The sequence below is a fragment of the Sphingobacterium sp. 1.A.5 genome, assembly GCF_002734235.1.
GTDB lineage: Bacteria > Bacteroidota > Bacteroidia > Sphingobacteriales > Sphingobacteriaceae > Sphingobacterium > Sphingobacterium daejeonense.
The window spans coordinates 1-57671 of sequence record NZ_PEBA01000013.1 but is presented as its reverse complement, the minus strand read 5'-3'; the positions used below and the strand labels follow the sequence as shown (position 1 = coordinate 57671).

Below are 57671 nucleotides of genomic sequence, written 5' to 3'. Positions count from 1 at the left end.
ACTTGATTGCATATCCAATGGAATTTGAGCAAAGAACTGTCGCGCTAACATCTTTTGGATGTTGAAGAAATGTAGGTCAATATTGTTTTTCTGAAAATGAATGCCTGTATTCTTAACAAGGTCAATTAAACGAGGATTACTAATATGCAAATATGCTTTTAGAAGATTTGTGCATTTAGATTCATCATAGATGTCCTGTATAGACTCTATGATTTCAATAACAGTTTGTTCATTTTCCAAAAAAGCAATTAGAGTTGATGCTCTCTTGATTCCAGCTTCGATGAGGGTATTTTCCTCCTCAGCATTTCCAATGATTACAATATGACCTAGTTTTTTGACAGAATTAATATCGGCATGTTCAGTTTCTTTTTCAATTGCAACAGCTTTTTTATGGTGTTCTTCTTTCAGGTTTTTAAACAGCTGTCTACCTTTTTTGGAAATCCCTACAGAGATGACGTGATCTTTTTTAAATGATGCTTTTAACAAATTCAGTTGTTCAGAAAAGACCTTTTGGATAATTTTGAAAGCACCAAAAATCAGGATACCAATAGTACATATCTTAGCAACAATAAGTTCCCAAGGTACATCATTGTCTTCCAAACCTGATGCTGTTGGGTCACCCCCAAAAACTATCTTTATGATTCTGTAAATCCTATCGGGTAAGTACCTCAAAGTGTTACTTTCCGGGAAAAACTTGGATAAACCAACCCATGAAATAATAATCAAAAAAACTATGAATAATATCCCTAAAAGTCCTTTCTGCCGTCTTGTTAATTTCATGTTCATTACTTACTAAGATTCTGTTTAGCTTCCTTGAGAAGGTTTTCAACTTCAGATTTTAATTCCTTGTTTTTGATTTTTAATAGCTGTTTGTCTGTAATTTCAACTAATCTTTGGCCAATTAATTTTGTGTCAGGATTACTGCTGAAATAATTGGCAACCATCGCTCGTGCCAATGGATGATAATCATAAGTTACTGCCAATAACTGCAAATTAGCCTCATTCTTGATCGGATAATTCTTCTTCAAAACATCCGTGATTTTTTCATTTGAACTCGGTGAAACAGTTCTTAAGAATGGGTCTTCAAAATACCAAGTGTTATAGTCTCCTGTGCTGTCGGTATAATTTAAGATAGCTCCAGTCTCATTATCATATTTCTTGCCATAGAATTTTTCCAAATCCCTTGCCAATTGGTCTTTTGACATACTTACTTGCCCTGGCGTTTCCCAAACATGGATTGCCATTCCATTAACCAAAGACTCCACAGTCATAATCTGTTTATCACCTGGCATGATATAGATACCATCGAATTTTTGATTGATAAACGGCATCGTTAGAATATTCCCTGATTTTGCATCAACGACTTTTGCGGCAAAAGCAAATCTCTCACCATCATCCTGAACAAAAATCTTTGAATCATCATCCGAAAAGTGGAAATATTGCGTAAACCTACTGATCCGAATATTTTGGCCGAAGGATTTTTTGGTTTCCAAATTCCAAAGTCGCATGTGCGTAGCATCTTCAGATAAGGCCATTACATTCCCCTCGTTATTGAAAACTATAAATGGCGCTGCAATGGTCTTAACCTGAAATATTGGTTTATAATCTGTTGTTTTCAAAACTTTCGCATCTCCACTTTTGCTGATAATAACCAAGTATTCGCTGGTTGGGTTAAAAGCGCCACTGTTAATGGTTTCTTTTCCCTCGGCTAAGACTTTCTTGGATGCAATATCCATGATGGACCAGCCATCAGGTTTCACCATCACCACGGTTTTGAAATCTGGACTTACAGTAAACCCAGGAATATCTTGATCCATTGCAAAATTAAGGGTCTGTTTACCGGTAGCAATATCCCAAGCAGCGAAACTTTTATTGCTTGTCCTGGCCATTACTTCGGTTTCGTCCTTATTGAAGATGTAAGTTTTTACTTGGGAATCAAATGGCTTCCCAACAGGTTTGCCATTGCTGGCATCAAAGAAATAGGTTTTGCCACTTATTCCCTTGACCAATATCTTTTTACTTTTTTGAAGAACTAAAAAAAGTGCTATTTCTTCTGGAATCTTGATGAACTCATTGTTTTTTTGACCTGTCTTTAAATTCAACTTTGCCAAGGCGGGTTTGCCCTTATATCTTAAAAATGCTTCATCATTTGTGATTCCAGGATGGGCATGTGACAATCCTCCTTCTTCATAATATTGAGCCACCCTTAATGGGGTGGTGTTTTTATTTTCTATAAATGTTTGCGAATTATTACTCACTAGATATTGGGACCAGTCGGGCGATGTTGCATCTTCGTCACTAGGATCCTTTTCCATCATTTTCATCAAGTCTGTCAAGAAGAAGATATTCCGCGGTAATTCTGTGTTCTTTAATGTCGAACCATTATTGGTATTCACCTGTACAATCTGAGCTTCATCACCGATATATAAATTACCATTGTCAGTGAATCCCACAAACTTGATGTAAAAAGGACCTGGTAAAAACCAATTGATACCGTTGCTTTTATTAAAATAATATAAGCCTTCAGAATTACGAAAAGCAATTTGATTGCCATCCTTGCTAAAGGCAGGAGGGTTTGAACCCAATTTGGTCGACTTTTTAAAAATTTCCTTTGGTATATCGGTTGCCAAATCATAGATAGTCAATTCATTACCTTCCTTCAAGCCACGATTGATATATAAAGTTTTTGAAGTCTTGTCAAAATAAGCTGATGTAGGAACCAGTTGATCATTTTTGATTAATATTTGCTCTTGTTTAGTGACTGTATTAAAAAAAATAACATCTTTTGATTGTTTGTTGATGACTATATATTTTGAATCTGGAGAAATGGCGGTAAGTGAAATAAAACTACTGTCGAGATTAGGACGGAGGATATCTTTTTTATCATTAGCCATATTATATCTGACGATCTCAAGATCTGAATTGACTACATAAGCATTGTCTTTCTCGTCAAATTGGGGGAATCGAGGCTGGTTAGAAGATATATCATCTCTTTGTATCAACTGTTTTCTGGTTGTTGCATCCCATACTTGCAATACATTGCTATTGTCTCCAGCACTTGCAAATCCAACAATCCATTTACCATTGGGCGAGAATCTAATGCCTCCAAAATTTACATTGGGCATTCTGATCAAGTCTTCCTGTACCGCCAACATAGAATGTGCAAATAAGGCTGCACTCTCATCGCCTCGGCGTGTAGCTTCTGCAATATAAGCTGCACCGTCACCATACTCACTTTCCGTAAGCTTGTTTATTCCTGATGCATATAATGATTTCGCAAGATTTTTCAAGGCTGAATTTCTCTGATTCCATGCAAAGATGCCCGCCAATATTGCAATAACTCCTAATGCCCCAATTGCAGTTGCAATCCTTTTGATATTCCTGTTTTTCTGCTTTATTTTTTCTAATTGGTAGGCTTGGTCTCGTTTGGTTAATTCTGCCAATGGCACACCTAAGATTCCAGAAATAATCTTTAACAATGCAAGGTCGAGTCTTTTTTTGTATTCATCGACCAATCCTTTTATTTGATGATTAGGTGTACCTTTATCATGCAAATATCTTCTGTATCCTTCTGCCGATGTGAAACCTTCTTCTTGCGTATTTGGAATTCTGACATCTGCAGCCAATACCTCCTCGGGTTGATCATAAAGGATTTTGCCGGTCTCGTCAATGTTATACCTCAACTCATCTGGAAAACATTGGGCATCGGTATTTTCTTTCCCATATTCTGGTTCGCCTTTTATGATCAGAGCGATAATTTTTTGAGATTTTCCAGTTTGCTTAAAATATTTAAGTTCATCCCTGACATATGTTGATCTTGCTGATTTGGGAGAACTCAAATAAATAAGGAATTCAGAACGGTCTAAGGCTGATGTTAAGGAGCCACTAAGGCTAGAACTAGCTGATAATTCTTTTTCATCTTGAAAAACAGGATATATCTGCCTGGGGATTTCTTCACCGGCAGCATTCTTCTTTCCAATTAAATCCTCGGGGATTTCATAAGTTTCTAAAGCATGATGCAACCAATCTGCCCACTTTCTGCCTTCCCCTTGATTGTCACTATGGCTATAACTAATAAATGCTTTGTATTTTTTTGTTAGGTCCTGATCTTGATTTTCCATAAATACAATTTTTGGTTGAGTTGTCGATTTTCAATAGACAAAAACCAAACCCTTTTCTATTAATTTTAATAAAGAGTGATAAAAAACTGTTTAGTATTTAATTTGATTAAGAAAAAATCAATAATTTTTAATTGATGTTATAACATTGTTTTAACTATTGAAAAATTATGTAGTCATTTTCGAACATGCAGTTGAACAATTTCGGAAGGATGTATTCTTATTGTCCTGAATGCTTTTTATATAATCTTGTTTCACTCTTGTTCCAGTCTTGTTCCACTCTCCGTATTCTTTCGTTCGGACCTCGTTCGGACCTTGTTCGGGTGTATTCCGAAGCAGCTCCGAACGAGGTCCGAACAAAGTCCGAACAAGAGACGAAGGAGAGTAGAAGAAGGTAGAAAGGAGAATAGCAGAGGTCTTGCAGTCGTGGAGGCCACGAATGCCATGGTTGGTTTTCCTGGCCGCCATGGTTGGTGTCCTGGTCGCCATGGTTGGTGTCTTCACCAACCATCTTCAGCATAGCTAATTTTCACTAATGAATAATGCCATTTCATGGCAAGATGCAGTTACTTTTGAGGCGCAAAAGTAACCAAAACGCTTGCTCATTTAAGGTGGCTTGTCGCACAAGTCCAACGCACATGGACAAAAATGCCTTATTGCCGAGGATGCCGTTCTAATCAATTATCTCTTTTGAGGAGATAATTGCTTGAAAGCATCCAAGGTCGGTCCCTGAGCGGAGTCGAAGGGCAATCCCCACGCACAGAGGCCGCGGCATTTTGTCCATCTTTCCGCCACTGAAAATGAGCGGGATTCGGCTTCGAATAAACAATTAGGTTGCAAAACGTCAGGGTTGGTGTTCCTGGTCGCCATGGTTGGTGTCTTCACCAACCATCTTCAGCATAGCTAATTTTCACTAATGAATAATGCCATTTCATGGCAAGATGCAGTTACTTTTGAGGCGCAAAAGTAACCAAAACGCTTGCTCATTTAAGGTGGCTTGTCGCACAAGTCCAACGCACATGGACAAAAATGCCTTATTGCCGAGGATGCCGTTCTAATCAATTATCTCTTTTGAGGAGATAATTGTTTTAAAGCATCCAAGGGCAAGGCCGACGCACAGAGGCCGCGGCATTTTTTCCATCTTTCCGCCACTGAAAATGAGCGGGATTCGGCTTCGAATAAACAATTAGGTTGCTAAACGCCAGGGTTGATATCCTTGGTCGCCATGCTTGGTGAAGACACCAACCATCATTCGACGCCATGGTTGGTGTCTTCACCAACCATCATTTTCGATAGTCTACTTAGCACTAGGTAACCTAGGATTTTCTATGGCAGGTGGTGACACCTGCCACGGCGAGCAGGGACACCTTCGGGGGCGTTTAAGACAAAAAACGAGAAAAGCTCGGATTTTACCGAGCTTTTCTTTTTTATAAAACTATTATTTATGCAAGAACGAATTGTAAGTCAGCTTGAAACTTAACATCTTCACTTACCATCACACCACCAGTTTCTAGCGCAGCATTCCAAGTCAATCCAAAATCATTACGGTTGATTTTTCCTGTCACAGTGTAACCAGCTTTTTGGTTACCCCAAGGATCTTTACCAATACCACCGAATTCTACATCAAATGTTACCGGTTTTGTAACTTCTTTAATCGTTAAATCACCAGACAATTTGTATTCATCATCATCTGTTTTTTTGATTCCTGTAGACACAAATTTAATGTCTGGGAATTGGGTTACAGCGAAGAAATCATCACTTTTCAAGTGCTGATCACGTTGGCTGTTTTTAGTGTTGATAGAATCAGTTTTGATTTCTACTGATACATGTTTTGCTGCATCTAAATCGTCAGAGCTGTTATCAACTACTACATTGAAATTTTCAAAATGACCTTTTACTGTTGAGATCATCATGTGTTTTACTTTAAATTCAATTTCACTGTGTGCGGTGTCTAAGTTCCAAGTTGCCATAATATTTTTCTATTTAATTTTTCTATTTGTTTTTGTTCAACAAAGATGAGGTATAAAATGTTTAAACACATTGATGTATGTTAAGAAATAAAAAATTAATTTCCGATTTAACAGTATGTGAACAAATGCTATGTAAAATTAAATAATTGATAATGAATTACTGACGAAATTATGACGGTTAAAATCTGTTAAAGCTATTTGATATATTGAATCGCGTTGTATATTTGACGTCAAATGAGAACAATCATAACACTGACCCTATTTTTTATGTTCCTATTAATAAGGAGCGGAAATAGTCATGAGGTTGTTAATCATTCTGATAGACCCGCTATCAGCTTTATGGAAAATCATTCATCCATTTCTCAAAATGTTAAATCAAATGATTTTCTATTCCCGAAATTTACGAAAGCACATTCAAATGGTATTGGAGGTTACGGTGAACAGATATTTCTTTCACAAGACTCGGAGGATTTCCAATTATGGAAAGACTACCATCTGCAGATGGCATTTTACGCTTGTCTGATTGCATTCACTTTTCTCCTTTATTTTTCAAAGAAATCAGGCAGGGCATGGTCGGAAATTATTCCTGACCTTCACCCAAATCCTATATTTATTTCTCAACGCTCGTTGAGAATTTAATATCAAAGATACTTCAATGGTCTTTGGCATATTGCCGTTGATTTGAAGGTATCTTAAAAATCTGATTTATTAAGCCCCTACAATCTTCATTGACTATTGAATGTCCATATCCCTCATCTGGGTCTTTGGCCCATTTTACATTCAAAAATTTTAAAATCGTTTAAACAAAATGAAGAGAGTTTTTATGCTCATGAGTTCATTGGCTGTACTTTGCCAAGTGGCTTGCCATGAAAAAAAAGAAGAAAAGGAAGAAGATGTTAAATTTACGGCAACTTCTCCAGCAGAAATCGATACTAGCTTTACCAAAGAGTATGTATCACAGATCAAATCCGTTAGAAACATTGAATTGCGAGCTTTGGAGAAGGGCTATCTGGAGCAGATCTTTGTCGATGAAGGGCAGACCGTTCGAAAAGGTCAGTTGCTATTTCGTATTATGCCGAGGATGTACCAAGCAGAATTGAACAAGCAAATGGCTGAAGTCGACGTCGCTCAGATCGAAGTTCAAAACACCCAAAATCTTTCTGATAAAGACATTGTATCGCCCAATGAATTGGCGATGGCAAAAGCTAAGTTAGAACGCGCTAAGGCGGAAGCTGCCATTGCCAAGCTTCATCTGTCATTTACTGAAATTAGAGCTCCATTTGACGGAACTATTGATCGAATCCCATTAAAACTTGGAAGTTTGGTGGATGAAGGGGAGCTATTGACAAGCTTATCTGATAATAGCCAGATGTTTGCATATTTCAATGTTTCAGAACCGGAATATTTGGACTATCAGAAAAACATTGCTTCCCGCGGTGACAATCATGTTCAATTGCTTTTGGCCAACAATGAGCCTCTAGAACAAAAAGGTATTGTCGAAACAATTGAAGGTGAATTCGACTTGGAAACTGGAAATATTGCATTCCGCGCAAGATTTCCAAACCCCAATAAATTATTGAGAAACGGTGAGACCGGTAAAGTCTTGATGACCGTTCCGATGAAACATGCATTATTGATCCCACAAAAAGCTACTTATGAAGTACAGGACAAGAAATATGTCTTTGTAGTTCAAAAGGATGGAAAAGTTGTCTCCCAACAAATTAAGATTGGAGCTTCATTACCTGACCTATATGTAGTTGCTGGGGGTATTTCTCCAAATGACCGAATCCTGTTGGAGGGCTTACAGAAGGTAAAAGATGGCGAGAAAATCAAGTACGCCTATGTAGAGCCAAGGGAATCAATTTCCAATTTGAAGATCAGGACAGAATAAGTTTTTACGGATAATAGAATAATCATGTTTAATAGATTTATAAATAGACCAGTTTTGTCGATTGTTATATCCCTAATCATTGTATTCTTGGGGATATTGGCTATGACTCAATTACCGGTTACACAATTTCCAGCTATTTCTCCGCCCAAGGTAAATGTGAAAGCAGAATATCCTGGAGCAAATGGAGAGCTGATGATCAAGGCGGTGATTATCCCATTGGAAAGGGCAATCAATGGGGTACCCGGCATGAAATATATGGCTTCGGATGCTGGTAATGACGGCGAAGCAAGTATTCAGATAGTCTTTGATTTGGGTACTGACCCCAATCAAGCCTCTGTCAATGTACAGAATAGGGTAGCATCCGTAGTAAACAAGCTTCCTCCCATCGTTGTCCGTGAAGGGGTGAAGATTACAAGGGAAGAATCCAATATGTTGATGTACATCAATATGTACAGCGATGAGAAGGATCTGGATGGTAATTTCATGTTCAATTTTGCGGATATCAATGTTGTTTCAGAATTGAGGCGAGTTCCCGGTGTTGGGGTTGCAGATATTTTGGGAAACCGGGAATATGCAATGCGTATCTGGTTAAAACCAGATCGAATGACTGCCTATAAGATATCGTCAGAAGAGGTGATGAAATCACTGGAGGAACAATCATTAGAAGCATCGCCGGGAAGAGCAGGTGAATCTTCGGGTATCAAATCACAGTCCTTTGAATATGTACTCAAGTATTCAGGTCGTTTTACCACGGAGGAAGAATATGGCAATATTATCTTAAAAGTAAATCCAAACGGTGAGATCTTGAGGTTGAAGGATGTCGCTGATATTCATTTTGGATCGGCGATGTATGATATTTATTCTACATTGAATGGTCGCCCATCAGCAGCGATAGTATTAAAGCAATCTTATGGTAGCAATGCTTCACAGGTCATTAAGGATGTGAAAGCGAAAATGGAGGAACTACAGAAAGATTTCCCGAATGGATTGCATTATGAAATCAGTTATGATGTTTCCAAATTTTTGGATGCCTCCATGGAAAAAGTAGTCCATACGTTAGTTGAAGCTTTTATTTTAGTTGCACTGGTGGTCTTCTTATTCTTGGGTGATTTACGTTCTACACTTATTCCGACTATTGCCGTTCCAGTTTCTTTGATCGGAGCATTCTTGTTTATGCAATTTTTCGGGATCAGCATCAATCTGATCACCCTTTTTGCCTTGGTGCTGGCGATTGGGGTGGTCGTTGATGATGCGATCGTAGTTATCGAAGCAGTTCACAAAAAGATGGAAGAAGACCATGTCTCTGCCTACAAAGCTACCAAGCGTGCTATGAAAGAAATTGCAGGAGCTATCGTTGCGATAACTTTCCTGATGGCAGCGGTATTTATTCCTGTTGCATTTATGTCGGGACCGGTTGGGATTTTCTATCGTCAATTTTCAATAACCATGGCGACATCTATTATTCTTTCTGGTATAGTTGCCTTAACCTTGACACCGGCACTATGTGCTATTATGTTGAAGAACAACCATGGAAAACCACGTAAGAAATCAATTGTAGATAAGTTCTTGGAATCTTTTAACCGTGGTTTTGATAAAATGCAAAACAAGTATGTGAGGTTATTGGGTAAAATTGTAAACAAGCGAGCATTAACCTTTATCATATTGATAGGTTTTTGTATTGGTGCTTATTTTCTGAACAACAGTGTACCTGCAGGTTTCATTCCTAATGAAGATCAAGGGATGATCTATGCGATTATTCAGACTCCGCCGGGATCAACATTGGAAAGAACCAATAAAGCAGCCTTGGATCTGCAGAAGGAAGCTGAAGATATCGATGGTGTTTCTTCTGTTTCATCCTTGGCAGGATATGAAATTCTGAATGAGGGTACAGCTGCCAATACGGGTACCTTATTGATCAATTTAAAAGGTTGGGAAGATCGCAAGGAGTCTGCTGTTGAAATCATTGAACAATTGGAGAAAAGTGCCGAAAATATTCCAGGTGCTTCCATAGAGTTTTTCCAACCACCTGCTGTTCCGGGGTATGGTGCTGCTGGTGGTTTTGAGCTGCGGTTGCTAGATAAAACTGGAAACAACGACTTCCAGAAAATGGAAAAAGTAAGCCGAGATTTTGTGAAAGAATTGAACAATAGGAAAGAATTAGCCTCAGTATTTACATTCTTCAGTGCTAGTTTCCCTCAGTACCTATTGAAAATTGACAATGATATCGCTCAGCAAAAAGGGGTTTCGATTGATAATGCCATGAGTACATTGTCGACCTTGGTTGGTTCCAATTATGAGACAAACTTTATCAAATTCGACAGGCAATATAAGGTAATGGTTCAAGCTTTACCTCAATACCGTGCTTTACCGGAAGACATTTTGAAACTATATGTTAAAAATGACAAGGATGAAATGGTGCCATTTTCAGAGTTTATGCACATGGAGAAAGTATATGGTCTTTCAGAAATAACTCGTCACAATATGTATTTGGCCTCTGAGATTTCAGTTTCTGCTGCGGATGGATTCAGTAGCGGCGAAGCAATCAGTGTAGTGAATGAAGTTGCTTTGAAGACTTTGCCTAATGGTTACAGCATTGATTGGGCAGGTATTTCTAAAGATGAGGTGGCAAGAGGTAACCAAGCTATCTATATATTCTTGATCTGTTTAGGTTTTGTGTATTTGATTCTGGCCGCACAATATGAGAGTTTTGTCCTTCCATTTGCGGTTATTCTCTCCCTTCCTGTAGGTATCTTCGGAGCTTTTTTCTTATTGAAATTACTGCATTTGGAAAACAATATCTATGCACAGGTTGCATTGGTTATGTTGATAGGGTTATTGGGGAAAAATGCGGTTTTGATCGTTGAGTTTGCAGCGCAGAAGCATGCTGAAGGGATGAGCATTTTAGAGTCAGCAATGGAAGGGGCGAAGGTTCGTTTCAGGCCAATTTTGATGACTTCCTTTGCGTTCATCGCAGGGTTGATTCCATTGGTTATGGCGACAGGACCTGGAGCTATTGGAAACCGGACAATTGGTACCGCTGCGGCAGGAGGGATGCTGTTAGGTACCATGTTCGGGGTCCTTATTATCCCAGGCCTATATTTCATTTTTGGAACAATTGCTTCAAAAAGGAAACTCATTAAACACGAAGACGAAAACCCTTTATCGGAAGAATTAGATGGAAACTAGAACATATAAACACTTCAATTGGGTTGTCATTGGTTTGTTGGCACTAACAGTCGTAGGCTGTAAAGTGCCACAGGCAACTCAGAAGAAAGAAAATAAGGTATTGCCTGGAGCGTTTGCTGATTCATTGGCATCGCAGGATACCAGCAATTCGGGGAATGTAAAATGGCGAGAATTCTTTACAGATCCGAATTTGATCACATTGATTGATACCGCTCTTAAAAACAATCAAGAATTGAACATAACTCTCCAAGAACTTGAGATCACCAAAAATGACATCATGCTTCGTAAAGGAGCATTGAAACCTATCGTAGGAATTGGTGCTGGTGGAGGTATTGAAAAGGTAGGGCGTTATACTTCTCAGGGGGCTGGCGATGCTTCGACTGAAATGACCCCCGGACATGAAATTCCTGATCCTTTGGGAGATTTGAATGTTTCGGTATTTGCGCATTGGGAGGTTGATATATGGAAGAAATTAAAAGATTCAGAGCAAGCAGCAGTCAACCGTTACCTTGCAACAGTGGAAGGGAAGAACTTTGTATTGAGCAGTTTGATAGCAGAAGTCGCAAATTCATATTATGAACTGTTGGCCTTGGACAATCAATTAGGCATCATCCGTCAGAATATCGAATTACAAGAGAAAGCATTGGGCGTTGTCAAAATTCAAAAAGAAGCAACACGTGTTACAGAACTTGCGGTAAAGAAATTTGAGGCTGAGGTTGCAAAAACAAAAGGAATGGAGTTTTCTACACTTCAACAGATCAAGGAAACTGAAAACAGGATCAACTTTCTGCTGGGTAGATATCCGAAGAATATAGTAAGGAATCAGTCTAGTTTCATTGACTTGGTACCAGCAACAGTAAAAACTGGTATTCCTAGTCAGTTATTGAACAACAGACCTGATATACTGCAAGCAGAACATGAGCTAGCTGCCGCTAAATTGGATGTTCAAGTTGCCAGAAAAGAGTTCTATCCTTCGTTGGACATTTCGGCAGCATTTGGGTTGCAAGCATTTAAGCCTTCCTATTTATTTAGATTGCCAGAATCCCTATTATATAATTTGGCAGGAGATTTAACAGCACCATTATTAAATAAGAATGCAATAAAAGCCGAGTTTAATTCTGCGAATTCTAGGCAAGTGCAGGCAATTTATAATTATGAAAGAACGCTGTTGAATGCCTTCACGGAAGTATCGACACAACTTTCAAATATTGATAACCTAGAGAAGGGATATTTCTACAAAAATCAAGAAGTGGATGCATTAAACAAATCAATTGATGTATCCAATGAATTGTTTAAATCAGCTAGAGCAGATTATTTAGAGGTATTGATGACCCAAAGAGATGTCCTTGATGCAAAACTTGAATTAATAGAAACAAAAAAACAACAACTAAATGCCGTTGTTAATGTTTATAAAGCATTAGGTGGCGGTTGGAAATAAATCCCATCTAATTTAATTAGGGTTAGTTTTTCAAAGGAGCAGATTTTCTGCTCCTTTTTTATTCTATAATAACGTTGATTTTCGCGGGATCAGTTTTGTTTTCAATTCAATAGTTTCAAATTCTTCCTTAGGGTATTTTGAGTTTATGATTTCCAACAATTTCTGAAATGCAACCATTCCAATTTCTTCTGTTGGTTGAACTACGGTGGATAATGACGGATTCAGAGAATTTGGTATGCGAATATTTGAAAATCCAATTACTGAAATTTCTCTAGGAACATCGATGTTCATTTCAGCGAGGATTCCTAAGGTCAGGGTAGTAATGTCGTCTGTTGCTCCAAATATGGCATCTACTTTAATGTTTTTGGATTTTAGAAATTTCAACTTCTTGGTAATGGACTGTTCGATTTCATCGTGTTTTCCATAATCACATTCTAGATATAAATTGTTGTCGAATTCTATTTGATGATCTTTAAGGCATTTCTTAAAACCCAATAGCCTATCTGCTGTCACTCCAATATTTTTTGCTGTAATATGCAAGATGTTTTTCTTGCCGGAGTCCAATAGATGTTTCGTTGCTTCATAGGCACTCAGTTTATTGTCAATACCGACTTTATGGGTTTCGATATTGTGATTTACTCTGTCGAAAAGAACCACAGGTATGCCTGATTCTTGCAGATCTCTAAGCTGGTTGAAATTAGAATTATAGGAAACAGGGGAAATCAAAAGGCCATCAATCCCGCGAATCCTTAATACTTCAATGGCATGTTTCTCCAGATTGACATCATCTCTACTTTGCATAATGATTATATCATATTTTTCGAGTTGAGAGGCTTTGTGAATTCCGTCTAAGATTTGAGAAATAAAAGTGCTGCTGATATTAAAAACAATGACGCCAATAGTGTTTGTTTTTCCGGTTTTTAAGGTTCTAGCGACCTTATTAGGGATATAATTATGTTTTTCGGCATATTCTTTAACCAATTTTTTTGTCGATTCACTTATTTCATAGCTGTCTGAGAGAGATTTGGAAACAGTTGATACCGATAGTTTTAAATCTTTTGCAATGTCCTTTAAAGTTTTACGTTCTATCATCTTTAGTTCCTCTTGAAATTACCAATGGGAATGGTGTCTTCTAAACAATAAATAAACGGAATTTTCATGGAATTGGCAATTTATGCATTAGAATAAATAAAAAAGATTCCAAATAAAGGATTTGGAATCTTAAATATATAATTCAATATTTTTTATAAGTTCATTGGGACCGCGGCAAATGGAAGTACAACATTTTCTTTCACTAGTTTACCATCTTTATAAATACTCAAGAGAATATTACCTGTATAATATGAGTATTGATACATATCACCTTTAGTTTCATGCAAGTCTTTCATCACACCTTTAGTTTCATATTTGGTCCAATCTTTCTGGTTAAAGATTAAATAATCATCATAAATTAATGGTCCAATATATTCATAATAGTCTACATAATTTAAGCCTATTGATTTGTCGAGTATTATTTCTTTTTGGGTATAGTTATTCAGGTTTTTTTCAAGGTTCAGCACCAGCCACTGCCCTGAATTTGAATTAGCATTAAATTTAAAATTGTAATATTCATCCCTATCGTTATACTTTGTTGCGCTGTTGCCTGATCCCATAGAATAAAACCTGAATTTGGGATCCACTGTTCTCACTTCAAATATTAAAGATTTACATGGTACACTACTTACCGAATCAATATTAATAGATCCATTCAATAATTTTTTATTATTTGGATTATTGAATTCGGCTACTTCACCTTTAAAATTAAAAGAAACTGTTTGAAGAGTTTTGTTATAATCAAAGTCTGATATTTCAAATGTTTTTTCAGGTTGGAGAACGGGAGTATTGTAAGAATTATTAATACCAGTACTTTTTGTTCCGTAACTCAAAGATACCAAGGAACCATTAGTTAATAAGGTGAAACTTACTTTGGAATTACGCCCATCATTGGTAGATACTTCAGCACTGACATATAATTTTCCGCAATTTTCATTGCCTATCGCGTAATTAATTTTTCCTTTTAATTCTGAGTTGTTCTCACAGATGCTGAAAGATGAATCTTTAGGATCTTCAATTTCATCTGCTTTTTTACAGCCTGTCAGGGCAATAAAAATTAAAAATACTAATAAATGGAATCGGTTCATAATTTTAACAGTTAATGTGTTGAAAATGGCAAATATCTTTTCTTGTTATAATACTAAAGAAATATTATTTCAAATATAGACATATGGTTTGAAGAAAGGTTTACTGTTGTTTAAAATTTTATATTCTTGACCTTATCTTGTTAAAGAAAACAATAGAATAGGCTTATATTTTTTACATAGAGTAAATCCGTGCCCGTCATTTATTTTCTACAAATTAAATTAATGTTAAGTTAACATCAAATCTTGGATAGTTATTTGATAGTTCTATTTGGAATCCTAATTATTAGGATGAAGGAATATAAATTGGAATAATTTATGTTTTCAATTTGATGGCGAGGCTTTTCGAAAAAATGGTATGCAAAAGGTAAAGGTTATAATCACAGGTACGACAGGTATGGTTGGTGAGGGAGTACTTCAGGAATGTTTAACAAATCCAGAAGTGGAAAGTGTTTTGATCGTAAATAGAAGGGAATATCCATTACAGCATCCTAAATTAAGACAAGTCATACTTCCGGACATCCTAGAGATTGACAAACTGGGCAATGATCTACTGGACTATAATGCATGTTATTTTTGTGCTGGAGTTTCCTCTGTAGGAATGGATGAAGAGGAGTATACCAAAATGACTTATGATTTAACACTCTCATTCGCCCAAAAATTGGTAAAAATTAATTCAGATATAACCTTTTGTTATGTTTCTGGCAGTGGTACCGACAGTTCTGAAAAGGGCAGGAGCATGTGGGCTAGGGTCAAAGGAAAAACGGAAAATGACCTGATGAAATTACCATTTAAAGCCGTTTATAATTTTCGTCCTGCTTTTATGCGGCCAACCCCAGGTGCTAAAAATGTAAGACCTTTGTTTAGATTTATCACTTCTTTATACCCGATTCTGAGACCTTTCAGCAAAACTTATTTCTTGACTTTAGAAGAAGTGGGCAAAGCTATGATAACTGTATCAATCCATGGTTATAATAAGCACATCCTGGAGACTCAGGATATTTCATTTTTAGCTTCAAAAAATTTATAGAAAATTATTTGATAGCTTTAAATTCTCGATTTAAATATTCTAAATAATATTGCCACTCTTAAAAGGAATTGAAGTAAAAATTTTTTCTTGAATAAAATGATGCTTTAAGTATGCTTTTATCCTGTAAGACAAGTGATTTTATTGAATAAATAATTAATTGCCTAAACAATCAATTTGAGATATTTATTAGTAATTAACTCAAATTAATTGTACACTCTTTTTTTAATTATAAAAATTTATTGATTCAGGTCAAAAATTTTTAAAAAAATTATAAATCAATTCAAATTTTTGTGTTATTTAGTGTCAACATTGACAACTAAAATAAAACCTGATATAGACTGCTTGTCAGTCTATACGAACAATTTTTAGAGCCAAATTTATAAATCGTTTTAGCATTATTTATTATTAACTATATTCTTATGTGGAATTCTGACAAATTTACTCGTAGAGGGAACAGACTATGGATTATTCCTTTAGTGCTCCTCGCAACAAGTTACAGTCCTGCTAACGCTAGTGTTAGTTTGGGTCCCAACAAATTCCTGACCTCTAAATTACAACAGCAAACCGTTTCAGGTGTTGTTCGTGATGCTGGAAACAATCAGCCAATGGGCGGTGTTACCATTTCGGTAAAAGGAACTAGCGTGGCTACTCAAACAGATGACAATGGTAATTTCTCCATTGAAGCCAGCACCGGACAGGTAATCGTTGCCAACTTCTTGGGCTATCAGTCTCAAGAAAAAACCGTAAGTTCTGGTACCATGAACTTCTCACTTCAAAGCTCGGATCAACAAATCGAAGAGCTGGTAGTCGTGGGTTATGGTACAATGAGAAAATCAGATGTAACTGGTTCTATTTCCAATGTAAAAGGAGAGGACATGATCAAGGTTCAATCCTTCAGTCCTTTAGAAAACTTAAGGGGTAAAGCTCCCGGTGTAAACATCTTTTCAAACTCAAGTCAGCCAGGTGCTTATGGTAACCGTGTGTTAATCCGTGGTACAAATACGATCAACTCTTCATCCAACCCATTATATGTTGTAGATGGTGTGGTAATGCAAGATTTTCACCTATTGAATCCAAATGATATTGAGAGCATTGAGGTATTAAAAGATGCTTCTTCTGCAGCTATTTATGGAGCAAGAGGTGCCAACGGTGTTATCTTGGTAACTACTAAAAGAGGAAATAAAGATGGTAGAAGAACCATTACCTATTCAGGATCAGTGAGCAGTAATTCTGTTCAAAGGTATATGGATGTACTTTCTGGTCAAGAGTGGGTCGATGCTTTTATGATCGGGTTGGAAAATGAAAACAAGTGGCAAGGAAAATCTTGGAGCCTAGACAAAAAGTCGTGGTTCAATGATCCAAATTACTTTGATGCTAATGGTAACCCATTGTACAATACGGATTGGCAGAGAGAGGCTACCAGAAATTCTCTTTCACACAATCATCAAATCGATATTCAACAAGGAGATGAGAATTCATCTGTTGGTGCTTTCTTAAACTATTCTGAAAACCAAGGGGTTGTGAATAACACTTACAGTAAGCGGGTGAATGGTAAATTGGCTTATGATTCCAAAGTTAAAGATTGGTTGTCATCTAGTGTGAATTTATTGGTGAACCATACATGGGGCCGTCATACTCCTGAAGATGGTGGAGGACAGGATGCTCGTCGTACCATGATTGAAATGCTTCCTTGGTTACCAGTTCACCAACCTGATGGTGTATATACCAATTCTTCATCCTCTACAGTTTCCAATGTATTGGGATTTGAGGGGATGGCAAATCCAGTATCCATCCTAGATCTTCAAAAAAGAATGCGCTATAATACTCAGATCTTTGGTAATGCGGCTTTGACATTCCACCTAGCTGATGGATTAGATTTGAAAACGCAGTTCGGTATTGACAACCATAGAAAAGAATATAGAGGTTATTCATCTATTACTTTGAACAATATTTCAAGGCCAAATGGCTGGGCTGAAGTAAATAGCTGGAATGACCTGTATTGGCAAGAAGAAACCTATTTAACGTATAACAAAGCATTTGATAAGCATAGAATCAATGCAATGGCGGGTCTATCTTGGCAAGCACGTACATATTTTGGTTTTTCAGCTAGGACAGAAGGATTTACATCTGATGCATATGAGTATAACAACCTAGGTGTTGGTTCTATCCCTGGAGCACCAAGTTCTGGAGCTAATAAATGGGCGATGAATTCATACTTTGTTCGTGGTAACTATAGTTACGACGATCGTTACTCATTAACAGTTACAGCTCGTGCTGATGGATCTTCAAAATTCGGTAAGGATAAGAAATATGGTTTCTTCCCTTCTGCGGGTGTAGCATGGAATGTTTCAAATGAAGAATTCATGAAGGACCAAACTACGGTTAGTAACTTTAAGATTCACACAAGTTATGGTGTAACTGGTAACTCAGAGATCAATCCATATTCTTCATTATTTATGATTAACGCTGGAACGACCTTGTTAGGAGGAATCCGTGAACCATCTGCTTTTGTAGGTAATCTTGGTAACTCGAGTTTACAATGGGAGAAAACTAAAACTTATGATGCTGGTATCGAATTAGGATTTTTCCAAAATCGTTTGAATTTTGATGTTTCATATTACAGAAAAACAACTACAGATCTATTGTTAGAATCTCCAGTTCCAACAGCAACGGGTTACCGCAGTGTTTGGAGAAATATTGGTGCTGTTAGAAACTCTGGGGTTGAATTTTTAGTAAATGGTTCACCAGTTCGTTCGGAAGACTTCAATTGGAATGTGACTTTAAATGGTAGTTATAACAAAAATGAGGTAATTAAACTAGGAGCAAACAACGAGGATATTTTGATCAATAACTGGGTTGGTGGACCAAATGGTATCATCAGAGTAGGCGAGGATTTGAATAGTTTCTATGGTTATAAGAGAAATGGCATTTATACTGTTCAAGATTTCGAAAACGGTGATATTCCAGAGGATAAAATTGGTAGACCAAACCGTTCAACTAACCAAGAGATTTTAGGTAAAGGTGTTCCTAGCTGGACAGGTAGTTTTATCAACAACCTGAACTATCAGAACTTTGATTTAACCGTTGATCTTCAGTATGTATATGGAGTTGAAACATTGCAACAGTTTTATCACTCAACTTATGACCGTTTTGGTATCACCAATGGTTTGACAGAGATTTTGACTGATGCATATAATGGTTCAAATCCAAATACTATGCAACAAGCGATTTATTTAACAAACAATGGTCACGCTGGACAGGATACTAACGTTGATTCACAATGGATCGCTGATGGATCATATATCCGTGTAAACTTGATTCAATTGGGTTACACTTTCAAGCCTGATTTGTTGAGTAAAATGGGATTCTCGGCATTGCGTATTTATGCAAGTGCTAATAATCCTTGGTTATTTACAAGTAAAGAATTTAAGGGATATGATCCAGAAAGTTCTTCACAAGGTGAATATAAGTTTGGTCAAAACGTAACGTTCTTCTCTTATCCAAGAGCAAAGACATTCACATTCGGCCTTAATTTGACTTTATAATTTCTTGAAGAAACATTATTATGAAAACTAAAAATTTTGCAATCGCTATACTTCTTACTGGAGCTTTGAGTTTAAGTTCATGTGAGAAATTTTTGGAAGAGAACCCTGATTCGAATGAGCAGTTAGAAGTTTTCTTTAAAACAGAGGCACAGGCAACAGCAAATGTCAATGCACTATATCGTCGTGGTGCACCAGTACGTTATGGAAATGCCGGAAGTGCATATTTGGGTCCTACAGCATCAATTCCTACTTTTTTAACGGGTTATTTCACCAACTCTTATGAAAATCAAGAATTGGTATGTGCATATTCACGCCAATTGGTCAGGCAACAAAATACACGTATTGTTTCCAATACGATGAATTCCATTTGGGATGATGGTTATTCTGCCATTAATATAGCCAATGGAGGAATTTTGCATATTCCGGATATTGCTATGCCAAATGAGCAAAATAAAAAAGTACTTATCGCAACTTCAAAATTCTTCAGAGCCTTCAATTATTTCTATTTGGTGAAGACTTTTGGAGATGTTCCGATGCCAACTTTACCTACGGAAGACTTAAGTAATCTTTATCTTACTCGTACTGCCGCAGCTGATGTTTACAAATTAATTGAAACGGATTTAAAAGAGGCAGTAGAGGTTTTGCCTGCTGTAACTTTCACAGACAACAAAAAGAGAATTACCAAATATGTGGCTGCGATGACTCTTGCGAATGTTTATTTGCAACAAGGGAAATTTGCTGATGCAGCGACTTATTCAAAAATGGTCGTTAATTCTGCTCATGGGCTTACAGCCAATGATGATTTGAAGATGAACAGTGCATACAATAAATTAAGAAAAACGGATGACCTAGCAGAAAGTATCTATGCATATGAATTTGATGGCGCAATTAATTCAAGTGGATGGTGGACAACTTATGCATTCAACGGATCGGCAACTGCTGTATTCGATAAGTATTCTATCTTTGAAAGAGTGTACGGTCCAACAAAAAGATTCTTGAATGTATATAAAGCGGATGACTTAAGGATTCAACCTAACCAGTTCTTCCATTGGGAATATAAAAACCCTAATAACGAGAAAGTATGGAAATCTGATGATGCGGGTGTATGGTATTTTGTTGATGAAAGTGCATTATTGAACACTGGTCGTGGTACGAAAGATTGGAATATCTACCGTTATGCTGAAGCATTATTGATTGCTGCTGAAAGTACTGCTAAAGCAAGCAATGCGGTAACAGCTGAAGCTGCTGGATACTTGGCAAGGATTAAAGCTCGTGCTTCAACAACGAATAAAACCGTAGCACAATTCACTACTGAACTTCAAGGTCTATCTCTGAATGCATTCGTTGAAGAGGTTTGGAACGAAAGATTGCGTGAATTGCCATTGGAATTCAAAATGTGGGATGACTGCTTAAGAACTGGAAAATTCCCTAATATTTCTACTACAGAAAAAGGGAAAATTACCTGGGTTAATCTTGTGGGTGCACAAAATGCTTCAGGTGCTACATTTAAAGATTCAGATCTTCTATGGCCGATTTCATTGGATGAACTTCAACGTAATCCTGAGTTAACTCAAAACAAAGACTATCAAGCTACCAATTAAGAGTTTGATATAATGAAAAAGAGGCTATCAAATTTTTTGATAGCCTCTTTTGTTTTATATATTTCTTAAAATAAATTCTACTCTGTTCTCAACATCTTCCTTAGGCACCTCCAATACATCGTAACCATATCTGTCATAAACTTTGCGCATCGCATCGTAGGTGTTCAGAGCTTCCTCCCACGATTGTTTCCTTTCTTCATCGGTTACATAGATTTCTTTCCACGGAGGTAAAATAAATATTCTTCGGTACAAGGGTGTCATTAGATATTTTTCCTGCTCATCATGGACTGCTAAGTTTTCCATTTCCATATAACAGATGGTATCCAATATTCCTCTATCGAAAAAGATATTTTCTGCCGTATTGTTTTCAACTGTTTCTTGGTAAGAACGGACAGACTCCTGCCACATCATTTGTGCATATTCTTCTTTGTTTGCCCAGGGAAGGGCAGAGCCTCTTTTTTGAACTTGATCTTTTATAATTTCTCGGGCTACTTCTGGAATGCATAAATAATTCTTGTTTTTCAAATTTTCCAAAATTGTGGTTTTGCCAGTCCCAGGTCCACCCGTTAAAACGAAGTAGTTATTGTTCCTATTATCCATTAATCGCTTAGTTTATACCCATTTAAAAAACCAGTTCTAGGATTTCTCCGGGCAATCCATCAAAATCTTTGTATTCACGGAACTGGAATCCATTTTTATTCAGAATCTTTCTTGAGGCTATATTTTTAGGGTCTATAATTGCAAACAATCCTTTTAAGGATTTTGTAGACTTTGCATAACTCACCAAATTTGTTGAAATCAAAGTACCGATCCCTTTGCCCCAATATTCTGGAATAATTATATAACCCAATTCTGCGATTTCTGTTTTAGATTCAGTTATTTCAAGCTTCGCGAGACCAACGAGACATCCTTTTGTTTTATCAATGATTTTAAATGTCCCAAAGTTTGGTGAAATGGCATTTATCTTTAAAAGATTTTTGAAATCCTCCCTCGCTTCAGCATAATCTAGAGGTTTCCCAGTGATCATTTCCATTACTTTCCCATCATTCACCATCTGGAAATAATAATCAAAATCCATCGTTGTATTTACAAACTTTAAAATTTTATATTGTCCGAATTCTAACATAGATTATTTATTTTTAAATAAAAGTAAAAAATATTAACACAATAATGTTAGAATAGAGTGGTTTTATGATAAACTTAAGAATTTAGTAATCTTAGTTTTATATATTGGCCTCCCTTTTAAACCTCCTTAATTTTAGGATTTTATCGATCAGCAAAGCGAAAAGAATTACATATATCATCTGAGAAAGAATCATTAGGTAATTCTTAACAGTAGCATCCGTGATTTTAGTGGAAATAAGTTCCATAAATAAGTAGTTCATTCCTAAACCAAACAAAGCTCCAAAGAAAAATGATAATAGGGCATATTTCCGAGTCTTGGAAATGGATTGTTTATCTGCTTCTATTTTATGGATTTCAGCCATTACCTTGGAATCAAAATCTTTAAATGGCAATTCTACTTTAGCCATTGACATTATCTCTTTGAATTTATCCTTGTTTTCTTCCATAATGTACATTGTCTAGTTCTTTATTTAATTCATACGCCATTCTTTTCCTTGCTCGATGTAGGATTACTTTAGAGTTTGCGATTGTCCATCCTGTTATTTCGCATAATTCCTGAACAGATAATTCCTCCAAATAGAAAAGTCTTAATGCTAATGATTCATTGCTTGGCATCTTCATCAAAACTTCGTTGATCATTTGCTTCTGTTCTTCTATTAATAAAGTTTGTAGAGCATTTTCATCGATTTCAGCATCATGATGGTTGACATCAAATTCCACCTGCATCAAATTCTTCTTACTGATCAATTTATAAGAACAGCGAATTACTATTTTATAAAACCAAGTGCTGAATTTAGAATTGGCATTGAAGTTCTTGAGGGAAAGATAAGCTTGTATAAAGGCTTCTTGAGTTGCCTCTTCTGCCAACAGTTCATTCTTGACGATTGATAATGAAACAGAGAATGCCATGTCCTTATAGTTACTTATAAAGTAACCAAAAGCATGGCTGTCTCCAGATAGGACTTTGTCTATGTATAGACTATCCATCAATGTTTTGCTCGTCTTGCTCTGTTTGTTTATCTGCAATGATCAAGGATAAACCTACTGTCAACGACAATAAACCCATTACAATAAATCCTGTCCAGTCATTGTTGTCAAGTAAGACATTGGTCGCAAACAATACTCCTGATAACAAAAGACCTACTGCCAAACCAATGATAACAATTCCTACTCTTTTCCAAGCGTTTTTGTTTCGTGGAGATTTTGGAATGGGACCACCTAATTTGGTAATAGTTTCTGACCGATACTTGCTAATAAAGAATACACACAATACAATACATGCAAAGAATGATATTGGTATTAAAGCTTCAAATGGTTGCATAATTTTCGTTTTTATACATTAGTGTACAATATGGAGAAAAAGGTTACAAGATTTATAAAAAAAAATCCTGAGCTGGGGAAGCTCAGGATTTTTACCAAACCAATTATTAACCTAAATTATGAAATTATATACTCTTTTACTCTTTTGCTTTCTTTGTAATAATAACGGCGGGGTGATGTTTTTCGTGTTATGGAATGATAGATTTAACACCATTTAACAAAAAAGTGGTTTAAAGGATAGGGTCACGAATTTCATTTTCTTAAATTTAACTCCATGTATAAGAAGCTTTTGTCAAATATATCTTCATATATCCATCTATCAGAAGAAGAAAAAATTAAATTAGAATCCTTATTCTTATTTAAAAGGATAAAGAAGAAGGAGTTTTTTTTGAGAGAAGGAGAGGTAGCCAATTCCGTAGGATTTATTAATTCCGGTCTGTTTCGATATTATCTCAATGAGGATGGAGAAATAAAGACATTTGCGTTTTCTAAAGAAAATGAATATATCAGTAATCATGAGAGCTTTTTGACAAAAACTCCTTCCACAAAAAGTATTCAGGCGCTAGAAGATTCTGAAATATTAGTTATTTCAGGGGAAGGGCTTGAAAAATTCTACGAGGAGTTTAATGAAGGAGAAAAATTTGGGAGAAAAATCATGGAAGGTTTGTTCATTTACTATCTTCAAGAATTGACGTCTTTTTATTCGCATAGTCCAGAACAACGATATCTAAAAATTCTTGAACAACAACCAGAGTTAATCCAGCGCATCAGCCAATATCACATCGCATCTTATTTGGGTATAAAACCTCAATCTTTGAGCAGAATTAGATCCCGATTAGCTTAATTCATTTCTTAACTTGGGTGAATGGATTGGTGCCCGATTCCAAATTAGCTTTGTAAAAAACAATGCTATGGAAAAAGGAATAAGACTAATAGAGTCTAAAAGTAATCATGATATCACAAAGATTGAATTTGTTGTTAAACCTCAAGAAAGAACTCCTAAACACTACCATAAGGAATTTTCAGAATCATTTTTAATACTTTCTGGGAAGTTGGAGATAGGCTGCAATGGAAAGGTTTATAATCTAAATGTGGGAGATTCAATTACGATATACGCCTTGGATGTTCACTATTTTCATAATGTATCTCAAGAAAACTGTGTTCTTATTGTAACAGTAAGTCCAGGGAATAAAAATTTTGAACGAGCATTGTTGTTCTCGAAGAATCTTTCCTTTGATGGCCTTTGTACACATTCAGGTACACCCAAGAAATTTAAAGATTTAGCTCTTTTTGTAAAATTGAACAATTCCTATTCGACAGGTTTATTGGCTTTGGCCCAGCCTGTCCTCAATTTGGTTGCTTATTGGAATATCAGAAATGGATATTTGGAAAAGATGTTAAAAAAATATCAGATAGAATAATTTTAGTGTTTTTTTTGGAATGTTTAATAACTTTAATAAACTTAAATCAACCTATATGGACAATCCAAAAAAAGATATTTTTGAAAGGTTAAAAGGTGGTGAAACCATTGCTGGATCAGATCCTGATGGATATAAAATGCGAGAGGCATCGTATCAGACTAAAGAATTATTGTTAAAGATGAATGCTTCAAGCGAGCCTGATGAGATCAGAAAGATCCTATCAGAAATCGTTGGAGCAGAAATTCATGAATCAACAGATGTTTTTACACCGATTTATATCAATTATGGGAAGGATATTAAGATTGGAAAGTCAGTATTTATAAATTTTGATTGCGTTTTCCTTGGGCTTGGTGGGATTACCATAGAAGACCATGTGTTAATAGCACCGAAGGTTAGCCTGTTATCTGAAGGCCATCCTTTAGAAATAGAAAAGAGACATTCATTAGTTCCTAGTCGCATAACTAACAAAAAGAATGCATGGATAGGTGCAAATGCGACTATTCTTCCTGGAGTTACTATTGGAGAAAACGCAGTCGTTGCGGCAGGAGCAATAGTTTCCAAAGATGTTCCCGCAAATACCGTAGTGGGTGGAATACCAGCAAAGGTTATAAAAACTATTGATAATGAAAATAATCGATAGCGTGGCTTAATTATTGTACAATTTTAAACATGGAAAACAGAAATGACGCACTAGAACAAAACTCTTCTTCAAACAATGAACCGCCTACGGCAGAATATTTAAATCAATTGCAAGAGGAAGCAATGCTGAAAACTAAGGAAGAAGATGCAACCTTTGGAGAGCAAGTAATCCGAGAAGGACTCCAGAAATGGCCAGACCTGATCGATGAAGAATTAAGGAAATTTAAGGAAAAATTATCATAGCCAATTGTATTAATATTGGCTATTTTTTTTCTACTCATGATTTAATAATGAGAAGACCTTGGGTACAATTATTAAGTACTCATTCCTACATCATCCCAATCCGAATCTTTATCCATTAGCCATTCTAGCACATATCTTCTTTCGTACACTATTCCCTCGTTGATTTTAGCTTGCTTTCCATTGATCCTTTCATCCACACAGTACCAGTGCAAGCGATAATGATAGTCAAGCATAATATATAATTCTCTTTCTGATCTCAATTCAGTAATTGCATCTATCTTTTCAGTGTCGTCATCATTTTCAATATTTGGTAGGAGGGACGCCATATCATTTCCACACCACTCATTTTCCTTGAGTTCATTTGTCAGATTTGTTGCCCACATCAATGCCCACAAACCCTCCAGATACCAACGAAGTCTATTTTTGTCATCTTGAGTAACCTCATCATCATTCTTGGCAAATATTGCCTCTTCCGTTTTGGAGAGGTGTTTTGACAGGTTGTTGTCGAAAAGCCAATCTCGGATCACTTCCATTGGCGCATCCAATGAAATATTGACCAAAGCCAAAAGAATAGCCATCCTACCTTTGACTTCAGATAACGACCTAATATTTGGATCTTCCAGAATTGGCAACCAGTCGATATATCGATATCCTTTGTTGCCAATGATCTGCATGTTGATTTCTTTGATATCTATTTTTTCGTCCTCCGTCATATCACTTAGATTTAAGGATAGTTGATTCTCAATGAATTAGGTTGTAATAAATATACAAAATGTGACGGAGTTTTGCTTAAAATCAACTGTTTAGTTACAATTTTGAGAGAACGATATGATTTTCATACAGTTATGTTTTGTCAGATTTTATTCTTTTGATATTTATAAAGGGACTTATCATCAGAAATAGAAATCCTTGTTTTTTGGTTCCTTCGAACTCGGCTAATCCGTATTTCATTTTTTCAACCGGAAGGGTTTTGTAAGTTCCGAAAATACGATCCCAAATGATAAATATATCAGCAAAATTGGAGTCAGTATAAAATTGATCTTGTTGGTGGTGTACTCTATGTTGGTCTGGAGTCACGAAAAATAAACCTAATGATTTGTTTAGCCAATTAGGGTAATGCAAATTGGAATGTTCAAGGAAAAGAAAGATATTGAGAATAAAATAGTATAATCCCAAGGCTAATACATCTGTTCCAAAAACACCTGCACAGATGACATTTCCAACCTCGTATACCAGAATCATTTCTAATGGATGAAATCTAAAGGTTGTAGAAGAGTCCATCGAAGTATCGCTATGATGGACACGATGTAGTCGCCACATAATAGGGACTTTGTGTGCTGCAATATGAATCCAATAAGTTGTAAAATCATAAAGCATTACACCAAGGATCAACTTTACCCATATTGGCAATTCTACCAAAAATAAGAGTCCAATTCTACGTTCATTAAGCCATTCTATCAAATAAACTTGCAGTACTACAACAGAAATGTTGAGTAGGACAAGAATTATTTGGAACAACATGTTTTGAATCAGGTGTCCACCTCTTTTTTTGAAGGAAAATGGATTGGATGTAATCTGCTCCATTGTAAAGAAGAAAACCAATAATCCGATTACAATGTAATTCGAATTGATGCTGAGGATTTTTTCAAGCAATTCCATGTCTATATTATTTAGGGTTTATATTATTCAGGTTCACATCAAAAAATTCACATACAAATAGGAGGATGCTAAAAATTGTAATAACCAAAATTATTACACAGTAGTCTGCATGAAAATTTTAACGAATTATATAGGGAGTAGCAAGGATTTACTTAATTGCAAGTAAAAATTGACAGAATGGTTAATTTCTGTCAACATAGGGATGATTTATTATGAATAATATTAAGTTACAAAGAAATTGGGATTTCTCATTAATTTCAGAAGAATTTTAATCTTGCTCCTAAAATTACTTGCATATATTGAAATGTTTTCTGAATGGTAAATATATCTTATTTAACATTGAATATCTTTTAAAGTTTTGGAAGAAACAACAACGCTGTGGCATTTCATTTTATAAATTTCCAAAGAATTAAAGAATGCTGATTAATCATCGTTTATAAAAAATAAAATCTGTCATCAACGGTTCTAAACCAGAAGTTCTAAACTCAGTAGCTATCTGCGCTCGGTGATATGTAGAATGATTAATGATGTGAAAAATAATATCTCTGATTCCATTTTTGAATTGTTTGCCTGCAGTATTTCTGTAATCAATATTTTCATTTAAGTCTAAAGTTTCTAGAATTCGTAGGCTTTCTTCAAAATTTTGGTTTTCTATAAATATCATTTCATCGGGAGCATGTTCCTGCCAAACTCCATATTTTGGGATGTTTCCAATCAAACGATTATTCCAAACATGATGAGCATTCAATATATGGCTGAATATTTTTAAAACATTATCAGATATATTTTCAGGATTATTTTGAATTATCTCAATCAATTCTTGGTTATAATGATGGCTGTATTCGAATAGTTCATTAAAGAAGTCTTTCATTTTAAAACATTGTTTTATTTCTCTTTTTAATTTTTGCCAATTTGGCTATTTCCTCCTAAAACTCTGCATTAGTTCTATTATGTTATTTGAAAATTTAATTTACTAAATCTAACAACAATTAATATTAAAGTTTTGTAACTACATTTTAATATCGTAATATTGCGATATGGGGATTACAAAAACCGAAATATATACGGAAGAACAGAATAGGATTGCTTCAACCTTAAAAGTTTTAGGACATCCAGCTAGAATTTCGATTCTTCAATTTATAATTAATCAAGAATCTTGTATTTGTAATGATTTGGTAGATGAATTAGGTTTAGCTCAAGCTACAATCTCACAACATTTAAAAGAATTAAAGAATTTGGGAATCATTAAAGGCACCATTGAAGGTAAATCTGTCTGTTATTGTATAGATTTAGAAGTATGGAATAACTTAAAATCAGAATTAAATCTATTTTTTAATCAAAATATTAAAATGAATAAATGCTGTTAGCATTTTTTTTAAATGATTACATCGTCATATTGCAATATTACTATTTAAATAAATATTTTATGAAATTATCAGAAATTAAAGAAATATTAACAACCTTGGATAATGTAGAATTCAAGTTAGAAAATGGAACAACAGTCCCTGAGCATTTTCATGTAACAGAAATAGGTCAGATAAATAAGAAATTCATTGATTGCGGTGGAGTAATCAGGGAAGAAAAGATTATTAATTTCCAATTATGGAATGCCAATGATTTTGATCATCGTTTGAAACCTTCGAAATTGCTGAATATTATAATGCTTTCTGAGGACAAATTAGGAATCGAAGAAGGGGAGGTAGAAGTTGAGTACCAAGAAGGTACTATAGGAAAATATGATCTTGATTTTGACGGCAGCAAATTTATCTTAAAGAATAAATTTACGGCTTGTCTTGCTGAGGATTCTTGTGGAATTCCTCAGGAGAAACAGAAAATTAAATTATCAACTTTGGGAAGTGGATGCTGCACTCCAAATTCTGGCTGCTGCTAATAAAACGAGCTTATGTATCCTATTCTCTTAGAATTTATAGATTCGCATATTGCAAACAAAGATATATCGGAGGATCGGAAAGAGATCCTCCAACCACTCATATTATATATTCAGGATAAAATTTCGCTAAACAAGCCCATTAACCTAAATTTTATATGCACCCATAATTCCAGAAGAAGCCATTTTTCACAAATTTGGGCTCAGGTAGCATCTTCATATTATAAAGTGAAAGGTGTTCATTGTTATTCAGGAGGAACAGAAAGTACTGCTGTATATCCAAAAGTTATAGAGATTTTAATCAATCAGGGTTTTAAAATTGATATGATCTCTCCTGGAATAAATCCTATATATGCTATTAAATATTCTGTAACTGAATTTCCTATAATTGGATTTTCTAAGACTTTTGATTCATCATTTAATCCTGAATCAAGTTTCGCAGCTATAATGACATGTTCTCAAGCTGATGAGGGTTGTCCGTATGTTCCGGGCTGTGAACGTAGAATCTCAATAATGTATGATGACCCAAAAATATCAGATAACCGCAAAGATCAGAATGAAACCTACAAAGCAAGAAGTGTTGAAATAGGTCGAGAAATGTTTTATGTCTTTTCAAAACTAATTATTCCAGATCTGTAAAAAATTTAATAACTGCATAATAGATAATAATTCCTCTACAAAAATTATTTTATTTGGCTTTAAAAAGCCAATATCAACCCTCATTCACAAATAATTACATAAGGTTTCTTACTTTAGATTAACTAACTAAGTCACATTTATTATTAATCTAATTTTCCATGAAAGTTCCCGAAACACATGGTTCATATGGTGCCTCACTATTTGATATAAAGTGGAAACAAAAGCGCAAGACGATCTTGGACAGGGATCAGAACAAATGCGTTATTTGTCAAGATGTCCATGGCTTGCAGGTTCATCACCGTCAATATCACTTTATCAATAGGTTGAACCGATTTAAAGAACCTTGGGACTATCCAAATGAATTGTTGATAACACTGTGTGAAGTTTGCCATAAACGAGGTCACCGTAAATATAAAATACCAACCAAATACATTTAATCTAATGAGTCTATTTAATTTCTTTAAGAAAAAGCAGAACGGCAGTTCTACTGAGGATGCTCTTATCAATGGACATTTACCACCAATTCCTGAAGATATTTTCGTTGAAAAGGACACCGTCCAAGATTGGACAGCTCCAGTAAATTCGTTCACAGGTATCAATGCGATATATTCCTATCTTCAATCAGATTTTGAATCCAAGGGTTTCAATGATGCTCTCACCAGCCCCGATGACAAATACAAAGAAGATAACCTCCGATTGATAAAATTTGATCTTGAAATCATTATTTCAAAAGTAAAGACCTATCACGAGTCATTTCTGAAAGAACTTGAATTCCATGTTAGCTCGAGAAAAAGATCTGGATTAATAGATTTAGTTGAGGAGCTTCTTTCCAAGAAGGAAGATCTTGAGAACCATATCAAGAAAGTTGAACAAATTGAAGAATCTCTAAAAACGGATTCAGGATTGTTTGAGCGTGCTATTTTGGCTTATAATAGAGGTTTCACCAAAGGTTTGGCATCCATTACACAAAGGACCTTACTTTCAAAAGAGTTTTAACATGAAGAAAAATCTATGGCTCAGGTTCGGTTGCTTCCTTACAGGCTACAACTATTACCTTGTTCAGCATTCCAGCGAATTAAGCTCTAAGGCTGTGAAGAAATTCACTTCAGCCATTCTTTTAATTGTTTTGGTTTGGATGTTTATCGCATATTCATTTGCAACAAATTATCTGCATGTTGGTGTATTCGGAGGGCTGTTAGCTTCTTTGATTGCAGCATTCGTCGTCATACAGATCGAAAGGATTATCATTCTTTCAACCAAAGTCAATAAATGGTCCATTGGATTCCGGATTACCCTGGCAATTGTAATGGCTATTTTGGGTTCGTTTATTCTAGATCAGATTCTCTTCAAAGATGATATTGAACTTCGGAAAACGCAGATCATGGAAGAAAGAGTAAAGATTGCCATTCAAAATTCTGAAAAGGATATTGATCAACAGGTTAACACCATTGACAGCAGTATTTTTCAATTAGAACAGCGGTCTCAAAAGCTATCAGATGATTTGCAGAAAAACCCGGTAATCGTGACTTCATATACGAATACATCAGTGACTAGGGATAACGAAGGCAAAAGAATAAATAGTACCAATTCGACCAACAAGATGGTTAATGAAAACCCGAAAAAACGTGAATTGGAGCAGATCAATGAACAGATAAATATTTTAAATGCCCAAAAATTCAAGACTATTGGATCTTTGGATTCCATCAAGGCCAATAAAGAGAAAGATCTGAGGAAATCTTCGGGATTTATCGACGAATTGAATATCCTGCATGATGTCATTACAAGTTCAACAATCGGTTTTACCGTCTATGCTCTATTCTTCTTTTTCTTCTTGTCGATTGAGTTATTTGTGGTCACCATCAAGCTTTTTGATAAAGCTTCTGACTATGACAAACTCGTCAACCATCAGACTGATGTTCGGATGAAAATGTTGGAAAGGTTGAATGTATAGGGGAGGAGGTTATTAATTCTATATATGTAAAGCTGGTGGTCCAAGGGGTCACCAGCTTATTTTTTTATTTAATAATCCTTGAATCCATTTCTTTTTGGATTTCATTTTCCAATATTTTGTTATTCTTTGAATTCCTCAAAACGATATATGCAAAAATAATAGGTAGAATGGAAAACAATCCCAATCCTTTGTTTATCAGAGCGTAAAATACTATTCCAAAACTCAATCCTATCAGGGTTGCATTTGATCTCAAGTTCTTGGTCGGTTAATTGAGACAAGCTTTCAGGTTTCATAATATGTGATTGATTTAATAAACCGAATGTAAGGAATTGGATTTGATTTATATATAATAATAAATTATAAAAAAATAGTTTCCCGAGCTAAAGCTCGAGAATGACCCCGTCTTCTGGGTGGGCTAGGGAGGAATTGGAAGTGAAAGTGGTCGTCGCAGCGACCACTTTCACTTCCAATTCCACCCCTCACTAAACGTGCGATCTTGTCATTCTCTCTCGTAAGAGAGGGAAACTATTTAGTTAGCTATTCCTGGCTATTTTGAAATTGCGAAAGTTAGTTATTAATAAAAAATGTATTTCTGATTAGCATAGAGTAAGTTGTTGAATTTAGCTATTGGATTATAATTAAATTATGATCACCAAATAGTTTCCCGAGCTAAAGCTCGAGAATGACACCGTCTTCTGGGTGGGCTAGGGTGGAATTGGAAGGGAAAGTGGTCGCCGCAGCGACCACTTTCCCTTCCAATTCCACCCCTCACTAAACGTGCGATCTTGTCATTCTCTCTCGTAAGAGAGGGAAACTATTTATTTAACTATTCATGCCTAATTCGGTGGAACGTTGAATAAATAATACAAAAATTCACTAAATCTCTTTATTCAAGAATCGCCATTCAGGATTAAACTCTTTAATCAAAGTTTCTTTCTCCTTTCGGGACAATTTTTTCATAGCAGTTTCCCTATCAATTGCTTTTAAAATATCATAAAAGGTTTCATAGTAAACTAGATAGAATACTTTGTAACGTTTCGTAAATGAATTCCAATTATTGTTGTCAAATTGATGTTCCAAAATTCTTCTTTTTAAATTATTAGTGACACCAGTGTATAAGACTGTTCTTTTATAATTGGTCAGAATCTAAACAAAATAGCATTTGGACATAATGATGTAATTATTAAACGAGCGAGCTAGTCATTCTCTCCTTTAGAGAGAGAAACTTTTTTAGTGGCTTATTCACGGCTATTTTGAATGAACAAAGATTACTTATTAAAAAACTATGTGTTGCTTATCTATCTTTTTAGACAATTTTTTCATGACCAATTATTGGTTACATATCAACAGCCTTACAATCTCAATCTATAAGCCAATCCACCTGAAAACATATCTTCATATTTAATGTTCTTTTCATCATTCAGCCTGTGAAATGTAGGTCGATATTGAAATGATAAACTAAATTCTTTACTTAGTTCATAAGAAATCGGAACCCACAATCCTAATGTCCTAACTGTAATAGATTTGTCTTCGAAGATCCCAGGATTAACACTATAGCCGATATTTTCGACTTTTTTGGGAATAGAGTTATTGCTTGTAGCGTATAATGTCGAACTCAAAGGATCTTCACCATTCTTGACTTCTACAGAATAATTCTTGATGTGAAAGCCATACGAAATGCCATATCCAACATGGAATTTTTTGATTCTATGATTGTGGGATAAAGTAAATAGTCGAAGATAGTCGCTTTTTTCTTTTCTGTGTCGAGATAGAAAACTAAACAGGCCGTTGTCAATTAATTGAGTTTGTGCAGATAAATTAAAATATGTATTTCCTTTATAAAAATAATTGATTCCAATTCCGAGGCCCAGAAATCCATCCTCAGCATTGTAAAATCCATACGGATCTGTGTGCCTCATAATATTTAATAAAGGAAGATTGATCTGTAGTTCCCAGGTGTTTTTAGGAATAATCCTTTCATAGGTATGATATCCTCTTTTGGATTCAAGAGAATCCATATAAATATCAGTCGGGTAAGTAAAACGTTTTGAGTTAGTAACATCGACTAATAACAGAAGCGGTGATGCATGCAATGCCAATGCATTCGCCCAAAAGCTAGGGGATATTCTTTTGTTTACAGAAAAGGTCTGTAAGGTACTATCTCTCTCTACTGAAAATTGAATGGTATCTTTTGACCTCTTCACTATGAGGAAAGCCTTATTATTTGTTGTTTTGGTTTGTCCTTTTTGAAAATGAACGGTTGCAGGGTATTCCGTGTGAATTTTGACTTGTTTTTCTCGTCCGTTAAAAAGGGTAGAGCAAGAGCTTGATATTAAAACAAGGGCTAAAAGGCATAAAATTAAACGCATATATAATTACTTTTTGAAAATTATTCTAAATACCGACTTGTATTTAATAATATTTCTCAAAAGTAAATATTATACTATTAATTATTTTTAAAATAAATATTATTTATTTAGTTTTTTTATTCACCAAAATTAAGGTCTTCTGAATCATTATGAATGAATTTAAGCCCAACACTTATAAAATTAAAAACCCTCTGATTAATATCAGAGGGTCATAATTATGAAAAAGATACTACAAACTGATTATTTAAAACTTATAGGTAATCCCTGCATTCAAAACAGACACACCATATCCTAATTCTGCAAAGGCGCCAAATTGCTGACTAAAAAACCATCTTCCTCCTAAAAACCCTGAGAATCCTAGTCCGCTGGCATAATTGTTTACAAACGAATTATCCTGATTATCTGAGGTATATTTAACGATATTGTAGCCTAACATCATCCCTGCGTAAGCATCCAGCTGCGGTGCTTTGAAGCCATTATAATGGTAAGCTCCTCTAACCCCAATTGTTGTATAATTCCATTTTGCCGTATACCCAAGGTCAGTGTACTTATACCCTGTATTGCCTACATAACCTCCTAAACTAATTACCCCTGGTCCGCCAATATCCCACATCCCATAATCTAGAGCGATTGAAATTGCAGGTCTAGCTTTGCCTAGACCTCCTAGTGCTGTTCCTAAACCAATACCAAGATTAGCTGCACTTGATCCTACTTGAAACTGTTGCGAATAAGCAGAAAGACTGAAACTTATCGCAAGGAAAATAATAATTGCTTTTTTCATTGTTTTATATTTAAAAAAATAATTAGCGAGCTGAGTATAGAATGTTAGTTCCCTGTTGCCATGTAGGGCTTGGCCCATATGCATTTCTAAAGCCTGTCCAGTCGCCCTTGGTAGGTGCTGAAGCATTCCCGTCTGCATTAGTATCTCCTCCATTTGCGTCGTCTTTATAAGAAGTGAGGATGGCTGAGGAATTCAAATTGATATTCTGTGGAGCATTTCTCTGTAGTCCTGCGCTTGTGCTCATGAATTTCACAACTACATTTGGACCGATATTGATCGTCGCAGAATTATAAACTTGATAGTATTGGTTTACCACATAAGGTACTTCCTTTATATTCCAGCTGACGGTTTTATCCTGGACAGTTCCGAATAAATAAATACCATTGTGTTTATTTTTCATAGTTGGTTCGTCCGGGTTATGAAAAACATTACTTGGATCTAAAGTGTAAAATGCATTGAAATAAATAGGCTTTCCATTGTCGTACAATGCGTTGTTGGTAAAGCGGCTTATGTTGGCATCTATCATAGAAGAACTGCCATAAAATGCTTGGGAATCATACCGAGAGCCATCCAACGTGTGTGCTATTCTACAATGATCAAAAGTAAAGGCAGCTGATTGGGTCCAACCTATATCGACAGCACGATTTGTTCCACCGCTGTTTTGACCTGCATAGAATATATCTACATATTTGAATACAGAACCTACTGATCCACTAAGATCCAATGAAACCCAATCTCCCTTTTCAGGCTTACTTGCCATAATGTCGTTATTCGTGTCGCCACAGTAACGGTCATCAGCCAGTGAGGTGAAAACAATACGTTTATCTGCTGTTCCTTCAGCTAATATTTTACCATTTTCATAAATACCAATTCCTGCATTCTTAATTTTTACGACCACCCCAGGCTTGATAGTTAAAATAGATTCTACTCTTAAATCTGAGCCTTCAATCACATAAACAAAACCTGGCTCCCAAACAGTAGGTTTGTCAATTTTCCCCGATACAATGATAACATCACAGGAAGTTACTTGAGGAATGGGTTCGGCATCATCACTTTTCGAACAGCTTATAAATACTGTTACTGTAATTAACATCATCCAAGTCATTCTGATGTTTGTTAAAATCTTTGCTTTCATTTCATTAATTTTTATCGTTTATAATTTTATTTTTCAATTGATCTCGCCAAGCATTGCCTTTGATTTAATTTGATAAAGCAAAGTTATCCTCGATAAATTTCCGTTTATACCCCCTAAAGGGGGAAAAACACAAAAGCGATAAAACCTTGATTTTAAGAATCTTCTTATCTTTGTTTATATTTGAATGAACCAATAGTACATTGACCAAATTTCCTGATACCCCCTAAAGGGGGTTTTAATCAAGAGAGCCCTCAACTACCTTTGTCAAATAAATATTTGAATAAAACCCACTAATCAAATAATATCATGGAAAGATTTATAATTAGAGGTGTACCGCAGTATATAATTCTATCGTTCAGTTTTATTTTTCTGATACTGAGCATGAATGCATCTGGGCAACAGCCAATTGTTGATTCTTTAAAACTTGAACTTGAGAAGAAAAATATCTCAGTAGATAGACAGTTGGAGTTATATGATGCACTTGTATACAGTTTATGGGAACAGGATGCTGAAAAAGGAATTGAATATGGTAAAAAAGGTATTGCTCTTGCAAAAAAACATGACAATAAAAAATGGTTATCTATAATATATAGCCATACGGCAATGTCATTTTTCTACCTTTCACAATATGATTCAGCACATTATTATCAAGACCTAGCATTTGAGCCAGCATCTGAGTTAACGGGCTTTAAAGAGTTGGCCAGTGCACATATGAACAAAGGTTCTATCTATAAAATGCAAGACAACCATCCTGAAGCTATAAAGGAATACCTTAAATCATTACAACTATTTGAAAAGGAAGGTCATGATCAAGGTAGGGGAATGGCACTCGGAAACATAGCCCATGTATACCTTCAACTCAGAAATTTCAAACAAGCAGAGAAATATCTGAAACAATCTGAAGATCTGGCCATAAAAAGTAATAATAAAGAGAGTCTAGGATCAGTTGCTATCGCTTTGACAAATATCTACCAAGAAACCGACATGCCAAAAGCCATTGATTATGCAAAGCGCGCTGTCGATATCTATAATCAATTAGGTAATAAATACAGCGAAGCAGTTGCCCTTTCGGTATTGGGTAGATGTTATCAAGAAACAGGAGATTATAAGCAGGCGGAGCTATTTACTGAAAGAGGTCTTGCATTAGCTAAGGAGGTAAACTACCCAAATTTGCTAGCCCAGCTATTAATTAACTTATCAAATGTGCGCTATTATCAAGGTAATTATCATGAGAGCGATCAGCTTGCAAGTGAAGCCAGAAAGTTAGATTCTTCTAATATTGAGATCAAACACAATGTACTGTACAATCATATTAGAAATAATATGTATCTCGGCAAATTAAAAACGGTGGAAGACTATATTGATGAATATTCTGAATCTATACAGCAATTTGCTACCGATGGATATCAGGAATCTATATCAGATTTGGAAGTAAAATACGAAACAGAAAAAAAAGAATTACAAATAACAGCATTGGAAAAACAACGACAATTATATATTTGGCTAGGCATCGCCATAGGAGGGATTTTGCTTATTGCTTTAGCTTTCGCCTTTGTGCGATATCGATTGGCAGTAAATAAACGTAAATTGGCAGAGCAAGAAAGCAGACGTTTAGAACAGGAAAAACAGTTGGTGGCTGTTCAAGCAACCCTTGATGGTGAAGCTGCAGAAAGAACCCGACTTGCAAAAGATCTGCATGATGGACTAGGAGGGATGTTGTCTGCTGTAAAATTAAATCTACCGCAAGTGAATGGAGATGCTTTATTAGAAGCAATGGATGTGACGCGTTTTCAAACCGCGTTGGGTATGTTGGACGATTCCATCCAAGAGCTACGCCGTGTGGCACATCATATGATGCCAGAATCATTGCTGCGATATGGACTCAAAGTGTCTCTGGCAGATTTCTGTGCTGCAATTCCAACAGCAGATTTCCATTATTTCGGAGACGAAGGTCGATTGCCTAGCAAAATGGAGATCATGGTTTATCGTTGTATCCATGAACTTGTAAACAATGCGCTCAAACATGCCGATGCAAATCATATTAACGTTCAGCTGGTTCAAGAATCAAATCGAGTGTCTTTCACGGTTCAAGATAATGGTAAGGGCTTTGATCAACAGACAACTTCTGAAGGAATGGGGCTCCGCAATATCCGTCAAAGAGTAGAAGCTTTTCAGGGAGAAATGGATGTTTTATCCTCTTCACAAGGAACTGAAATACATGTTGAACTGGAATTGAAAAAGAACAAAAGTTATGATTAATGTTGCAATCGTTGATGACCATAAAATCCTAACTGAAGGATTACAGAGTCTAATAGAAGGTTCAGGAATTGCCAAGGTTGCTGGGGTAGCTTATAGTGCAGCGGAATGCAGAAATTCGATCCGTTTTTGGAATCCTGAAGTTCTTCTTCTCGATGTTGGATTGCCAGATATTAGTGGTGTTGATTTCTGTAAAGAATTAAAGGAAAGTTTTCCAGAACTGAGGGTCTTGGCACTGACTACTCATAATGAATATAGTGTAGTCAGACAAATGTTAGAGCACGGAGCCTCAGGTTACCTTCTAAAAAATGCAATGTGCGAGGAGGTCCTCGCAGGAATCAAGGCTGTGGCTGAAGGTGAAACTTTCCTCTGCCATGAAATTGACCTACTGATGAAACGACCTAAAGAGACTCAGTTGTGGCTAAGCCAAAGGGAGCGAGAAATGCTGAAATTAGTAGCAGAAGGACTGACTAACACTGAAATCGCAGAACGCATATTCCTTAGCCCCGAAACCATAAAAAGCTACCGAAAGAATCTTCTCCTAAAATTGGATGCAAAAAATACAGCCGTATTGGTCAGAATCGCAATTGAGAAAAAATTGATATAATTAATCCTTACATATCATTCCACTTTAGGGAATTTCCAATAAGCTAACGAAAAAAACACTGCAGAGATTGTAGAAAATATCTGACCTGGCAATGCAAAGAAGTACCAAATCAATCCACAAATAATAATACTTCCAATGGCCAGCAGGAAGAGGGTTTGTTTCTGTATTTCTTGCAACGTGAGAAGTAGCAATCCTATAAATATGATCAATAACCCCATCATTACACTATAACCAAGATGAAATTGATATAAACTAAAGGTGGAGCCCAATAGTTTAAAATCATATTGGTCTAGATGCTTTTCGATAGAACCATCACTGCTCATCTGAACTTCTCCAAAAAGGTGTCCAATTCCAAGAATTATAAATGAAATAACACCTATTCTGAGGTAGGTTTTATAAGTCCATTTCATTTTCGGTTATTTCTTTAAATTGACGAAATAATCATAGGCTGCTTTGGCTATATCAGCAATCAGCTCTTCATTGGAATCAAAATTTTCCTTTGATTCAGTGATGAAAACACTGATGTAAAAATGCTGATCGTTGGGTAACACGACGATTCCAATATCATTTACTGCAGCCGTAATACCAGTTTCTTTGTTAGTTCCAGACCAACCCGTTTTATGAGCGACGTGAGTTCCTACAGGTAATTTGCCTTTTATGCGCTTTTCACCGGTGGTAGTTTCGAAATTTGTCCTCCAAAAAACAAAATAACTATTTTTCGATATTGGGTTATTCTCTTTTTCATAGAACAACATCATAGTTTTGCTGGCAGCTTTCGGGGTTGTCCAATTTTGAAACATATTCTCCCATTTGGCCTGCATATCGCGCTCATTATAAGTAATCTGGATGTCTTGAATGTTATTTTTCTTAAAATATTTCTCTACGTCTTTTGTTGATCCAACAAGTTTTATCAATACATCACAGGCTGTATTGTCACTGTGTGAAACTGCATATTGAATTAATTTCTCAATCGTAAAGCTCCCACCATTGGGGTTTTCATCCCGTAAAGGACTCCAAAATCCTGAAGTCATCAAATCTTTCTTGCCAACCTTTACCGTTTGATCCAATGAAAGTTTGCCTTTGTCAACCAAGTCTAAAACTGCCAATGCAATATGAAACTTAAATACACTCTGCATCGGAAATTTCTTGTCCCCAAGGATTGATAAAGTATCCCGCCCATTGTTTCCAATAATTGAAACTCCAACTACCGAATTTTTCTGCGAAATGATTTGTTCTATCTTCTTTTTTAAAAGAACAAGAGAGTCATTCTGTGCAAATGATAATTGGAAACTAAATAAGAAGATAAGGAAAGGGATAAAAACAAATTGGAATCTTTTCATAAGGTGTGAATGTATTGAGAATAAAGATAATGAAATTTGAGTAAGCAGCAATTAAAATTATAATAGCTTTAAGAAAGATCTCAGAGGATATTATTTAAACAAATATATTGAAGCAGCATAATTGTCTTCGCATCTTTTATCTCTCCATTTTTTGTCATTTTTACGGCATCTTCAATCGAAGGTTCCAGAACTTCTATATTCTCTTCCTCATGTTCAACACCGCCGCCTTCATTTATTTTCATTTCTTTGGTGTATTCTGCAATAAAAAAATATAAAATTTCAGTAACTGATCCAGGTGACATATAAGCCTCAAATATTTTCTGAACTTCCGAAATCTTAAATCCTGTTTCTTCTTCAGTTTCTCGTCGAATGCAATCCTCCGGATTATCATTGTTCAACAAACCAGCACAAGCTTCTATCAGCATTCCTGTTTCATTACCGTTGATATAGGTAGGCACGCGGAATTGTCTCGTAAGAATTACTGTTCTATTTTCTTTATTATATAATAGTATTACCGCTCCATTTCCTCTATCATATGCCTCTCTGCTTTGAATTTGTTTCGTTCCATCCTTTTTTATGTATTCATACGTGACTTTCTTAAGGATATACCAATTATCAGAAAGAATTTCTGTCTTTAGGATCTTTATATTTTCTATCATGTGAGTATAATTGTCGTAATTTTAATTGGTCTATAGTGTTTTTATAATTGTTTATTTGAATAATAAACAGAATTCATGACGATGATATTATACGTTTTGCGAAATAAATTTCCCAATTAAAAATTATAACAATTATAGCCTGTTTTAAACTGTCTCTTTCAATTCTTCTCTTCGAAACCTTATAATCTTTTCGACAAATTCTTCTGGAAATTCATTTTCATTTGGAATCTGAATAACGGATTTAGAAACTTTATAATCTTTTAGTTCATCCTTAAAATGCTCTAGGAAATCCTGGCTCCAAGGATGGGAAAGCGATAGATGATTTGGAAATCCTGCATAATAAAGAAGGAACTTTTTCCCAATCTTAAAAGCAGGGATTTGATAGCTAATTACCTCCTCAGCTTCAGGAACAATTTGATTGATTATTTTCCTGGTTAACTCCATTCTTTTTAAGATATCTCCTGAAAAGCTGGAGTGATATTCATCGATGTTTTTAAAATTCGTTTTTGCCATAATTTTTAAGTTTTTCGTTGTTTATATATGAAATAGCAAGAATAATCCCGACAACAATTGGCATTAGAATATATCCTATATTACCGTCAACAATAATATGGCTTAAGGCCGCAAAAAACAGGTTGAAAGCCAAGCCCGCATAAGCCCATTCTTTGATTTTTGGGTTTAGTCTTGGAATCATCAATGCCGTTGCCCCAATAATTTTACAAACAATCAAACTGATCGCAAAATAATCAGGATAACCCAATGGCTTGGTACCTGCATTATACTGGTCAGGAGCAAAAATAGTAGCCGTCAAAGGCATTATTGCTTCAAATAAGAAGATAAATGTGGTGGAAAGCCAATAGTAAATTTTAATTCTTTTCATAATTTTTAAGTTTAAAATGAATAATCAAAATTACTAGAGGAGAAGGATTTGACACTTGCCATAAGGCAAGAAATGGAACTGCTAACTTAATATGAAGCCTGTTCGATATTGAACATAATGAAGACTTAAAATAATGAGGAATTAAATTGAATTATTCTGGGATAAAAATTCTTTTTGGGTTTTGAAAGGATAGGGTATTCTCAACATAATAAGGAATCCCCATATATATAAGAACTTTTCCTTTTCCTTCAAGATAATTATTTCCATCAGCTAATACCGCAAATGGAACACGCTTTTTCTCCTTCCATTTATAAGGTGTATAATGGTAATCCCCAATTAAGGTATCACCTTTTACATTTCCACTAATTTCACCTATTACACGGTAACCTCCTGGCTTCGTATTGACCATCTCACCATAAAAGCGATCCGGAAATCGAATTAACCTAATCCTAGTTGTATCTCTTCCGTCTATATGGACATAATGCTTTTCGTTTTCATTAAGCTTCTTTTTATGACTACAACCTAAAAGAATGGAAATAAATAAAACTAGAATTATTCGCATATCGATTTCTTAAAAGAAAGAATCTAATTTAATTAATCTTGAGGGAATCAGAATAATAATTTCAGGGTATAGTATCTTTTAATTCAATTTTATATTGATTATAATATTTATTCAAGGTTTCGATTAGTTGATCATAACTTATGTCAAGTCCAACTGCACTAATATTCGGTGAACTATAATTAGCATTATTAAACTGCATCATTTTTCGTCTGACTAGGTTGGTTTCATTTTTAATTCATTTCGAAGGATCATATAATTTATTTATTATGATCTTTGTGCTATTTATTTTTATTTCTTTAAAACCTTTTATTTCATTCCATTTTATGTTGTCGGTCAATGATTTCTTTGGATTTACATTTAATCCTTGAGAGTCAATAATCAGCGCTAATTGCGGATTAATAACTCTTATTAAAGATAAAATCATTGCAACTCCAAATAAAAGTATTGAAGAAACCCCAATTACCTGGGTTATGATAGGAGAACTTTTATATTTAGAAAAGTTTCCAGGTTCAATGAGTAAATATGTACCTAGGAGAACAAATACAAAAGATAGAATGATTATAATAAATAATTTCTTTTTATTGGTACAGACCTCAATTCTTTCCATTAATCTGGCTTTTATGAAAGTTAATAATTGACAAACCCCTGTGAGCAGGGAGTTGTTTTTTGGTTCTATAATTTTAACCATAGTGCAGGACGAATACCTCCTCCGTCCTTTGGTCTTCCATAAATTCCATTTAAGCAGAAACAGGTGTTACTCTGATTTGTCCTCCAATTGCTTTCAGCACTTTCATAATGGTTTCAAACTGTGGTTTTGCTCCTTCCGATAATGCTTTGTACAAACTTGAGCGGCTCATTCCTGTTTCTTCGGCTATTTTGGTCATTCCAATTGCTTTAGCAATATGCCCGATTGCGGTAATCACGTCGGTATCATTACCTTCTTCTAAAACTGTATTAAGATATTCAGCAATCATTTCATTGCTGTCCAAATAGTCTGCGATATCAAATTTTGAAGTTTCCATTTTTCTTATTTTTTTAATTTTTTCCAAATCTCCTTTGCCCTTTCGATGTCCTGCTGTTGTGTGGATTTATCTCCGCCTATAAGTAAAAGGATTATTTTTCTGTCCTGCTCTCCGAAATAAACCCGATACCCTTTTGCATAATTTATTCTCAACTCACTAATTCCCTCTCCAACAGGTTTGCAGTCGCCAAAATACTCGTCATTTTCAATTTTCTGTATTCTGAAAATAATTTTGGCTTTGGCTCTCAAATCTTTTAATTTCTTTAGCCACTTGTCAAATTCTGGCGTTTTTTCGATAAAGTACATTTGTAAATATGTATCCTAATGGATACAAAATTATGAAAATAATTTTAATGCTTTAACATTCAAAATGATAGTTTTGGGTTTCGGTTTGCGTGAAGGATTGCTTTGGAAAACCCAGCCCGCAAGCATTTTATGAATTAACTACGATGGGTTTGTATAAAAGTAAAGGGAAAAGCCAAAAAACAATAAACCAAAAGCGAGTATTTGGCAACTGCACTCCAAATGCAGTCTATGCAAGCAGAATAACAATGACAAACTGCTCTTGCAGGCTGGATAACAGGACTGAATGGGAATAGAAGCACGAACATCAAAAACGAATTTTGAAGCTTAGCATCAAACTAGATAATATTTGAAGCACAATCGGGCGGGATTGCCTACGGCGATCCCGTTAGGGGGGGGCTAAAAGATAAAAATCAAAAACCTTAACGTTATCACGAGATTTTGTTGTTTACAGGGGGCTGCTCAAACAAGTTTGGCAACCCCCTGTAAACAACAAAATCCATCAATTACATTGATGGATTTTTGATTTTTATATTTGCGGAGAGGGCGGGATTCGAACCCGCGGTACCGTTTCCAGTACGACAGTTTAGCAAACTGTTCCTTTCGGCCACTCAGGCACCTCTCCGGGTTTCGACAGTGCAAACATAACGCAAAATTTTCACTCTTCAAAGTCGATTTATCGAAAATTATGCAATTTGGCCGCACCGTTAAGCAACCTTTTGAATATCAATTTGTTTTTTTAACTATCTTTTTTCTTGTTCAGATCATAATCGATCCTAACATGATAAATACTCTTCAACATCGCCTTGAAAATCTTCGCCGATTCCGAGATCTCGCGCATTGTAATATCCGCATTTTGGAACTGACGTTGCATTAACTTATGGTCAATGATCTTGTCGACAAGGTTGTTGATAGATTCTTCAGTTGGTTCTTTTAATGCTCTGGAGGCGGCTTCAACCGAGTCTGCCATCATCAATACCGCAGTCTCCTTAGAAAAAGGAACTGGACCCGGATATTTAAAGATAGACTCGTCGATTACCTTATCAGGATTTGCCTTAATAGCCATATTATAGAAGTAATCAACCTTCGTCGTACCGTGGTGGGTACGGATAAAGTCGATTACCACCTCTGGCATCTGATTTTTGCGTGCCATTTCAATCCCTTTCAGAACGTGTGAAATAATAATCTGTGCACTTTGTTCCGGTGTCAATTCTTCGTGAGGGTTGTCGTTTGTTTTTTGGTTCTCGATAAAGTACAAAGGGTTGATCATTTTACCGATATCATGATACAGAGCACCGGCACGGACCAAAAGCGGGTTACCACCGATTTTGTAGATTGCTGCTTCAGCAAGATTCGCTACCTGCAAGGAGTGCTGGAATGTTCCGGGAGCCTTCAGAGAAAGTTCGCGCAGCAGCCTTGAATTGGAATTTGTCAATTCCATTAAGGTCAAGTCTGAAACTATTCCAAATAGTTTCTCAAAAGCATAAATCAACGGGTAGGCTAGGAGCGTCAGACCCACACTCACCGTAAACGGAAGGATATCTTGCCAATAGATGGTCGAAAAAGATCCGTTCCTTGTCAATACCAAACCTACATAAGCGAGGATATATGTTCCAAGAATCAACACACTCGAAACCAAGAATTGCTCTCTTTTTACCAATGTCCGGATACTATAGATCGCTACCATACCGGCTGTAAATTGCAAGAATACAAAGTCAAAGCTGTTAGGTACGAACAATCCCGCAACCAACACCATTAAGATATGAATGTTCAAAGCAATACGGGTATCAAAAAGTAACCTAAAGATAATCGGCACACTACAATAAGGAATGTAGTATAGACTAGGTATCTTGATCTTGATTGCCCAGCTCAGTACGCCCAGCATCACCAAAATAACGATGAAGATAATGAATAGGAGCCTGTTATTATTGAATATATCTCTTCTGAAAAAGTATAGGAATACCATTAACAGAGACATTGCCAAGGAAATCAGAATAAAGTGACCAAAAGTAACCATATTCTGCTCACCACTGATCCTAGATTCATCTTCAAATACCTTACGTAGGGATTCTAGCTTTTGATAAGTATCGTTGTTGATGATCTTACCTTGCTCCGCTATCAATTCATCTTTTTGGACCATTCCTCTCGTAGTGGAGATATTGGCCAATGCATTTTGCTCAACCTTGTTGGTTTGAGACTCATTGAAAACAAAATTGATCGTTATGTAATTCTTCAATACCTCTGCCAACCAACGCTTATGTTCGATGAGTTTGTTTTTTTCCAATGCCCCAACTATATATTGGTTAGCTGATTCAATGGTGAAAACATCAACGGTATTCTTTTGTTGAGCTATATTGTCATGGATTAATACAAAATTATACTCCAAAGAAGTTGGATCATTTTTGGTTGAGTCGCTGCCTTTATTTTGGAATCTATTATTTAAGGAAACCACACCACGTTCATAGATATAGTTCAATAGGGCAGTTCCTACCTCACGGTAATCATTGATATCTCCGGTTTCGGCAGAGTCCAACTGACTAGCCTGCCATTTCTCGTTCAGATCCGTGTTGAATTGGTCAATCTGCTCTTTACTAGCTACATCATTGAGGTTATAGATAGGCTGTACAGTACGCAGGATATATTGCCTGTCGCGTTCCATTTCCTCAGCAGTTTTCAAGATTGCAAAGTTGTATGGAGAGATCAGGTTTTCATGATTCCATGATTTTCCCTTCTGATATTCATACCTGAAACGAGGTTGCTTAGGCAAGAAAATACAGATTAAAACAATGGTAAGCACAACCATCCCATATTTCCATAGGGTTGAGTTTTGCTGTAATTTATCCTTTGGGTAGTTTATTTTTAATTTCGCCACGCTTTATTTTTAGTGATCCTAACAAACAAATGTAATTATTTTACCGCAAACAGTTTCCCTTAAACGCAATACAATCCAGAATCGTTTCCCTGAATAAATTATTAAGGGTTCAGACTAGGTCAGATAGGGGACTCAGTCCTCTCTCGTACGGACCTCAAACGGACTTTGTTCGGACCTTGTTCGGATGCGATCCGAACAAGGTCCGAATCAGGTCCGAGCAAGGTGCGAATGAAAGAGGACGGAGAGTGGGAGAAGATACAATGACAGATGGCGGGAAGGAAAAATATTGGCTGGTTGGTGGGGACACCAACCAGGGCGAGATTGCTGGTCGGTGAGGACACCAACCAGGGCAAAGTGCCGTGGTCGGTGTCTCCACCGACCACTAAACTGTGAAGCTAATAGTGGATTTAGGCAAAGCGGTAAACTTTTTTAAGGACGAGTAATTGATTGCTGGTTGGTGCGGAAGACAACCAGAGCGAGAAAAGGACACCAACCAGGGCAAAGTGCCGTGGTCGGTGTCTCCACCGACCACTAAACTGTGAAGCTAATAGTGGATTTAGGCAAAACGGCAAACATTATAAAGGACGAGTCATTGATTGCTGGTTGGTGCGGAAGACAACCAGAGCGAGAAAGAGGACACCAACCAGGGCAAATCGCCGTGGTCGGTGTCTCCACCGACCACTAAACTGTGAAACTAATAGTGAATCAAGGCAAAACGGTAAACTTTTTTTAGGACGAGTCATTGATTGCTGGTTGGTGGGGACACCAACCAGGGCATTATGCTTGTTGGTGCGGAAGACAACCAGAGCGAGAAAGAAGACACCAACCAGGGCCTTATGCTTGTTGGTGCGGAAGACAACCAGAGCGAGAAAGAAGACACCAACCAGGGCCTTATACTTGTTGGCGAAAAGGAGGACACCAACCAAGGCTTTATAAATGTCTGAATCTTTTCAAAAAGTTTAGGATGTTTCTGATAGCAGATAATACTTGTTATCTTTGCAGAAATTTTAAGACATGTCTACACAACAACACTTAATTGCACCTTCGGTATTAGCGGCAGATTTTGCTAATCTTGAGCGCGATGTACAGATGGTTAATGAGAGCGAAGCAGATTGGTTTCACATTGATATTATGGATGGCGTATTCGTTCCAAATATCTCTTTTGGTTTTCCGGTGATGAATGCGATTGCTAAGCATGCTAAGAAACCATTGGATGTACATTTGATGATCGTAGATCCTGATCGTTATTTACAGGTTTGTAAGGATAATGGTGCTGAAATCATTACGGTTCATTATGAAGCTTGCACGCACTTACATCGCACATTAGCAGCGATTAAGGAACTGGGATGTAAAGCAGGTGTTGCATTAAATCCTCATACGCCGGTATCTCTGTTGAAAGATGTGATCCAAGATATCGACTTAGTATGTTTGATGTCGGTAAACCCTGGGTTTGGTGGACAGAAATTTATTGAACGTACTTACAGCAAGATTAAAGAATTGCGCGCATTGGCAATCGAGAACAATACGGATGTATTGATCGAGATTGATGGTGGAGTAGGACTTTCAAATGCTGGCAAGTTATTAGAAGCTGGCGCTGATGTTTTGGTTGCAGGATCTTTTGTGTTCAATTCTCAGGATCAAAAAGAAACTATCAAAGCTTTAAAAGATATAGACATAAATATTCAATCTGCATAAAGATTTAAGAGCGGCCATTTTGCCGCTTTTTTTATTTATTCATGGGATGGTATAGCTGTTTAAACAGTTTGTTTAGAATTGTTCCAAATTGGCTTGAACATATTGATTGTTGTATTAAACCGTGGGTTTTTAGTACTTTTGCGGAAAATCTTGAAAATGGTTTTTAGCTGAATCTCGGCAAAAAAGGGAAAGTCCTAAACTGATAGATAAAATTAATGGAGATATTGATTTTAAATTAACTTAATTTATTAAACACCTGGTAGTTCTTGTCAAAGACTGCCATTAAACTTTGGAAAATATATATGAGTATTTACAACGATTACGTACAAGAGGTTGTAGAACGAAAAGGTCAAGGATTACATCCAAAACCAATTGACGGTGCTGAACTTTTAAGTGAAGTTATAGCTCAAATTAAAGATAAGGACAATGAGCATAGAGAAGAATCTTTGCGATTGTTTATTTATAATACCTTGCCAGGAACTACTCCGGCGGCAGGAGTGAAAGCACAATTCCTCAAGGAAATCATTTTAGGAGAGGTTGCTGTTGAAGAAATTACACCAACTTATGCATTTGAGTTATTATCTCATATGAAAGGTGGTCCTTCTATAAAAGTATTATTGGATTTAGCTTTAGGTCATGATGAATATATTGCTAAACAAGCTGCAGAAGTATTGAAAACACAAGTTTTCTTATATGATGCAGATACCCAACGCTTGAAAGATGCTTACGAGGCAGGAAATGCAATTGCCAAAGATATTTTGGAGAGCTATGCAAAAGCAGAATTCTTTACCAATTTACCAGAAGTAGCTGAAGAGATCAAGGTAGTTACCTTTATTGCTGGCGAAGGTGATATTTCTACGGATTTATTATCTCCAGGAAATCAAGCGCACTCTAGGTCTGACCGTGAGTTGCATGGTAAGTGTATGATCACACCTGAGGCACAACAACAGATTGAAGATTTGAAAGTTCAATTTCCTGATGCGAGCGTGATGTTGATTGCGGAGAAAGGTACGATGGGTGTTGGTTCTTCACGTATGTCAGGAGTAAACAATGTTGCATTATGGACAGGTAAGCAAGCTTCACCTTATGTTCCTTTTGTGAATATTGCTCCGATTGTTGCAGGTACAAATGGTATTTCTCCAATTTTCTTGACTACTGTTGATGTAACTGGTGGTATCGGAATCGATTTGAAAAACTGGGTTAAGAAAACGGATGCTGAAGGAAATGTTGTCCGTAATGAAAAAGACGAGCCTATTTTGGAGGAAGTATATTCTGTGGCAACAGGTACTGTCTTAACGATCAATACCAAAACTAAGAAATTATATCAAGGTGATAAGGAGTTAATCGATATTTCTCGTTCATTAACACCTCAGAAAATGGAATTTATCAAAGCTGGTGGTTCTTATGCCATTGTTTTTGGTAAGAAAATCCAAACATTCGCAGCACAAACTTTGGGAATTACTGCTCCTTCAGTATTTGCACCTGCGAAAGAAGTTTCCATTGAAGGTCAAGGCTTGACTGCGGTTGAGAAGATTTTCAACAGAAATGCAGTTGGTTCTACTCCGGATAAAACTCTACATGCAGGTTCTGATGTTCGCGTTAAAGTAAATATTGTAGGATCACAAGATACTACAGGATTAATGACAGCGCAAGAGCTAGAAGCAATGGCTGCAACGGTTATTGCTCCTAGCGTAGATGGTGCTTATCAATCAGGATGTCATACAGCATCAGTATGGGACAAGAAAGCGCAAGCTAATATCCCTAAGTTGATGAAGTTTATGAACGACTTCGGGTTGATTACCGCTCGTGATCCTAAAGGAGATTATCATTCCATGACTGACGTTATTCACAAGGTCTTGAATGATATTACGATTGACGAGTGGGCTATCATCATCGGAGGAGATTCACATACACGTATGTCCAAAGGTGTTGCTTTCGGAGCTGACTCAGGTACAGTAGCATTGGCTTTGGCAACAGGAGAGGCGTCGATGCCAATCCCAGAATCAGTTAAGGTGACATTTAAAGGAAGCATGAAAGAGCACATGGATTTCCGTGATGTAGTTCATGCTACTCAACAACAGATGTTACAGCAATTCGCTGGAGAAAATGTTTTCCAAGGTCGTATTATCGAAGTTCATATCGGAACGTTGTTGGCTGACCAAGCTTTCACATTTACTGACTGGACTGCTGAAATGAAAGCTAAAGCATCGATCTGTATTTCTCAAGATGAAACATTGATTCAATCGCTAGAAATTGCGAAATCTCGTATCAAGATTATGATGGAGAAAGGTATGGACAACAAGAACCAAGTATTACAAGGATTGATCGACAAAGCTAACAAGCGTATTGAAGAAATCAGATCTGGAGAAAAACCAGCTTTACAACCTGATGCAAATGCTAAATACTATGCTGAAGTTGTTATTGATTTAGATATTATAGATGAGCCAATGATTGCCGATCCGGATGTAAACAATGAGGACGTTTCTAAACGTTATACGCATGATACTATCCGTGATCTTTCATATTACGCAGGTAACAAGAAGGTTGATTTAGGATTCGTGGGATCTTGTATGGTTCACAAGGACGATTTAAAGATCGTTTCTAAAATGCTGAAAAATATTGAGGAGCAGAAGGGATTCGTAAGTTTCAATGCACCATTGGTTGTTGCTGCTCCAACTTACAATATTATCGACGAGTTGAAAGCAGAAGGTGATTGGGAATTCTTGCAAAAATATTCTGGATTTGAATTCAACGATGCATTGCCTAAGAGCGTTGCACGTACTGAATATGAAAACATAATGTATTTGGAGCGTCCGGGATGTAACCTTTGTATGGGTAACCAAGAGAAAGCTGCTAAAGGAGATACCGTTATGGCTACTTCCACGCGTCTATTCCAAGGTCGTGTAGTAGAAGATAGAGATGGTAAGAAAGGTGAATCTTTGTTAGCATCGACTCCAGTAGTTGTTCTTTCAGCGATATTAGGTCGTATTCCTAATATTGAGGAGTACAAAGCTGCGGTAGTGGGTATTGATTTGACAAAATTCACACCTGTTTCTACGAAGTAATTATTTTACAATAAGATACATGAAGGCTGTCTAAATTTTAGGCAGCCTTTTTTTGTAAACCAATTGTTTAGTTAGTTGTTTCTAAAATGTGTCCTTAGAATGATTTTAAATTAGATTTACTTGACACTAATATTAAGAAAGAAATTTAAAAAATGAGTACTTTGTAAATGCTTACAAAAGCAATCAAAAAAATATAAAAACACTAATGTTATGGCATTTGATATAGACATGATCAAGAAAGTTTATTCACAATATGATGAGCGTGTAAACGCTGCTCGTCAAGTTGTAAATAAGCCTTTGACTTTATCTGAGAAAATTTTATATACTCACCTTTGGGACGGAAACGCTACAGAGGCCTATGAGCGTGGAAAATCATACGTTGATTTTGCACCAGACCGTGTAGCGATGCAAGATGCTACGGCTCAAATGGCGTTGTTGCAGTTTATGCAAGCAGGTCGTCCTAAGGTTGCGGTTCCTTCAACTGTACATTGTGATCACTTGATTCAAGCTCGTGATGGTGCTGCAGAGGATTTAAATCGTGCAAAAAATGAAAGTTCAGAAGTATTTAACTTCTTAAGCTCAGTTTCTAACAAATATGGTATTGGTTTCTGGAAACCAGGAGCTGGTATTATTCACCAGGTTGTATTAGAGAATTATGCATTTCCAGGTGGTATGATGATCGGAACCGACTCTCATACTGTAAATGCAGGTGGTTTAGGTATGGTTGCTATCGGTGTTGGTGGTGCTGATGCGTGTGATGTGATGGCAGGATTACCTTGGGAGCTTAAATTCCCTAAACTTATCGGTGTTAAATTAACTGGTAAATTATCAGGATGGGCTGCGCCAAAAGATGTAATCTTGAAGGTTGCTGGTATCTTAACTGTAAAAGGTGGTACTGGTGCTATCGTAGAATATTTCGGTGAGGGTGCTGAGTCATTATCATGTACTGGTAAGGGAACAATCTGTAATATGGGTGCGGAAATTGGTGCTACCACTTCAACATTCGGGTACGATGCGTCAATGGAACGTTATTTACGTGCTACTGACCGTGCAGAAGTTGCTGATGCTGCAAACGCAATAAAAGAACACTTGACAGCAGACCCTGAAGTTTATGCTAATCCTGAACAATATTTCGATCAATTGATTGAAATCAACTTGTCTGAATTGGAACCATCCTTGAATGGTCCATTTACTCCAGACTTGTATACTCCAATTTCTCGCATGCGTGAGGAAGCAGGTAAAAACGGATGGCCAACAAAAGTAGAGTGGGGATTGATTGGTTCATGTACAAACTCTTCTTACGAAGATTTGTCACGTGCTGCATCAATTGCTCGTCAGGCTGTTGAGAAAGGTTTAGTTACTAAAGCTGAATTCGGTATTAATCCAGGTTCAGAGCAAGTACGTTTTACTGCTGACCGCGATGGTTTATTAAAGACTTTTGAAGACCTTAACGCTACAATCTTTACCAATGCATGTGGACCATGTATCGGTATGTGGGACCGTGCAGGTGCTGAGAAACAAGAGAAGAATACAATCGTTCACTCATTCAACCGTAACTTTGCGAAACGTGCTGACGGTAACCCTAATACATTTGCATTTGTTACCTCTCCAGAGATGGTTGCAGCAATTGCGATCTCCGGTGATTTAGGATTTAACCCATTGGTTGATACCTTGACAAACAAAGACGGCGAACAAATCAAATTAGATCCTCCTACAGGTGATGAATTGCCAGAAAAAGGATTTGCAGTTGATGATCCAGGATACCAAGCTCCAGCAGAAGATGGTTCAAAAGTTGAAGTTGATGTAGATCCTAATTCTGATCGTCTTCAATTATTGGAGCCTTTCGCAGCATGGGAAGGTACGGACCTTAAAGGTTTGAAATTATTGATCAAAGCTAAAGGTAAATGTACTACTGACCACATTTCTATGGCTGGTCCATGGTTGAAATACCGTGGTCACTTGGACAACATTTCCAACAATATGTTGATCGGTGCGGTGAACTACTTCAACGAAAAAACTGATAACGTGAAGAATCAATTGACTGGCGAGTATGGTCCAGTTCCAGCAACACAACGTGATTACAAAGCTGAGGGAATTGGTTCAATCGTTGTAGGTGACGAAAACTATGGTGAAGGTTCATCTCGTGAGCATGCAGCTATGGAGCCTCGTCATTTAGGTGTTCGTGCTGTATTGGTGAAATCATTCGCTCGTATTCACGAAACAAACTTGAAGAAACAAGGTATGCTTGGTCTTACCTTCGATAATAAAGATGATTACGATAAAATCCAAGAAGACGATACCATCGATATCATCGGATTAACTGAATTCGCTCCTAACAAACCGCTAACGCTGGTATTGCACCATGCAGACGGTACGTCAGAAGAAATTCTTGCAAACCATACGTACAATGAACAACAGATCGGTTGGTTCAAAGCAGGTGGTGCATTGAATATTATTCGCGCGAATCAGAGTTAGACAGTAGACATAAGACATAAGACAAAAGACTTAGGCTTGTGTCCAATCCTAAATAGGATTGATTTAAATTTTACTGAATTTATTATTGTGTTTGGTGGAGACACATGCATGATTTAAAAAGTGCTGTTCCGATGGGGCAGCACTTTTTTTAGACAGTAGACAGTAGACAGTAGACATAAGACATAAGACATAAGACTTGTGTCCAATCCTAAATTGGCAATGTCATTAAGGGAGTTTAACAAACATGCCAAGGCGATGGCGTTGTGCTGGACGTGGTTCGCCGTGGTCGGTGAAGACACCGACCACTATTGTTTCTAAATCATAAAAATAGTTTCCTAATCTTGCGATTAGGAATGACAGCCATGTCGTGGGAAAGGGGTTATAGTGACACCCCTACAGGGTTGGATGGCATCGAATAATCATTTCTAGAATAGTTGCACCCCTAGCGGGGTTGTGTGGCGTGAATTGTGATTTTCGAAAAGAGCAAAACCCCATCGGGGTGACACTATTATAGCTGGAGTTAAACAAACATGCCACACCTACGGCGTTGGTTTTTGAGGCGATAAACATTTCTATAGATATTACATGCCGATGGTATTTAAGAGATATTTCATGTCTCCGGCACTTAACCCCGATGGGGTTAGTTCGCCGTGGCAGGTGTCCCCACCTGCCACTGAATACTTTTCTATGGCATATTAATCACAAGGGGTTAATCCTATTTATAGCCTTGTTTTTTTCTAATCTTATTGACATTGCCTAAATAGGGTTGATTTAAATTTTACTGGATCTATTTCGTGGTTGGTGGGGACACCAACCACGGCATTTCTGTCGCCTTGCATTGTCTAATGTCTTATGTCTATTGTCTATAAAATATTAATTCACTATTCTAGGTGGTTGGTGAGGACACCAACCACGGCAAATTCGCTATTCTAGGTGGTTAGTGAGGACACCAACCACGGCAAATTTACCATACTAGGTGGTTGGTAGAGACACACTAACACGGCAAATTTGCCATTCTAGGTGGTTGGTAGAGACAAACAACCACGGCATCTCCACCGCCTTGCACTTTCTAATGTCTTATGTCTTATGTCTATTGTCTATAAAATAATAATCCGCTATTCGAGGTTGCTATCTCAAATCTCATATCTCACATCTCAAATCTATTCCCTACCTTTAATTTCCCTTTTAATCCTAAAACGGTAATGAGTAAAAATCTATTGAAAACATTGGCTTTAACGGCTATTTTACTAAGCTCTGGAATTATGGTAAACGCTCAGAAAACTCCTTATGAATTGGATCCCAATAAGAATACTACGGTTACTTATGAGGAGATGACGGATTATTATGCTTCGCTACTTAAGGGTAGGAAGGATGTTAAATTGATTGATGTTGGGTCTACGGATGTTGGGAAGCCGTTGCAATTGATTGTTCTTTCGAAGGATGGCGATTTTGATCCGGTTAGTATCAAATCTAAGGGTAAGGCTGTGATGTTGATCAATAATGGAATTCATCCTGGTGAGCCTGAAGGTATAGATGCTTCGATGATGTTTATCAGAGAATTGCTGAAGGGAAATCAATTGCCAGATAATTTGGTGCTGTGCGTTATTCCGGTTTACAATATTGCTGGGATGTTGAATCGAGGTGAATCGAGGGTGAATCAGAATGGTCCAAATGAGTATGGTTTTCGAGGATCAAGACAGCATTATGATTTGAATAGAGATTTTATAAAAGGGGACACAAGGAATTCAAGGTTGTTTCAGAAGATCTTTAGCACATGGGATCCCGATGTTTTCTTTGATACTCATACCAGCAATGGTGCGGATTACCAATATGTAATGACCCTGATTGAAACACATAAAGATAAGCTTCATCCCGAACTGGCTCCATTTATGAAATCCAGATTTACGGATGAATTGTATCGTCGGATGGAAAAGGCTGGGTTTCCAATGGTTCCTTATGTGAATCCAAAGGGAGAAACGTCGGAGTCAGGATTGGTTTCTTTCTTGGAAAGTCCTAGATATTCAACAGGTTATGCGGCATTGCATAATACCATTGGTTACATGCCTGAAACACATATGTGGAAGCCCTACAAACAAAGAGTGGAATCTACTTACACGCTCATGAAAAGTTTGTATGAGGTAGCTGTTCAGGAATCAAAAGAATTGGTAGCATTGCGTCAAAAAATAAAAGAATCTGTTGCCAAACAGATGGAATTTCCTGTTAGTTGGAAATTGGATACGGAGCATGTCGATACGATAGATTTTATGGGTTTTGAATCTGGTAAGAAGAAAAGTGATGTTTCTGGTCAGGAAAGACTGTATTATGATAGGAGCAAGCCTTTCAATAAACAAGTGCCTTATTATAGCCATTATAAACCATCAGTGATCATTACGAAACCTAAGGCCTACATTATTCCTCAGGCTTATGATAAATTGATAGAATTGATGCAGATCAATGGAGTTCAGATGAAGCAACTTGAGAAGGATGAGTTAATGGAGGTTGAGATGTATTATATTTCATCATATAAAACCCAAAGCCATCCTTATGAGGGACATTATCCTCATCATTCTGTTGAAGTTAGTCCGAAGATGATGAAGGTTCAGTTTTATGCTGGAGATTGGGTGGTTGAGACTGATCAACCTATGAACAGATATATTGTTGAAACATTGGAGCCACAAGGGATGGATTCGTTTTTTTCTTGGAATTTCTTTGACGCTATATTATCCCAAAAGGAATATTTTTCGGCCTATATTTTTGAAGATACTGCCGCTGATTTATTGAAGAAAGACCCAAAGCTAAAGCAAGAATTTGAAGATGCGAAAAAGAACGATCCAATCTTTGCTGCCGATGGTAGGACTCAATTAGAGTGGATTTATAAAAGAACCCATCATTATGAGCATGATTATGGACTTTATCCGATTGCTCGAGCTAGGTAAATTTTTAAGTTGAAAGCTGTTGACAAAAGGCTGTCATAATCTGCTTGTAAATTTGAGTATTCAATAACAAAAAAGAAAACATTATGAGCACAGCAGCATTTTTGACAAAGGAGCAGTTTTTAAATAATTGGCAAGGCCATAGAACTTTAACAAGAAAAACAATTGAGAAATTTCCTGAGAAGGAACTATTTGAATTCAGCATTGGTGGAATGCGGACTTTTAGTGATTTGATTAAGGAAATATTAAGTATAGGACTTCCAGGATTAGAGGATATTGTGAACAATAATATCAGTAAATACAATCATGATTTACCTTTTAACACGAAAGAGGCATTATTGGCGGAGTGGGATAGGCAAACCCCTTTGATTTCAGAATATTTTAATAAAATATCTGAGGATCGTATGAAAGAAGATTTCAATCTTTTTGGGGAGTTCAACTTTCCGATTAATCAAAATATGGTTTATTTTTTGGACAATGAGATTCATCACCGCGCGCAGGGGTATGTTTATTTGAGGTCATTGGGAATTGAGCCACCAATGTTCTGGGATCGATACTAAATCATTTTTAAAATAGAAAAGGGGCTGTCTCCTATGTTTGTGTCAAGCAAATGTAGGAGACATTTTTTGTTTTATAGATTTGCTGTATTTAGTGAAAAGAGGGAGAGCCTAGGGCTGTCTTAGTAGCTTTTTTAGCATACTGATTTTTAGAGATGGCCTTCCTCTTTTTCGCTTCCTAAGACAGAACAGAATGTAAGGCGGAATTACAGTCCAGCTTGAATATCCATCAGGAGACAAGTCCAAGGGAAGTTTCACTATTGATTTTTCAGTTTCACATCAAAAAATTAACATGAAAACACTCAAGCAGGTCGTTGGCA

53 protein-coding genes and 1 tRNA gene (1 of these 54 running past the window's edge) are annotated in these 57671 nt (G+C 36.4%); 25 read left to right on the top strand and 29 right to left on the bottom strand.

Annotated elements, in window-relative coordinates; all coding sequences use genetic code 11:
* The 4 genes from CRT24_RS08680 to CRT24_RS08670 all read right to left on the bottom strand — a co-directional run.
* Positions 1-780 carry the start of an NAD-binding protein gene (locus CRT24_RS08680; protein ID WP_180269095.1) on the bottom strand. It extends 906 nt beyond the left edge of the window, so 780 of the gene's 1686 nt are visible here — the first part of the coding sequence; its start codon is at positions 778-780; its stop codon lies off the left edge, out of view.
* Positions 781-785: 5 nt separating this feature from the next.
* Positions 786-4121: a TIR domain-containing protein gene (locus tag CRT24_RS08675; protein WP_099370848.1), complete on the bottom strand. Its 3336-nt coding sequence runs from the start codon at positions 4119-4121 to the stop codon at positions 786-788.
* 165 nt (positions 4122-4286) lie between these two features.
* A complete protein-coding gene (locus CRT24_RS20630; protein WP_144034544.1) occupies positions 4287-4607 on the bottom strand; it encodes a hypothetical protein in 321 nt (106 codons plus the stop codon).
* Between the two features lie 953 nt (positions 4608-5560).
* Positions 5561-6088, bottom strand: coding sequence for a YceI family protein (locus CRT24_RS08670; RefSeq protein WP_099370847.1), 528 nt, complete (start codon positions 6086-6088; stop codon positions 5561-5563).
* A 234-nt stretch (positions 6089-6322) separates the two neighbouring features.
* Here CRT24_RS08670 and CRT24_RS08665 point away from each other — a divergent pair, with 234 nt between their 5' ends.
* From CRT24_RS08665 to CRT24_RS08650, 4 genes are all read left to right on the top strand, one after another.
* The gene (locus CRT24_RS08665; protein WP_099370846.1) at positions 6323-6727 is read left to right on the top strand and encodes a hypothetical protein; all 405 of its coding nucleotides are present in this window, start codon (positions 6323-6325) and stop codon (positions 6725-6727) included.
* Between the two features lie 169 nt (positions 6728-6896).
* Positions 6897-7979: an efflux RND transporter periplasmic adaptor subunit gene (locus CRT24_RS08660; RefSeq protein WP_099370845.1), complete on the top strand. Its 1083-nt coding sequence runs from the start codon at positions 6897-6899 to the stop codon at positions 7977-7979.
* A gap of 24 nt (positions 7980-8003) precedes the next feature.
* Positions 8004-11165, top strand: a complete 3162-nt coding sequence (locus CRT24_RS08655; protein ID WP_099370844.1) for an efflux RND transporter permease subunit — start codon at positions 8004-8006, stop codon at positions 11163-11165.
* Positions 11155-12603, top strand: a complete 1449-nt coding sequence (locus CRT24_RS08650; protein ID WP_099370843.1) for a TolC family protein — start codon at positions 11155-11157, stop codon at positions 12601-12603. The genes CRT24_RS08655 and CRT24_RS08650 overlap by 11 nt, the downstream gene beginning before the upstream one ends.
* Before the next feature lie 63 nt (positions 12604-12666).
* Here CRT24_RS08650 and CRT24_RS08645 read toward each other — a convergent pair whose 3' ends face one another.
* Both CRT24_RS08645 and CRT24_RS08640 read right to left on the bottom strand, forming a co-directional pair.
* The gene (locus tag CRT24_RS08645; RefSeq protein ID WP_218962598.1) at positions 12667-13695 is read right to left on the bottom strand and encodes a LacI family DNA-binding transcriptional regulator; all 1029 of its coding nucleotides are present in this window, start codon (positions 13693-13695) and stop codon (positions 12667-12669) included.
* A 152-nt stretch (positions 13696-13847) separates the two neighbouring features.
* The gene (locus CRT24_RS08640; RefSeq protein ID WP_099370842.1) at positions 13848-14783 is read right to left on the bottom strand and encodes a hypothetical protein; all 936 of its coding nucleotides are present in this window, start codon (positions 14781-14783) and stop codon (positions 13848-13850) included.
* A gap of 355 nt (positions 14784-15138) precedes the next feature.
* On the opposite strand from CRT24_RS08640, the gene CRT24_RS08635 reads away from it, so the two are divergent.
* The 3 genes from CRT24_RS08635 to CRT24_RS08625 all read left to right on the top strand — a co-directional run bounded on the left by CRT24_RS08635 (position 15139) and on the right by CRT24_RS08625 (position 20956).
* Positions 15139-15810 carry an NAD-dependent epimerase/dehydratase family protein gene (locus tag CRT24_RS08635; RefSeq protein WP_099370841.1) on the top strand — a complete coding sequence of 224 codons (672 nt, stop codon included), beginning with the start codon at positions 15139-15141 and terminating at the stop codon, positions 15808-15810.
* A gap of 419 nt (positions 15811-16229) precedes the next feature.
* Positions 16230-19355 (top strand): TonB-dependent receptor, encoded by a 3126-nt coding sequence (locus CRT24_RS08630; protein ID WP_099370840.1) that lies wholly within the window; start codon positions 16230-16232, stop codon positions 19353-19355.
* Between the two features lie 20 nt (positions 19356-19375).
* Positions 19376-20956 carry a RagB/SusD family nutrient uptake outer membrane protein gene (locus tag CRT24_RS08625; RefSeq protein WP_099370839.1) on the top strand — a complete coding sequence of 527 codons (1581 nt, stop codon included), beginning with the start codon at positions 19376-19378 and terminating at the stop codon, positions 20954-20956.
* 54 nt (positions 20957-21010) lie between these two features.
* Here the strand turns inward: CRT24_RS08625 and CRT24_RS08620 are convergent, their stop codons facing one another.
* The 5 genes from CRT24_RS08620 to CRT24_RS08600 all read right to left on the bottom strand — a co-directional run bounded on the left by CRT24_RS08620 (position 21011) and on the right by CRT24_RS08600 (position 23402).
* Positions 21011-21556 (bottom strand): AAA family ATPase, encoded by a 546-nt coding sequence (locus CRT24_RS08620; RefSeq protein ID WP_099370838.1) that lies wholly within the window; start codon positions 21554-21556, stop codon positions 21011-21013.
* A gap of 22 nt (positions 21557-21578) precedes the next feature.
* A complete protein-coding gene (locus tag CRT24_RS08615; RefSeq protein ID WP_218962597.1) occupies positions 21579-22082 on the bottom strand; it encodes a GNAT family N-acetyltransferase in 504 nt (167 codons plus the stop codon).
* A 97-nt stretch (positions 22083-22179) separates the two neighbouring features.
* Positions 22180-22527: a hypothetical protein gene (locus CRT24_RS08610; protein ID WP_099370837.1), complete on the bottom strand. Its 348-nt coding sequence runs from the start codon at positions 22525-22527 to the stop codon at positions 22180-22182.
* Entirely contained in the window at positions 22508-23068 is a 561-nt protein-coding gene (locus tag CRT24_RS08605; RefSeq protein WP_099370836.1) for an RNA polymerase sigma factor, read from the bottom strand. Before CRT24_RS08605 ends, CRT24_RS08610 begins: the two co-directional genes overlap by 20 nt.
* Complete coding sequence (locus CRT24_RS08600) at positions 23061-23402, bottom strand: hypothetical protein (RefSeq protein ID WP_099370835.1); 342 nt, start codon at positions 23400-23402, stop codon at positions 23061-23063. Before CRT24_RS08600 ends, CRT24_RS08605 begins: the two co-directional genes overlap by 8 nt.
* A gap of 273 nt (positions 23403-23675) precedes the next feature.
* Between CRT24_RS08600 and CRT24_RS08595 the strand changes: the two genes are divergently transcribed.
* The 4 genes from CRT24_RS08595 to CRT24_RS08580 all read left to right on the top strand — a co-directional run bounded on the left by CRT24_RS08595 (position 23676) and on the right by CRT24_RS08580 (position 25704).
* A complete protein-coding gene (locus CRT24_RS08595) occupies positions 23676-24245 on the top strand; it encodes a Crp/Fnr family transcriptional regulator (protein ID WP_099370834.1) in 570 nt (189 codons plus the stop codon).
* A gap of 67 nt (positions 24246-24312) precedes the next feature.
* Positions 24313-24822 carry a cupin domain-containing protein gene (locus CRT24_RS08590; protein WP_144034543.1) on the top strand — a complete coding sequence of 170 codons (510 nt, stop codon included), beginning with the start codon at positions 24313-24315 and terminating at the stop codon, positions 24820-24822.
* Between the two features lie 55 nt (positions 24823-24877).
* Complete coding sequence (locus tag CRT24_RS08585; protein ID WP_099370860.1) at positions 24878-25462, top strand: DapH/DapD/GlmU-related protein; 585 nt, start codon at positions 24878-24880, stop codon at positions 25460-25462.
* Positions 25463-25491: 29 nt separating this feature from the next.
* The gene (locus CRT24_RS08580) at positions 25492-25704 is read left to right on the top strand and encodes a hypothetical protein (RefSeq protein WP_099370832.1); all 213 of its coding nucleotides are present in this window, start codon (positions 25492-25494) and stop codon (positions 25702-25704) included.
* A 71-nt stretch (positions 25705-25775) separates the two neighbouring features.
* Here CRT24_RS08580 and CRT24_RS08575 read toward each other — a convergent pair whose 3' ends face one another.
* The 3 genes from CRT24_RS08575 to CRT24_RS08565 form a co-directional block, all read right to left on the bottom strand.
* A complete protein-coding gene (locus CRT24_RS08575) occupies positions 25776-26417 on the bottom strand; it encodes a DUF4272 domain-containing protein (RefSeq protein WP_099370831.1) in 642 nt (213 codons plus the stop codon).
* A gap of 130 nt (positions 26418-26547) precedes the next feature.
* Positions 26548-27363 carry a sterol desaturase family protein gene (locus tag CRT24_RS08570; RefSeq protein ID WP_099370830.1) on the bottom strand — a complete coding sequence of 272 codons (816 nt, stop codon included), beginning with the start codon at positions 27361-27363 and terminating at the stop codon, positions 26548-26550.
* Positions 27364-27790: 427 nt separating this feature from the next.
* Complete coding sequence (locus tag CRT24_RS08565; RefSeq protein WP_099370829.1) at positions 27791-28234, bottom strand: DinB family protein; 444 nt, start codon at positions 28232-28234, stop codon at positions 27791-27793.
* Between the two features lie 166 nt (positions 28235-28400).
* Here CRT24_RS08565 and CRT24_RS08560 point away from each other — a divergent pair, with 166 nt between their 5' ends.
* The 6 genes from CRT24_RS08560 (at position 28401) to CRT24_RS08535 (ending at position 31841) form a co-directional block, all read left to right on the top strand.
* A complete protein-coding gene (locus tag CRT24_RS08560; protein WP_099370828.1) occupies positions 28401-28730 on the top strand; it encodes a helix-turn-helix transcriptional regulator in 330 nt (109 codons plus the stop codon).
* Between the two features lie 59 nt (positions 28731-28789).
* Positions 28790-29254, top strand: a complete 465-nt coding sequence (locus CRT24_RS08555) for a DUF6428 family protein (protein WP_099370859.1) — start codon at positions 28790-28792, stop codon at positions 29252-29254.
* A gap of 12 nt (positions 29255-29266) precedes the next feature.
* Entirely contained in the window at positions 29267-29890 is a 624-nt protein-coding gene (locus CRT24_RS08550) for a low molecular weight phosphatase family protein (protein WP_099370827.1), read from the top strand.
* A 158-nt stretch (positions 29891-30048) separates the two neighbouring features.
* Positions 30049-30327, top strand: a complete 279-nt coding sequence (locus CRT24_RS08545; protein WP_099370826.1) for an HNH endonuclease — start codon at positions 30049-30051, stop codon at positions 30325-30327.
* Between the two features lie 4 nt (positions 30328-30331).
* Positions 30332-30886, top strand: coding sequence for a hypothetical protein (locus CRT24_RS08540; protein WP_099370825.1), 555 nt, complete (start codon positions 30332-30334; stop codon positions 30884-30886).
* A gap of 1 nt (position 30887) precedes the next feature.
* Complete coding sequence (locus CRT24_RS08535; RefSeq protein WP_099370824.1) at positions 30888-31841, top strand: DUF4407 domain-containing protein; 954 nt, start codon at positions 30888-30890, stop codon at positions 31839-31841.
* An 876-nt stretch (positions 31842-32717) separates the two neighbouring features.
* On the opposite strand, the gene CRT24_RS08530 is transcribed toward CRT24_RS08535, so the two are convergent.
* The 4 genes from CRT24_RS08530 to CRT24_RS08515 all read right to left on the bottom strand — a co-directional run bounded on the left by CRT24_RS08530 (position 32718) and on the right by CRT24_RS08515 (position 36126).
* The gene (locus tag CRT24_RS08530; protein WP_257214004.1) at positions 32718-32984 is read right to left on the bottom strand and encodes a GIY-YIG nuclease family protein; all 267 of its coding nucleotides are present in this window, start codon (positions 32982-32984) and stop codon (positions 32718-32720) included.
* Positions 32985-33193: 209 nt separating this feature from the next.
* Positions 33194-34045, bottom strand: a complete 852-nt coding sequence (locus CRT24_RS08525; protein WP_144034542.1) for a hypothetical protein — start codon at positions 34043-34045, stop codon at positions 33194-33196.
* 409 nt (positions 34046-34454) lie between these two features.
* On the bottom strand, positions 34455-34991 hold the full coding sequence (locus CRT24_RS08520) for a hypothetical protein (protein ID WP_099370822.1): 537 nt from the start codon (positions 34989-34991) through the stop codon (positions 34455-34457).
* Positions 34992-35013: 22 nt separating this feature from the next.
* Positions 35014-36126, bottom strand: coding sequence for a hypothetical protein (locus CRT24_RS08515; RefSeq protein WP_099370821.1), 1113 nt, complete (start codon positions 36124-36126; stop codon positions 35014-35016).
* A gap of 306 nt (positions 36127-36432) precedes the next feature.
* Between CRT24_RS08515 and CRT24_RS08510 the strand changes: the two genes are divergently transcribed.
* Both CRT24_RS08510 and CRT24_RS08505 read left to right on the top strand, forming a co-directional pair.
* Positions 36433-38385, top strand: coding sequence for a sensor histidine kinase (locus CRT24_RS08510; protein WP_099370820.1), 1953 nt, complete (start codon positions 36433-36435; stop codon positions 38383-38385).
* Positions 38378-38989, top strand: coding sequence for a response regulator transcription factor (locus CRT24_RS08505; RefSeq protein ID WP_099370819.1), 612 nt, complete (start codon positions 38378-38380; stop codon positions 38987-38989). The genes CRT24_RS08510 and CRT24_RS08505 overlap by 8 nt, the downstream gene beginning before the upstream one ends.
* A 14-nt stretch (positions 38990-39003) precedes the next feature.
* On the opposite strand, the gene CRT24_RS08500 is transcribed toward CRT24_RS08505, so the two are convergent.
* From CRT24_RS08500 to CRT24_RS08450, 11 genes are all read right to left on the bottom strand, one after another.
* Complete coding sequence (locus CRT24_RS08500) at positions 39004-39399, bottom strand: hypothetical protein (RefSeq protein WP_099370818.1); 396 nt, start codon at positions 39397-39399, stop codon at positions 39004-39006.
* A gap of 6 nt (positions 39400-39405) precedes the next feature.
* Positions 39406-40329 carry a class A beta-lactamase, subclass A2 gene (gene bla / locus CRT24_RS08495; protein ID WP_099370817.1) on the bottom strand — a complete coding sequence of 308 codons (924 nt, stop codon included), beginning with the start codon at positions 40327-40329 and terminating at the stop codon, positions 39406-39408.
* Between the two features lie 80 nt (positions 40330-40409).
* Positions 40410-40988 carry a GDP-mannose pyrophosphatase NudK gene (nudK, locus tag CRT24_RS08490; RefSeq protein ID WP_099370816.1) on the bottom strand — a complete coding sequence of 193 codons (579 nt, stop codon included), beginning with the start codon at positions 40986-40988 and terminating at the stop codon, positions 40410-40412.
* 144 nt (positions 40989-41132) lie between these two features.
* Positions 41133-41501 carry an iron chaperone gene (locus CRT24_RS08485; RefSeq protein ID WP_099370815.1) on the bottom strand — a complete coding sequence of 123 codons (369 nt, stop codon included), beginning with the start codon at positions 41499-41501 and terminating at the stop codon, positions 41133-41135.
* The gene (locus CRT24_RS08480; protein WP_099370814.1) at positions 41482-41868 is read right to left on the bottom strand and encodes a DoxX family protein; all 387 of its coding nucleotides are present in this window, start codon (positions 41866-41868) and stop codon (positions 41482-41484) included. Before CRT24_RS08480 ends, CRT24_RS08485 begins: the two co-directional genes overlap by 20 nt.
* Before the next feature lie 151 nt (positions 41869-42019).
* The gene (locus CRT24_RS20625) at positions 42020-42430 is read right to left on the bottom strand and encodes a hypothetical protein (protein ID WP_144034541.1); all 411 of its coding nucleotides are present in this window, start codon (positions 42428-42430) and stop codon (positions 42020-42022) included.
* A 235-nt stretch (positions 42431-42665) separates the two neighbouring features.
* On the bottom strand, positions 42666-43037 hold the full coding sequence (locus CRT24_RS08470) for an STM3941 family protein (protein WP_099370812.1): 372 nt from the start codon (positions 43035-43037) through the stop codon (positions 42666-42668).
* Between the two features lie 130 nt (positions 43038-43167).
* The gene (locus CRT24_RS08465) at positions 43168-43452 is read right to left on the bottom strand and encodes an addiction module antidote protein (protein WP_099370811.1); all 285 of its coding nucleotides are present in this window, start codon (positions 43450-43452) and stop codon (positions 43168-43170) included.
* Positions 43453-43457: 5 nt separating this feature from the next.
* Positions 43458-43757, bottom strand: a complete 300-nt coding sequence (locus CRT24_RS08460) for a type II toxin-antitoxin system RelE/ParE family toxin (protein ID WP_099370810.1) — start codon at positions 43755-43757, stop codon at positions 43458-43460.
* 535 nt (positions 43758-44292) lie between these two features.
* Positions 44293-44379, bottom strand: a tRNA-Ser gene (locus tag CRT24_RS08455).
* Positions 44380-44493: 114 nt separating this feature from the next.
* Positions 44494-46626, bottom strand: coding sequence for an HD family phosphohydrolase (locus CRT24_RS08450; RefSeq protein ID WP_099370809.1), 2133 nt, complete (start codon positions 46624-46626; stop codon positions 44494-44496).
* 779 nt (positions 46627-47405) lie between these two features.
* Between CRT24_RS08450 and CRT24_RS20845 the strand changes: the two genes are divergently transcribed.
* The 6 genes from CRT24_RS20845 (at position 47406) to CRT24_RS08425 (ending at position 57354) form a co-directional block, all read left to right on the top strand.
* Positions 47406-47570: a hypothetical protein gene (locus CRT24_RS20845; RefSeq protein ID WP_180269094.1), complete on the top strand. Its 165-nt coding sequence runs from the start codon at positions 47406-47408 to the stop codon at positions 47568-47570.
* A gap of 70 nt (positions 47571-47640) precedes the next feature.
* The gene (gene rpe / locus CRT24_RS08445; protein ID WP_099370808.1) at positions 47641-48321 is read left to right on the top strand and encodes a ribulose-phosphate 3-epimerase; all 681 of its coding nucleotides are present in this window, start codon (positions 47641-47643) and stop codon (positions 48319-48321) included.
* 302 nt (positions 48322-48623) lie between these two features.
* Positions 48624-51386 (top strand): bifunctional aconitate hydratase 2/2-methylisocitrate dehydratase, encoded by a 2763-nt coding sequence (locus tag CRT24_RS08440; protein WP_099370807.1) that lies wholly within the window; start codon positions 48624-48626, stop codon positions 51384-51386.
* 210 nt (positions 51387-51596) lie between these two features.
* Entirely contained in the window at positions 51597-53861 is a 2265-nt protein-coding gene (locus CRT24_RS08435; protein ID WP_099370806.1) for an aconitate hydratase, read from the top strand.
* Between the two features lie 1202 nt (positions 53862-55063).
* Positions 55064-56797, top strand: a complete 1734-nt coding sequence (locus tag CRT24_RS08430; protein WP_144034540.1) for a M14 family zinc carboxypeptidase — start codon at positions 55064-55066, stop codon at positions 56795-56797.
* A gap of 83 nt (positions 56798-56880) precedes the next feature.
* Complete coding sequence (locus tag CRT24_RS08425; RefSeq protein ID WP_099370805.1) at positions 56881-57354, top strand: DinB family protein; 474 nt, start codon at positions 56881-56883, stop codon at positions 57352-57354.
* The last annotated feature ends 317 nt before the right edge of the window (positions 57355-57671 follow it).

Coding starts and splice junctions, on each gene's coding strand:
- CRT24_RS08675 (WP_099370848.1), bottom strand. CDS start 4,121: ATGGAAAATCAAGATCAGGACCTAACAAAAAAATACAAAGCATTTATT.
- CRT24_RS20630 (WP_144034544.1), bottom strand. CDS start 4,607: ATGGCGACCAGGACACCAACCATGGCGGCCAGGAAAACCAACCATGGC.
- CRT24_RS08670 (WP_099370847.1), bottom strand. CDS start 6,088: ATGGCAACTTGGAACTTAGACACCGCACACAGTGAAATTGAATTTAAA.
- CRT24_RS08665 (WP_099370846.1), top strand. CDS start 6,323: ATGAGAACAATCATAACACTGACCCTATTTTTTATGTTCCTATTAATA.
- CRT24_RS08660 (WP_099370845.1), top strand. CDS start 6,897: ATGAAGAGAGTTTTTATGCTCATGAGTTCATTGGCTGTACTTTGCCAA.
- CRT24_RS08655 (WP_099370844.1), top strand. CDS start 8,004: ATGTTTAATAGATTTATAAATAGACCAGTTTTGTCGATTGTTATATCC.
- CRT24_RS08650 (WP_099370843.1), top strand. CDS start 11,155: ATGGAAACTAGAACATATAAACACTTCAATTGGGTTGTCATTGGTTTG.
- CRT24_RS08645 (WP_218962598.1), bottom strand. CDS start 13,695: ATGATAGAACGTAAAACTTTAAAGGACATTGCAAAAGATTTAAAACTA.
- CRT24_RS08640 (WP_099370842.1), bottom strand. CDS start 14,783: ATGAACCGATTCCATTTATTAGTATTTTTAATTTTTATTGCCCTGACA.
- CRT24_RS08635 (WP_099370841.1), top strand. CDS start 15,139: ATGCAAAAGGTAAAGGTTATAATCACAGGTACGACAGGTATGGTTGGT.
- CRT24_RS08630 (WP_099370840.1), top strand. CDS start 16,230: ATGTGGAATTCTGACAAATTTACTCGTAGAGGGAACAGACTATGGATT.
- CRT24_RS08625 (WP_099370839.1), top strand. CDS start 19,376: ATGAAAACTAAAAATTTTGCAATCGCTATACTTCTTACTGGAGCTTTG.
- CRT24_RS08620 (WP_099370838.1), bottom strand. CDS start 21,556: ATGGATAATAGGAACAATAACTACTTCGTTTTAACGGGTGGACCTGGG.
- CRT24_RS08615 (WP_218962597.1), bottom strand. CDS start 22,082: ATGTTAGAATTCGGACAATATAAAATTTTAAAGTTTGTAAATACAACG.
- CRT24_RS08610 (WP_099370837.1), bottom strand. CDS start 22,527: ATGGAAGAAAACAAGGATAAATTCAAAGAGATAATGTCAATGGCTAAA.
- CRT24_RS08605 (WP_099370836.1), bottom strand. CDS start 23,068: ATGGATAGTCTATACATAGACAAAGTCCTATCTGGAGACAGCCATGCT.
- CRT24_RS08600 (WP_099370835.1), bottom strand. CDS start 23,402: ATGCAACCATTTGAAGCTTTAATACCAATATCATTCTTTGCATGTATT.
- CRT24_RS08595 (WP_099370834.1), top strand. CDS start 23,676: ATGTATAAGAAGCTTTTGTCAAATATATCTTCATATATCCATCTATCA.
- CRT24_RS08590 (WP_144034543.1), top strand. CDS start 24,313: ATGGAAAAAGGAATAAGACTAATAGAGTCTAAAAGTAATCATGATATC.
- CRT24_RS08585 (WP_099370860.1), top strand. CDS start 24,878: ATGGACAATCCAAAAAAAGATATTTTTGAAAGGTTAAAAGGTGGTGAA.
- CRT24_RS08580 (WP_099370832.1), top strand. CDS start 25,492: ATGGAAAACAGAAATGACGCACTAGAACAAAACTCTTCTTCAAACAAT.
- CRT24_RS08575 (WP_099370831.1), bottom strand. CDS start 26,417: ATGACGGAGGACGAAAAAATAGATATCAAAGAAATCAACATGCAGATC.
- CRT24_RS08570 (WP_099370830.1), bottom strand. CDS start 27,363: ATGGAATTGCTTGAAAAAATCCTCAGCATCAATTCGAATTACATTGTA.
- CRT24_RS08565 (WP_099370829.1), bottom strand. CDS start 28,234: ATGAAAGACTTCTTTAATGAACTATTCGAATACAGCCATCATTATAAC.
- CRT24_RS08560 (WP_099370828.1), top strand. CDS start 28,401: ATGGGGATTACAAAAACCGAAATATATACGGAAGAACAGAATAGGATT.
- CRT24_RS08555 (WP_099370859.1), top strand. CDS start 28,790: ATGAAATTATCAGAAATTAAAGAAATATTAACAACCTTGGATAATGTA.
- CRT24_RS08550 (WP_099370827.1), top strand. CDS start 29,267: ATGTATCCTATTCTCTTAGAATTTATAGATTCGCATATTGCAAACAAA.
- CRT24_RS08545 (WP_099370826.1), top strand. CDS start 30,049: ATGAAAGTTCCCGAAACACATGGTTCATATGGTGCCTCACTATTTGAT.
- CRT24_RS08540 (WP_099370825.1), top strand. CDS start 30,332: ATGAGTCTATTTAATTTCTTTAAGAAAAAGCAGAACGGCAGTTCTACT.
- CRT24_RS08535 (WP_099370824.1), top strand. CDS start 30,888: ATGAAGAAAAATCTATGGCTCAGGTTCGGTTGCTTCCTTACAGGCTAC.
- CRT24_RS08520 (WP_099370822.1), bottom strand. CDS start 34,991: ATGAAAAAAGCAATTATTATTTTCCTTGCGATAAGTTTCAGTCTTTCT.
- CRT24_RS08515 (WP_099370821.1), bottom strand. CDS start 36,126: ATGAAAGCAAAGATTTTAACAAACATCAGAATGACTTGGATGATGTTA.
- CRT24_RS08510 (WP_099370820.1), top strand. CDS start 36,433: ATGGAAAGATTTATAATTAGAGGTGTACCGCAGTATATAATTCTATCG.
- CRT24_RS08505 (WP_099370819.1), top strand. CDS start 38,378: ATGATTAATGTTGCAATCGTTGATGACCATAAAATCCTAACTGAAGGA.
- CRT24_RS08500 (WP_099370818.1), bottom strand. CDS start 39,399: ATGAAATGGACTTATAAAACCTACCTCAGAATAGGTGTTATTTCATTT.
- bla (WP_099370817.1), bottom strand. CDS start 40,329: ATGAAAAGATTCCAATTTGTTTTTATCCCTTTCCTTATCTTCTTATTT.
- nudK (WP_099370816.1), bottom strand. CDS start 40,988: ATGATAGAAAATATAAAGATCCTAAAGACAGAAATTCTTTCTGATAAT.
- CRT24_RS08485 (WP_099370815.1), bottom strand. CDS start 41,501: ATGGCAAAAACGAATTTTAAAAACATCGATGAATATCACTCCAGCTTT.
- CRT24_RS08480 (WP_099370814.1), bottom strand. CDS start 41,868: ATGAAAAGAATTAAAATTTACTATTGGCTTTCCACCACATTTATCTTC.
- CRT24_RS20625 (WP_144034541.1), bottom strand. CDS start 42,430: ATGCGAATAATTCTAGTTTTATTTATTTCCATTCTTTTAGGTTGTAGT.
- CRT24_RS08470 (WP_099370812.1), bottom strand. CDS start 43,037: ATGGAAAGAATTGAGGTCTGTACCAATAAAAAGAAATTATTTATTATA.
- CRT24_RS08465 (WP_099370811.1), bottom strand. CDS start 43,452: ATGGAAACTTCAAAATTTGATATCGCAGACTATTTGGACAGCAATGAA.
- CRT24_RS08460 (WP_099370810.1), bottom strand. CDS start 43,757: ATGTACTTTATCGAAAAAACGCCAGAATTTGACAAGTGGCTAAAGAAA.
- CRT24_RS20845 (WP_180269094.1), top strand. CDS start 47,406: ATGCTTGTTGGTGCGGAAGACAACCAGAGCGAGAAAGAAGACACCAAC.
- rpe (WP_099370808.1), top strand. CDS start 47,641: ATGTCTACACAACAACACTTAATTGCACCTTCGGTATTAGCGGCAGAT.
- CRT24_RS08440 (WP_099370807.1), top strand. CDS start 48,624: ATGAGTATTTACAACGATTACGTACAAGAGGTTGTAGAACGAAAAGGT.
- CRT24_RS08435 (WP_099370806.1), top strand. CDS start 51,597: ATGGCATTTGATATAGACATGATCAAGAAAGTTTATTCACAATATGAT.
- CRT24_RS08430 (WP_144034540.1), top strand. CDS start 55,064: ATGAGTAAAAATCTATTGAAAACATTGGCTTTAACGGCTATTTTACTA.
- CRT24_RS08425 (WP_099370805.1), top strand. CDS start 56,881: ATGAGCACAGCAGCATTTTTGACAAAGGAGCAGTTTTTAAATAATTGG.